General features: G+C 41.0%; 44 protein-coding genes and 3 pseudogenes (1 of these 47 running past the window's edge). 16 read left to right on the plus strand and 31 right to left on the minus strand.

What is annotated here, in order from left to right; all coding sequences use genetic code 11:
• Positions 1 to 243: 243 nt before the first annotated feature.
• Positions 244 to 1143 carry a sugar phosphate isomerase/epimerase family protein gene (locus tag BVH04_RS16020; RefSeq protein WP_240510952.1) on the minus strand — a complete coding sequence of 300 codons (900 nt, stop codon included), beginning with the start codon at positions 1141 to 1143 and terminating at the stop codon, positions 244 to 246.
• Positions 1144 to 1497: 354 nt separating this feature from the next.
• Between BVH04_RS16020 and BVH04_RS25200 the strand changes: the two are divergent.
• Positions 1498 to 1846 (plus strand): annotated as a pseudogene (locus tag BVH04_RS25200) (transposase); the annotation flags it as partial.
• A gap of 55 nt (positions 1847 to 1901) precedes the next feature.
• Here the strand turns inward: BVH04_RS25200 and BVH04_RS16025 are convergent.
• The 4 genes from BVH04_RS16025 to BVH04_RS26390 form a co-directional block, all read right to left on the minus strand.
• Positions 1902 to 2477: a hypothetical protein gene (locus tag BVH04_RS16025; RefSeq protein ID WP_086542481.1), complete on the minus strand. Its 576-nt coding sequence runs from the start codon at positions 2475 to 2477 to the stop codon at positions 1902 to 1904.
• The gene (locus tag BVH04_RS16030) at positions 2449 to 3186 is read right to left on the minus strand and encodes a hypothetical protein (protein WP_086542482.1); all 738 of its coding nucleotides are present in this window, start codon (positions 3184 to 3186) and stop codon (positions 2449 to 2451) included. The genes BVH04_RS16025 and BVH04_RS16030 overlap by 29 nt, the downstream gene beginning before the upstream one ends.
• 666 nt (positions 3187 to 3852) lie before the next feature.
• Complete coding sequence (locus BVH04_RS26675; protein ID WP_086542483.1) at positions 3853 to 4107, minus strand: Crp/Fnr family transcriptional regulator; 255 nt, start codon at positions 4105 to 4107, stop codon at positions 3853 to 3855.
• An 18-nt stretch (positions 4108 to 4125) separates the two neighbouring features.
• Complete coding sequence (locus BVH04_RS26390) at positions 4126 to 4254, minus strand: hypothetical protein (protein WP_262481372.1); 129 nt, start codon at positions 4252 to 4254, stop codon at positions 4126 to 4128.
• 357 nt (positions 4255 to 4611) lie between these two features.
• Between BVH04_RS26390 and BVH04_RS16040 the strand changes: the two genes are divergently transcribed.
• On the plus strand, positions 4612 to 5361 hold the full coding sequence (locus BVH04_RS16040; protein ID WP_086542484.1) for a flavodoxin family protein: 750 nt from the start codon (positions 4612 to 4614) through the stop codon (positions 5359 to 5361).
• A gap of 16 nt (positions 5362 to 5377) precedes the next feature.
• Here BVH04_RS16040 and BVH04_RS26790 read toward each other — a convergent pair.
• The 8 genes and pseudogenes from BVH04_RS26790 to BVH04_RS16075 form a co-directional block, all read right to left on the minus strand.
• Positions 5378 to 5518, minus strand: a pseudogene (locus tag BVH04_RS26790) (DUF1501 domain-containing protein); the annotation flags it as partial.
• A gap of 6 nt (positions 5519 to 5524) precedes the next feature.
• Complete coding sequence (locus BVH04_RS16045) at positions 5525 to 6574, minus strand: glycoside hydrolase family protein (protein WP_086542485.1); 1050 nt, start codon at positions 6572 to 6574, stop codon at positions 5525 to 5527.
• Positions 6575 to 6703: 129 nt separating this feature from the next.
• Positions 6704 to 8134 carry a DUF1501 domain-containing protein gene (locus BVH04_RS16050; RefSeq protein ID WP_086542486.1) on the minus strand — a complete coding sequence of 477 codons (1431 nt, stop codon included), beginning with the start codon at positions 8132 to 8134 and terminating at the stop codon, positions 6704 to 6706.
• A 714-nt stretch (positions 8135 to 8848) separates the two neighbouring features.
• Positions 8849 to 11275: a DUF1549 domain-containing protein gene (locus BVH04_RS16055; RefSeq protein WP_086542487.1), complete on the minus strand. Its 2427-nt coding sequence runs from the start codon at positions 11273 to 11275 to the stop codon at positions 8849 to 8851.
• Positions 11276 to 11848: 573 nt separating this feature from the next.
• Positions 11849 to 12853: a Gfo/Idh/MocA family protein gene (locus BVH04_RS16060; RefSeq protein ID WP_086542488.1), complete on the minus strand. Its 1005-nt coding sequence runs from the start codon at positions 12851 to 12853 to the stop codon at positions 11849 to 11851.
• A 67-nt stretch (positions 12854 to 12920) separates the two neighbouring features.
• On the minus strand, positions 12921 to 13427 hold the full coding sequence (locus tag BVH04_RS16065; protein ID WP_086542489.1) for a heme-binding domain-containing protein: 507 nt from the start codon (positions 13425 to 13427) through the stop codon (positions 12921 to 12923).
• A gap of 286 nt (positions 13428 to 13713) precedes the next feature.
• Positions 13714 to 13947 (minus strand): sialidase family protein, encoded by a 234-nt coding sequence (locus BVH04_RS16070; RefSeq protein ID WP_086542490.1) that lies wholly within the window; start codon positions 13945 to 13947, stop codon positions 13714 to 13716.
• A 294-nt stretch (positions 13948 to 14241) separates the two neighbouring features.
• The gene (locus tag BVH04_RS16075; RefSeq protein WP_086542491.1) at positions 14242 to 15702 is read right to left on the minus strand and encodes a Gfo/Idh/MocA family protein; all 1461 of its coding nucleotides are present in this window, start codon (positions 15700 to 15702) and stop codon (positions 14242 to 14244) included.
• A 408-nt stretch (positions 15703 to 16110) separates the two neighbouring features.
• On the opposite strand from BVH04_RS16075, the gene BVH04_RS16080 reads away from it, so the two are divergent.
• The 3 genes from BVH04_RS16080 to BVH04_RS16090 are packed head-to-tail and all read left to right on the plus strand — an operon-like array spanning position 16111 to position 18924.
• On the plus strand, positions 16111 to 17235 hold the full coding sequence (locus BVH04_RS16080) for a Re/Si-specific NAD(P)(+) transhydrogenase subunit alpha (RefSeq protein ID WP_086542492.1): 1125 nt from the start codon (positions 16111 to 16113) through the stop codon (positions 17233 to 17235).
• Between the two features lie 19 nt (positions 17236 to 17254).
• On the plus strand, positions 17255 to 17542 hold the full coding sequence (locus tag BVH04_RS16085) for an NAD(P) transhydrogenase subunit alpha (protein ID WP_086501027.1): 288 nt from the start codon (positions 17255 to 17257) through the stop codon (positions 17540 to 17542).
• On the plus strand, positions 17539 to 18924 hold the full coding sequence (locus BVH04_RS16090; protein WP_086542493.1) for an NAD(P)(+) transhydrogenase (Re/Si-specific) subunit beta: 1386 nt from the start codon (positions 17539 to 17541) through the stop codon (positions 18922 to 18924). Before BVH04_RS16085 ends, BVH04_RS16090 begins: the two co-directional genes overlap by 4 nt.
• 210 nt (positions 18925 to 19134) lie before the next feature.
• Here BVH04_RS16090 and BVH04_RS16095 read toward each other — a convergent pair whose 3' ends face one another.
• The 6 genes from BVH04_RS16095 to BVH04_RS16125 all read right to left on the minus strand — a co-directional run bounded on the left by BVH04_RS16095 (position 19135) and on the right by BVH04_RS16125 (position 28031).
• Positions 19135 to 20064, minus strand: coding sequence for a dihydrodipicolinate synthase family protein (locus BVH04_RS16095; protein WP_086542494.1), 930 nt, complete (start codon positions 20062 to 20064; stop codon positions 19135 to 19137).
• A gap of 21 nt (positions 20065 to 20085) precedes the next feature.
• The gene (locus BVH04_RS16100) at positions 20086 to 21084 is read right to left on the minus strand and encodes a sialidase family protein (RefSeq protein ID WP_086542495.1); all 999 of its coding nucleotides are present in this window, start codon (positions 21082 to 21084) and stop codon (positions 20086 to 20088) included.
• Positions 21085 to 21147: 63 nt separating this feature from the next.
• The gene (locus tag BVH04_RS16105; RefSeq protein ID WP_086542496.1) at positions 21148 to 22347 is read right to left on the minus strand and encodes a glucuronyl esterase domain-containing protein; all 1200 of its coding nucleotides are present in this window, start codon (positions 22345 to 22347) and stop codon (positions 21148 to 21150) included.
• A 526-nt stretch (positions 22348 to 22873) separates the two neighbouring features.
• Entirely contained in the window at positions 22874 to 24628 is a 1755-nt protein-coding gene (locus BVH04_RS16110) for a BamA/TamA family outer membrane protein (RefSeq protein WP_086542497.1), read from the minus strand.
• Between the two features lie 467 nt (positions 24629 to 25095).
• Positions 25096 to 26895 carry a metallophosphoesterase family protein gene (locus BVH04_RS16120; protein WP_086542560.1) on the minus strand — a complete coding sequence of 600 codons (1800 nt, stop codon included), beginning with the start codon at positions 26893 to 26895 and terminating at the stop codon, positions 25096 to 25098.
• A 56-nt stretch (positions 26896 to 26951) separates the two neighbouring features.
• On the minus strand, positions 26952 to 28031 hold the full coding sequence (locus tag BVH04_RS16125; protein ID WP_086542499.1) for a phosphatidylinositol-specific phospholipase C1-like protein: 1080 nt from the start codon (positions 28029 to 28031) through the stop codon (positions 26952 to 26954).
• A gap of 252 nt (positions 28032 to 28283) precedes the next feature.
• Here BVH04_RS16125 and BVH04_RS16130 point away from each other — a divergent pair, with 252 nt between their 5' ends.
• The 3 genes from BVH04_RS16130 (at position 28284) to BVH04_RS16145 (ending at position 36158) form a co-directional block, all read left to right on the plus strand.
• The gene (locus tag BVH04_RS16130) at positions 28284 to 30101 is read left to right on the plus strand and encodes an alkaline phosphatase (protein ID WP_086542500.1); all 1818 of its coding nucleotides are present in this window, start codon (positions 28284 to 28286) and stop codon (positions 30099 to 30101) included.
• A 1279-nt stretch (positions 30102 to 31380) separates the two neighbouring features.
• Positions 31381 to 34572 (plus strand): SusC/RagA family TonB-linked outer membrane protein, encoded by a 3192-nt coding sequence (locus BVH04_RS16140; RefSeq protein ID WP_086542502.1) that lies wholly within the window; start codon positions 31381 to 31383, stop codon positions 34570 to 34572.
• A gap of 29 nt (positions 34573 to 34601) precedes the next feature.
• The gene (locus BVH04_RS16145; RefSeq protein WP_086542503.1) at positions 34602 to 36158 is read left to right on the plus strand and encodes a RagB/SusD family nutrient uptake outer membrane protein; all 1557 of its coding nucleotides are present in this window, start codon (positions 34602 to 34604) and stop codon (positions 36156 to 36158) included.
• Positions 36159 to 36267: 109 nt separating this feature from the next.
• Here the strand turns inward: BVH04_RS16145 and BVH04_RS16150 are convergent, their stop codons facing one another.
• The 3 genes from BVH04_RS16150 to BVH04_RS26165 all read right to left on the minus strand — a co-directional run bounded on the left by BVH04_RS16150 (position 36268) and on the right by BVH04_RS26165 (position 38406).
• Positions 36268 to 37725, minus strand: coding sequence for a sulfatase-like hydrolase/transferase (locus BVH04_RS16150; RefSeq protein ID WP_086542504.1), 1458 nt, complete (start codon positions 37723 to 37725; stop codon positions 36268 to 36270).
• Positions 37726 to 37741: 16 nt separating this feature from the next.
• Positions 37742 to 38020, minus strand: a complete 279-nt coding sequence (locus BVH04_RS26160; RefSeq protein ID WP_240510953.1) for a TetR/AcrR family transcriptional regulator — start codon at positions 38018 to 38020, stop codon at positions 37742 to 37744.
• A gap of 224 nt (positions 38021 to 38244) precedes the next feature.
• Positions 38245 to 38406: a TetR/AcrR family transcriptional regulator gene (locus BVH04_RS26165; RefSeq protein ID WP_240510954.1), complete on the minus strand. Its 162-nt coding sequence runs from the start codon at positions 38404 to 38406 to the stop codon at positions 38245 to 38247.
• Positions 38407 to 38612: 206 nt separating this feature from the next.
• On the opposite strand from BVH04_RS26165, the gene BVH04_RS25845 reads away from it, so the two are divergent.
• From BVH04_RS25845 to BVH04_RS16180, 6 genes are all read left to right on the plus strand, one after another.
• Entirely contained in the window at positions 38613 to 38813 is a 201-nt protein-coding gene (locus tag BVH04_RS25845; protein WP_170147818.1) for a hypothetical protein, read from the plus strand.
• Positions 38814 to 38954: 141 nt separating this feature from the next.
• Positions 38955 to 40583 carry a sulfatase family protein gene (locus tag BVH04_RS16160; protein ID WP_086542505.1) on the plus strand — a complete coding sequence of 543 codons (1629 nt, stop codon included), beginning with the start codon at positions 38955 to 38957 and terminating at the stop codon, positions 40581 to 40583.
• A 94-nt stretch (positions 40584 to 40677) separates the two neighbouring features.
• A complete protein-coding gene (gene msrA / locus BVH04_RS16165) occupies positions 40678 to 41172 on the plus strand; it encodes a peptide-methionine (S)-S-oxide reductase MsrA (protein WP_086542506.1) in 495 nt (164 codons plus the stop codon).
• Between the two features lie 243 nt (positions 41173 to 41415).
• A complete protein-coding gene (locus BVH04_RS16170) occupies positions 41416 to 43107 on the plus strand; it encodes a sulfatase family protein (RefSeq protein WP_086542507.1) in 1692 nt (563 codons plus the stop codon).
• Between the two features lie 726 nt (positions 43108 to 43833).
• On the plus strand, positions 43834 to 44631 hold the full coding sequence (locus BVH04_RS16175; RefSeq protein WP_086542508.1) for a phytanoyl-CoA dioxygenase family protein: 798 nt from the start codon (positions 43834 to 43836) through the stop codon (positions 44629 to 44631).
• Positions 44632 to 44711: 80 nt separating this feature from the next.
• Positions 44712 to 46115 carry a sugar porter family MFS transporter gene (locus BVH04_RS16180; RefSeq protein ID WP_086542509.1) on the plus strand — a complete coding sequence of 468 codons (1404 nt, stop codon included), beginning with the start codon at positions 44712 to 44714 and terminating at the stop codon, positions 46113 to 46115.
• A gap of 75 nt (positions 46116 to 46190) precedes the next feature.
• On the opposite strand, the gene BVH04_RS16185 is transcribed toward BVH04_RS16180, so the two are convergent.
• From BVH04_RS16185 to BVH04_RS16210, 6 genes are all read right to left on the minus strand, one after another.
• Entirely contained in the window at positions 46191 to 47468 is a 1278-nt protein-coding gene (locus tag BVH04_RS16185) for a ComEC/Rec2 family competence protein (protein WP_086542510.1), read from the minus strand.
• A 315-nt stretch (positions 47469 to 47783) separates the two neighbouring features.
• Positions 47784 to 48005 (minus strand): hypothetical protein, encoded by a 222-nt coding sequence (locus BVH04_RS16190; RefSeq protein ID WP_086542511.1) that lies wholly within the window; start codon positions 48003 to 48005, stop codon positions 47784 to 47786.
• 43 nt (positions 48006 to 48048) lie between these two features.
• Positions 48049 to 48405: a helix-turn-helix domain-containing protein gene (locus BVH04_RS16195; RefSeq protein ID WP_086542512.1), complete on the minus strand. Its 357-nt coding sequence runs from the start codon at positions 48403 to 48405 to the stop codon at positions 48049 to 48051.
• Positions 48344 to 48715 (minus strand): type II toxin-antitoxin system HigB family toxin, encoded by a 372-nt coding sequence (locus tag BVH04_RS16200; protein ID WP_086542513.1) that lies wholly within the window; start codon positions 48713 to 48715, stop codon positions 48344 to 48346. The genes BVH04_RS16195 and BVH04_RS16200 overlap by 62 nt, the downstream gene beginning before the upstream one ends.
• A 36-nt stretch (positions 48716 to 48751) precedes the next feature.
• Positions 48752 to 49945, minus strand: a complete 1194-nt coding sequence (locus BVH04_RS16205) for a glucuronyl esterase domain-containing protein (RefSeq protein ID WP_086542561.1) — start codon at positions 49943 to 49945, stop codon at positions 48752 to 48754.
• Positions 49946 to 49950: 5 nt separating this feature from the next.
• A complete protein-coding gene (locus tag BVH04_RS16210) occupies positions 49951 to 51390 on the minus strand; it encodes a PhoPQ-activated pathogenicity-related family protein (RefSeq protein WP_086542514.1) in 1440 nt (479 codons plus the stop codon).
• A gap of 518 nt (positions 51391 to 51908) precedes the next feature.
• On the opposite strand from BVH04_RS16210, the gene BVH04_RS16215 reads away from it, so the two are divergent.
• Positions 51909 to 52940, plus strand: a complete 1032-nt coding sequence (locus BVH04_RS16215; protein ID WP_086542515.1) for an LLM class flavin-dependent oxidoreductase — start codon at positions 51909 to 51911, stop codon at positions 52938 to 52940.
• Positions 52941 to 53010: 70 nt separating this feature from the next.
• Here the strand turns inward: BVH04_RS16215 and BVH04_RS16220 are convergent, their stop codons facing one another.
• From BVH04_RS16220 to BVH04_RS26680, 3 genes and pseudogenes are all read right to left on the minus strand, one after another.
• Positions 53011 to 54174, minus strand: a complete 1164-nt coding sequence (locus tag BVH04_RS16220) for a sialidase family protein (RefSeq protein WP_086542562.1) — start codon at positions 54172 to 54174, stop codon at positions 53011 to 53013.
• Positions 54175 to 54426: 252 nt separating this feature from the next.
• Positions 54427 to 55770 (minus strand): ammonium transporter, encoded by a 1344-nt coding sequence (locus BVH04_RS16225; protein ID WP_240510955.1) that lies wholly within the window; start codon positions 55768 to 55770, stop codon positions 54427 to 54429.
• A gap of 257 nt (positions 55771 to 56027) precedes the next feature.
• Positions 56028 to 56222, minus strand: a pseudogene (locus BVH04_RS26680) (hypothetical protein); the annotation flags it as partial.
• A gap of 467 nt (positions 56223 to 56689) precedes the next feature.
• Between BVH04_RS26680 and BVH04_RS16235 the strand changes: the two are divergent.
• Positions 56690 to 57671, plus strand: the 5' portion of a protein-coding gene (locus BVH04_RS16235; RefSeq protein WP_086542565.1) for a M48 family metalloprotease. The gene runs 464 nt beyond the window's last position; the window shows 982 of its 1446 coding nt (coding positions 1–982); its start codon is at positions 56690 to 56692; its stop codon lies beyond the right edge, outside the window.

A 57671-nucleotide genomic window follows, 5' to 3' on the forward strand; every position in this document is an offset into this window, starting at 1 on the left:
TCTTAAAAATTTCCCCTTTCACAAAATTCAGGGTAGAACCAAATAATATTATTTTCTGTTTCTAAAATCAGGTCGGTTGTAGGGTGAGTTAGCAACTTCACCCGTTTAAATACGGATCAATTTGAAATTGATAAGGAGAGTAAGGAGTAGTTACATCTGACTGTTGTACGGATTACACCTAGCTCAACTCCTAGTCTACATTTAGTTGGGGGACCTTCGTAAAAAACCCTCCATACCTAATTATCACCCAAAAACATTTTTTACCACTGCCAGATCTTTTTGATGAGCCGTCACCACATCCATCTGGCCTGCAGTTTTTGCTTCCAGGCACTGCTCGATGACCAAATGAGGCTTGATTTTTTTGTTCTTGAGTTGCTGAGCAAATTCGAAATAATCAATATCTCCGCTAGCAGAAAAAGTCTCATCCCAAATCCCATCTGTGGATTGTCGGAGATGAAGCTCCACGATTCTGTCTCCATACATTCTCAAAATGTCGAAAACTGCCAACTCGGAATTGTCAGATCCCCTATAGACCCAATGGGTATCAAAGCAAAAGGAGACATTTTTGGGATCGGTATTTTGAAGAACATGATGAATCTCCCGAGCTCCCGCCCGGAGTTCCATGTCATGGGTATGGTATGCGAGCGTGATTCCTTTTTGTCGGAGTAGTTTTCCAAGTCGATCCATAGCTTTCGACTGAATTTTGAGTTGAGCATCAGATTTATTGACGGGATTGTTCCAACTGATCGGGCTTGGATTGGTGACAAGGATCTTACATCCAAAAGGAGCTGCTACCTCTGCGATTTCTAAAACATTTTGAATGGACTTTTCCAATTCCACGGAATCATGAAGTACCGAATTGGCATACATGGAAGGCATACTGATTCCATTTTTTTTCATTTGTGGAATCAATTTATCCAGCATTGCAGCATTTTCGATAGCCGGTTCGTAGGCTTTCAATCCAGTTTTTGCATACAAACTCATATCAGAAGCCAAATTTTCTCCCCAGACTTTACCATCCCTTTTAAAAAAGGTGGTCCAGTTATATCCATTGCTAGCAATAGGCATCTCTTCCAGTCCGAAATTTCGAAAACCCAAACTCATCAAAAGTGGCACTGCGGCCAAGAAATTTCTTCGTTGCATAGTTTATCTTAGCTGGGATGTTGGGTGAAGTTTGCACTTTCACCGGTGTAAAAATATCAATTTAAAATTGATAAGGATAGGAAGGTGTGATTACATCCGACTGCTGTACGGATTATGCCTAGACCATAGCCTATTCTATGCTCAGTTGTTTCATAGAGAGTTTGTGGTTTAGGCTGGGTGAATCCCGATAATTATCGGGATGTAACTTCACCCAAATATCAAGAACAATTTGAAATTAATTCTACGCCTCATTTGCCAATTGCAAATTGGATTGGATAGTAAGGTGTAATTACAAATTACACCTAGCTCAACGCCTAGTCTACACTCAGTGGGGGGTACAAACTACGCCTAGACGAGGATGTGACCAAAGAATCGGTTGAGAAGTTTGTAGAATAATCGGCAGATTCCACACCAGTGCTGTTCACAAATAAAAACACTGCAAACGTTTAACCCAGGAAAGCTGGTAGAGGAACACTTCAAAGTAAAATCCACCTCAGAGTAAACAAACGGTGAACTAAATTGGGTAAATACAGCTATCGGTAACCTGAAAAAGAATCTGTTGGGAATCTACCACATGGTAAGTAAAAAACACCTCTATCTGAATGGATTAGCTTATAACTTAAATCGAAGATACTTTGGAGAAAAACTGTTCAACAGACTAATTATCGCAGCAGTTTATCCATACGTGCAACATTGCGAATAGTCATATAGCTTAATTAAGATTTGAATAGTTTCAGATTAAATCTGTATTAAATTTTTCAATATCCAAACAACCACTGCCAGATGGACATTTCCCTGATCTTTGCATCAATATTCTGTTGATTTTCGAGTTTCGCACTTTCAACATACCGTTTAATTAAAGCCACTGTTTCTTCAGCCTTTTCACTCTGTCTATAGAGATCAAATAAATAGTCTACTTCAATTTCATAGACAGAAACTTTCAAATTCCTTTTGAACTCAGTCATAGGTTTAAAATATTTTTTGTAGCGATCATCCTTACCGTCAGCAAAATAAACAGATTGAAAAGAAGTATTTAACTCATCAAAATCAGAGGTCAGTTTTTCAGAAAGCGCAAAAATCTCGTTTTTCTGAGCGTCATTCATAGAGATATTTTGTCGCCTCGCTCCGTTAATGTAAAGCACTCCATTGAGTTCTTCATGCAAGGCCGCATGATCCTTTTCTACATAAGTTAAAGTTCTTTGTATCTTCTTCTGCTGCTCCAAACTCATCAGAAGTTGAAAACCGCCTAACCTGAATATGTTTGATTGCAAAAAACATAAAACTATAGCTGCCACTATGGGAAGATTAGCATATACTTTTTTTGAGTTTTTCATTTCTTTTTAGTTTAAAGATGAAAATTAAAGCACCTAAAATCAATAAAAACACAGGAGTAACCAATTCTTGGATTGGTGAATCAGGATCTCCATCGTTCCATCTATAAATCACGTCTCTTCTGAAAAAGAACATAATCATTGAGACAAAAAACAAACTGATCCCGATCAATTTTCTTACAACCCTGGAAATTGATAAGAAAATACTTTCATTTCTTCCGTATTTAAATGTGTTGTTTTCAAATAGCAAATCCAGCTCATAGTTAAACTTCCTTTCCAATTCATTGTGATCCTTAAATTCAATAGGAAACTTTCCGTCTTTTTCTAAAGCCTTAATAAACAATGACCTAGAAACATCTTCGTTTTCAAGGGTAGGAAATAATGAGGCTTCAGTTTTTTGGTAAATATAAACGAGAGGTTTTCCCTCTTTTTTCCGAAGTCTGTTAGCGGTCTCGTATTCATCCTTTGTAAACTTGCCAATTTTACTCCAAAATAAAAGAACCAAAATATCTGCTTTCTCCACAATGGCGTTGTATTCCAATTGTTTTTCGGCTATTCCCAATTCCCCAGAAATTGTCTCCCAGATTTTCAGTTCCAGACGCACATTGTTCCTGATATTGATCCCGTTTCTTCTATTTATAAAAATCTCAAACTTCTCTCGTTCAAACAGCAATTCCTTTGAGGAAGCAAGGAAGATGGAATAGGTATTCATAGACGTCTAAAAAAGATTGGAAACTAAACCCATTTAAAAATAACACTTTCTATACTCAATCCAATTATCCGAAAAATAGAAAACGCCTCACTGATTTTAAAATCTAAATAGGCACTCCTGCAACTATTTGGAGATGTTTTCCTAATTTAAGAGGACACCGTTTTCCACCCTATCCAAATCATAAAATCAATCTTACTTTTTCTAGCAGGAAACCATCTTTTCTGCCTGTTCCACTCCAGACAAGTATGATGTCCTAATCAAAAATAGACAAATAGTCGATGGTTTTGGAAATACCTCCTATATCGTAGATATAGGGGGAAAGACTGAGGCAGCTCGCTACAGAAATGCGCTACAGAAGAACTTTAACGGGACATGCGTTTCGGCGCGGCTTTAACGATGAAGAACATTGACTCGGGCAACTGAGGGAAGCTTCGAACAGTAGCTTGGACGCAGATGGAAGACTATGGTTTCCAATTTGTTCGACGGGAAGAATTCGCAAGAATCTCTTCCCATTTTTGTTTTTTAGGGGGGTGATGCAGCTAACTATATTCCCAATTTGATATTGATTTTTCTCATCCTTAGCTAATTATAATTTTAATTTGGATGAAGGCGTAGTTACGTCCTACTACTATACGGATTACACCTAGACCAACCCCTAGTCTACGCTCAGTGGGGACCTATGAACTTGGTGATGGGAAAATTTAGATCTGAATTTTTGGCCATCAGCTCTTTGAATCGCTCTTGATTGACTTTACAGATTACTGCATCCTCTTTAGCTATAGCCAGATCTTCTCTCGAATTCTCAACTGCCAATACCAATTCTCCGAATATTTCTCCTGGCCCTTGTATGCCGAGAATCTTTTCTTTGCAGGTGTCAGAGACTTTTGAGATTTTGATTTTTCCTTTCTGTAAAAAGTAGATAGTCTTTGCTTGTGGAAATTACACAGCCTGATTCTTCGCCACATCAGCCATAACCGTCATTTTCTCTAAATCCATGAGCGCCTGAGGCTTCAGCACTTTCATCATACTGAAATTATCAAGGTACCAGATATGGGCGTTTTCAGTCAAAGCATGCATTTGATTAGATGTGTATTCAAACAGGTGAGCTTTAAATTAGTTAATTACATCAATAGGGTCTCATTTTTTTTGAGATGTCTTCATCGAGACTCTATCTTTCCCCTATTGTAAGTAACTTCAAGGTAAACTCTTCAAAAGTGATGAGCACATAATGAATTCTAGGTTTATCCGCTTTTCTGCCATTTAAGAGATAAAAGCTTTTGATGAAATTAAGCGTTTTGGTCACTTCGGCCTGCGCGCCTTAGCGTGTTTTCGGTCTTCCGTCTGCCAAATCAAAGAAAATAATGCTTCTGGCAACATTGCGGATATTCATAGTATACTTATTCAAACACTAAACACAATAAAGGCATGATACTCAATTCTTTTCAGCAGAAACTTAATGACGAGAATCCTTATGATTTCTCAGGTTTAAAAGCCGTTTATCTCAATTGTACCTTAAAGAAATCACCTGAACAATCTCATACTTCGGGTTTGATCAGTATGAGTCAGGCGATCATGGAAGCTAATGGTGTGTCGGTAGAAGTGATTCGTCCGGTAGATCATGCGATAGCTTTTGGAGTATATCCTGATATGAAAGAACATGGATGGGCTGTGGATGAGTGGCCGGAGATCCAGAAGAAAGTCATGGATGCGGATATTCTTGTTCTATGCACACCGATCTGGCTGGGTGATAAATCATCCATCGCAACTAGGACTATTGAGCGCTTGTATGGCTTTTCGAGTGAGTTAAATAAGCAAGGTCAATACGCTTACTATGGACGGGTAGGCGGATGTTTAGTGACAGGAAATGAAGATGGGATTAAGCATTGTGCTATGAATGTTCTGTACTCCTTGCAGCATTTGGGTTATTCTATTCCGCCGCAGGCAGATGCAGGTTGGATAGGAGAGGCGGGGCCTGGGCCTTCTTATATGGATGAAAATTCCGGTGGCCCTGAGAATGAATTCACCAATAGAAATACCACGTTCATGACATGGAATCTGATGCATTTGGCAAAGCAACTAAAGGATAATGGCGGCGTGCCGGCTTATGGAAATCAGCGAACCAAATGGGACGCTAGAACTGATAAGGATCACCCGAATCCTGAATACAGATCTTAAAGCTCGATCCTGGTTTTTAACCCTTTGTCAATAAGTCCATCGCAGCTTTCCCATGTCCTTCGGGTGTGGTGTAGAAAGGACGCTGTTCAATTTCGTAATTCGTTTCTGGGTCGATGCCCAACGCATGATAGACAGTTTGGAGAATGCCCTCGATTTTGGGAAATCACTTCTTTAAATCTTTTGAGGTTGCTACCGCAATCACTCTACCGCTTTTGCCTACGGCATTGTAAAAGTGATAAACAACTCCATTCCATTTTATTACCCAGGGTTTATGGGCATAGGTTTCATCATAGGGTTCTGAGGATGCGATCAAGTCTTCTCCTTTCCAATCTGTCCAATTTATCAAATCATAAGAACAGGCAAACCGTTCAAAAGCCCCGGGTTTCCAGAAAGCTCCAAAATAGAACATGACATAAACATCACCGATTTTCGCAATTTGTGCATCGCCACAAATCCCTTCATGTCTAGTAATAACAGGATTTTCTCCGTATCGTTTCCATGTTTTCATGTCGTTGGAAACGGCCATTGCAATACTTTCATAATCCGCCGTATCTCCCTTAGCATTATAATACATAACGAAAGGATATCCTATATGCTCCTTGCTATCACGAATGACTAAACTTTTGTAGATAGTTTTGTTATCAAACCAACGAGCCTCTTCATCTTCGGGAGATAACAGGGGAGCATTAGTTGTATTCCATACAGTTGCTTCTGTTAAGGAAGTGGAAGTTGCCATCCCGATTTTTAATGTGCCTGCTTCGTATCCAGTGGTGTTTCCACCTAAGTAGGTCATCCAGAAGTTATCTAGATAATTTTCTACTGAATAATCACCACCCCAATCAATAGTAATAAGAGATACATATCCAGCTTTTTGGTTGGCATCCCACGAGTTTTCTGTAAACGATAATATTTTTCCTTTCGATTCCCAGTTGAGCAAATCGTCACTTTTCGATAACCAAGTTTCATACCCTTGACCATCAAAAACTATGTAGGTCATATACCATATGTCATTTTTGCGAAAGATGGTTGGACTATCCACCATTTTTGTGGTATCTGGGTGTTGAACAACGATACCATATTTAAAAGGAGTTTTAATCTCATTGAAAATTTCCTCCATTTTCTCAGGGGATACATCCTTATTTAAGAAGGTTTCTCTCTGATTACAGCCGATTAATAATACCGCTGTTGCTACTGATAATAAAAAATTCTTCATCCTTGATGTATTTACTTTCCACTTATTGCATTGGTTTTTAAAGCTTTATCGGACTCATTAGCTCATAGTGTCTATTTTATTTGGGCTTGGATTGATTCTTCTATTCTTATGAAAAGTCACGATAGATCTTTACCCCTTAGCCAATAAGTCCATCGCAGCTTTCCCATGTCCATCGGGCGTGGTGTAGAAAGGTCGCTGTTCAATTTCGTAATTCGTTTCTGGGTCGATGCCCAACGCATGATAGACGGTTTGGTGAATACCGTCGATTTTGATCGGGTTTTCTATGCTCTTGCAAGGTCGTTCATCAGCGGTTTTACCATAGACGTGACCTTTCTTAATGCCTCCACCAAATAGGAGCATGGAGCAGCCATCTGTGAAATGCCTGTGCATTCCGTAGTTTTTCAGATCTTCGATGATATCAGGCACTTCTACTTGGTCAAGCACTTTCAGTCCAGGTCTTCCTTCAGTCAGCATATCCCGGCTAAATTCACTTGCTACGATTACCAGTGTTCTGTCCAGTTTTCCACTTTCTTCCAAATCAGAAATAAGTTGAGCGATCGGGGAATCGATCATTTTCTTCATGTCTTTCAGTCGGGTATGGCCATTGTCATGCGTATCCCATCCAAAAAACGGTTCGTATTCTGAAGTAACTGTGATATATCTTGCTCCTTGGTCTACCAGTCTTTTTGCCAAAAGACATCCCAGTCCAAACTTGCCGTTGTTGTACTTGTCATAGCTTGCTTTAGGTTCTAGGCTCAGATCAAATGCCTTGGCTTCTGGAGAATTCAGCAAAATATACGCCTGCTCCATGGATCGTTTGAGAGACTCTTTTTGATAATCAGAGCCATATTCACCCATTGCCCCAGCTGAAAGCAGGTTTTCGTAGAGTTGATTTCTCGACTCAAATCTACTGGTGGACATGCCGATAGGAGGGCGCACACTTTCCAATCCAGCACTCGGGTCAGGAATCAAAAATGGTCCATGCTCAGATCCCAAAAATCCAGCGCTGTGAAAAGCCTTTAATTCCTCACCCTCACCTACGGAAAATCGCTGACCGATATTGATGAATGATGGAATTACAGGATTTAGAGGGCCTAATTCCTTAGAAATCCACGATCCTATGTGTGGAACAACCACCGATTGTGGCGGTTCGTAGCAGGTATGAAAATGGTATTGGTGGCGTGTATGTAGAATGTGTCCCAGATCGGCGGCCACATAAGATCGGATCAAGGTTCCCTTGTCCATTACCTTGGCGAGGGATTCCAAGCCTTCGGAAAAGTGGATGCCGTCCAAAGCCGTCGGGATTGAAGGGAAGGTGCTTAGCACTTCCTTGGATTCCATTCCCTTACGGAAAGGGGTGTATTTCTTTGGATCGAAGGTTTCCGTATGAGCCATTCCTCCGGCCATGAAAAGCAAAATAACCGAATCTGCTGTTGCTGGAATCTTGTCTACGCCACAGGAAGATAGAAGTCCCGCCAACGGAGCTGCCATACCCATAGTAGCCATCGCAGCAGCAGAGGTTTTTTTGATAAAGTCTCGTCGGTTAAGTGGTGTTTTCATGGTTTGTTTTTCTATTTATTTGCAATGATGTAAGCAACCCTCTTTTCTTTACTTTGCCTGACCGAAGACCGAAGACGGGTGACGGAAGTGGCCTCAATTGAACTTCAATTGTTTTCCCAGATGATTGATCACTGAAAACTGATTACTGTGACTCAATATTCGTCTTCCGTCGCCTGTCTCCCAATTTGACAGATTGCTTCGTTGTAGCTCCTACCAATGAAGATTCCGAAACATCGGTGTCACGTCCTGATTTTACCTAACACCTTTTACTTTTTACCAATTAAACAAAGATTGCTTCGTTTCCCGACGAATCGCAAAAGGCAGTACCTACTCGCAATGACGATTCCGAAACATCGGTCATCGGTCATCTCACATCGGTCATCCGACATCCGACACCTATCATCCACCATCTACTCCTCGGCAATACCTTCTACTTCCAACTACGATCCTGCGCCAAGGAAAATGGCCTTTTGCTTTTAACCATGGCTACAAATATGTCAGCCCTCTGGGCTTGGTTTCATTTTCACAAAATAATTATTTGCGATCCGACTTCCGACACCCAGTACTCATTCAATGACGATTCCGAAACATCGGTCATCGGTCATCTCACATCTCACATCTCACATCCGACATCCGACATCCGACATCCGACATCCGACATCCGACATCCGACATCCGACACCCAACACCCAACACCCAACACCCGACATCCCCTTAATTCACCATCTGAAACTCCGGAAGCAATATCACCGCCCAGAATAAATCCTGGATTTTAGCTGCATCTGGATTTTGTCCCAACGACGCTTTTGCGATAGCCATCTCTTTCTCATTTGGCTTTCGGTTTAGCGCTTTTAGATATAATTCCTCCGTGATCTGTACTGGATCACTCAGTTGGGTTTTCCATTTTGCAGCCCCTTTTTGCAAGGCTGTATTCAATCTTTCTCCATTTGTAAGTTCGAGCGCCTGCAATAAACTTCCTTGAGCTTCTCTGCTGGTAGAGACGATTTCACGATTTGGCCTTCCAAGTGCTGTAAGGAATGGATTATTGGCTACTAGTGATGCTCGCGCAAAAGAAGGAGTAATATGCTCAGGTTTCTGCAACTCAAATGGATTGTATTTGATTTCTTCTTCTGGGAAAAGAGGATAGACAATTTCACTTACGGCATCAGAAAACTGTTCCGCTGTCATTCTCCTCCGAACCATCCCGTTGAACTTATAATCATCTGCCATGACCGCATCGTAGGATTCGTAGCCTATTGACTGAGATTGGTAGATTTTCGAACTTGCTATTTGATAGATCAGATCTTTCAAATCATAGCCATTTTCCACAAAATCGGAAGCCAGCCAATCCAGCAAATCCTGACTCCACGGCTCATTGTCCATTTCATCGACCGGCTCCACAATTCCTCTTCCCATAAGTTGCTTCCAAACCCGATTCACAATCGTGCGATACATCCTACCATTTGCCGGCTGAACCAATTTATCAGCAAGCTGTCTGAGCTTTTCAGCTTTAGTAGCAGCACTGTCAATGTCGCCTAATTCCTCCCAAAGGATCTCTGTCTTGGCAAATTTCCCTGTGGGAACTTCACAACGGCTGACTTCAAGTGTGGAGTCTGCAAAGATATTTGCGAAAGCATATGACTCTTCCAGTTTCCAGTCAGAGATAAAGCTATCGTGGCAGGAAGCACATTTCAAGTTTAAACCCAAAATCACCTGACCCACATTTTGCGCAGCCTGCATTTCAGTTCTTTGACTTGCATTTACTGTCCCACGCCAGCGAATTCCCTCGATAAAACCTTTGGACTTGTCGGTTGGATTCAGCAGTTCCTTCACGAATTGATCGTAAGGCTTATTGTCACGAAGGGAAGTGTAAAGCCAGTCGGTGATGTTGTAGCGGCCTTTGGTGATGTAGCCAGTTCCTGTGTAATCATTGCGAAGCACATCATTCCAGAAGGTTAGCCAGTGAGTCGCATAGTCATCAGATTTGCTTAATAAATCCTGTAGCCAAATGCTCCGCTTGTCAGGCCTGGAGTCTCTTCTGAATTCTTCCAGATCTTTTGGACTTGGGATTAAGCCTGTGATATCTAAATAGATTCTTCTGAGGTAGGTTTTATCATCCACCAATTCTTTCCATTCCAGTTTGTTTTCTTGAAGATAGGAATCAACCCAGAGATCGATGGGATTATCCAAGCCAGCCTTGTAAGCTGGAAGAGCTGGGTTTCTAGGGGCGAGTTTCGCTACTCGGTAAATAGACTGTTGGGCAGCTCCATCTGGCCAAGGTGCGCCTTTGGCTATCCAAAGTGCGATCAATTCTTTTTCTTGCTTGTTTAGCAATTTTCCTTTGGAAGGCATTACATCATCATGGTTTTTGCGCAGATTAATCCTCCTAATAATCTCACTTTCTCCGGGATTTCCAGGAATCAAAATCTGCCCAGATTCTCCTCCAGCGAAGAAAAACTCTTTTTCATCCAATCGTAATTCTGCTTCGATTTTTGATCCACTATGGCATTTGTAGCAGTTGTGTGCTAAAACCATTCGAACTTCTCCGATCAGCTTCATCTCTTTTTCCGGAGTAAGTTCTGCTTTGTAAGCGGCAAGGTTTATCGGAGTTTTTTCAATTTCAAATTCATTGGCTTTACTAGGCAAGACTTCAGTGAGGAAGTCCTCTCCATGCGTGAGCGATCCTCCAAAATGACCAGCTACTGACACACAGATGGCAGTAAGAAAAAGCGTGGCTCTAAAGGGTTTTATCTGAGAAGAAGTTGGTCTGCGTCTGATTTTTGAGAGAAAGAATAAAGTAATAAGACTCAAAATAGCCGTTCCAATTCCTATCCATTTATGCAAATCCAGCAAATCGCCAGATGTTCCTTCATTGGTAGCCAAAAGCCAACCCATAGGTGCTGCGAGGATTGCGCTTATTGCACCGATAGAAGCTAAGATCATTATTCCAGGCCTGATCTTGGAGTTGAATTCCCTGAAAGTAAACAGCTCCATCAATGCCGCCACCACAATCAATGCAATCGGGAAATGAACAATCAAAGGATGTAGTCTCCCGAAAAACTGCCAAAGCCAAAAAGCAGGTTCCTGTCCAGATTCTACTACTTCAGTTTGTGCAAAAGCTGAAATGTCAAACAAAAGCATGCATCCTCCAATAAAAAAGAGGTATAGCCAAATGTGTGAAAAGGATTTTTGAGATTGATTTTTCAATGGTGTTCAGAATAATGGGAACATTTAATAAGTGCTGATTCTGAGATGAGTACTTATCCAACAAGTGAAAAATAGTGGTTTTGTTGGTTAAAGCTATCCTGTTTGTGGATTGATTTGATAAGTGGATTTATTCCCCGCAGATTAACGCTGAAAAGATTCGCCGATAGACGCAGATTTTTCTGCATTGAATTTTCGGGAAATAGGAGTTGAGCTTCTGGTGAAGCAGGATAACTTTCAGTAGAAAGTGGTATTACGCTCCTTCAGAGCTTTGGGAACTTGATGTTTTCTTTATCACCCAGCCCATCCGAGCTGGGCTTTGGTATGGCGGGCTTTCAGGCCTATTAATTTGTATGAGGGTTCATTTTAACTGCGTCTTCCAATTTCCCAAGTTCAGTTCGGTCTTGGAGACACAAACAGAGGCGAAAGATGTTTTTAACAAACTCAAGGCTAACTAATCATGATAAGAGCAGCAATGCCCTCTGTGTTAATCTCCCTACGCTTTGCGGTTTAAAAAACTCTTTCCTTCACCAATTGATCCATCACCCAGTTGGCTCTTGCTCCGCTGATTCCGGTGCTTTGGCAAGTTTCGGTTCCTAGAAGATCTCCGACAATAGTTTTTATCAATGGTTGCTGTATGTGTTTTGGAAGGTCAAAAGAGAATTTTTCGATTCCATTTTCGTCAGTTTCCAAAGTGAATTCTCCTTTACCAAAGGTCTCATAAGTGATTTTTCCTTTGCTGCCATAGATTATTGTTTGGTCTATTTCTGCGTTCTCAGAGGTAGTAAAGCACCAGTTTCCTGATCCCAGAATTCCACTTTCAAACACAAAACTTCCTGTGACAATGTCTTCTGCTTCATATGTTTTCGCCTGATTGGAAGCAAATCCAGTTGCATGTGTGATTTTCCCGAAGAAAAAATCTAATAAGTCTAGCTGATGAGAAGCAAGGTCAAAGAAATATCCGCCGCCAGCCATTTCAGGATCAACCCTCCAGTTGGTTTCCACTTTGGTGATTAAAGAGGCATCTAGTTTTTGCTTGAGATTGATATGTACGGTTCGGATTTCTCCTAGAATTCCTTGATTGATCAGCTCTTTGATTTTCAGAAAATGCGGAAGTTCTCTGCGATAGTAGGCTATGTAAAGCGGAACATTGGCTTGCTCGCAGACTTTAATCATTTCCAGACACTCAGCGTGAGTTCGTGCCATTGGTTTTTCTACATAAACTGGCTTGCCCGCTGAGGCAGCAAGTTTCGCCAGTTCCAAATGAGCATTTGGAGGAGTGGCGATGTAAATGGCATTCACTTCAGGATCGTTTATCAGATCATTTGCAGAAGTGTACCATTTGGAGATTCCGTGTCTGTCGGCGTAGTCTTTTACTTTCTCTTCCGATCGACGCATGACTGCAGCTATTTTACTATTTGGGATTAGGTTCATGGCAGGTGCGGATTTGACTTCGCATACATTTCCCACGCCTAGAATTCCCCATCTTACTTCGGTGTCTTGGTTTTTGCTCATAAGCTAAAAATAGGGGATAAGCTAATAAATAAGACCATTTGATACCCCTAAATCTCAAGATTGTTTATTATGCAGGAGATGGATTTCTTCTTTTCATGACCAAACTATCCGCAGGATAAGTAGCTTTCAAATAAGCCATCTGATCTTTTGCCCAGTCGATAATCACTTGTCGATCAGCGTCGGAAAGATTTGCTTCAGGGTGAAGACCGAAATTTGTGTAGGATTTCAAAGGCATCTCCTTTTCTTCCACCATTTCTATAATTTCCTCTAGCTTGTGATTCTGATAAGCCAGAGGGCGATTAGTGAATTCGTCAAGATTTAATTCTCCTTTGCCTTCCTGGATATGGTCGTTAAGCCAATAACCTACAGGCTCTATACTTGCATACCATGGGTATTCGGACTTATTAGTATGGCAATTGTTACAGGCATTTACGAGTAACTTATTGACATTGTCTGGAATATTATAGCTGCCGGAAATAGGGTGCTCAGCAGGTTTGCCTTCGTTTTTCTCATAAGGGATAAACTGTATGGCAACTAGGACGACTAAAACGACTAATCCGATTTTTTTTAGCATGGCTTAAGGAATTTTCAGTTAGACTCAAGAAGTTTGACAGGCTTAAACATATCAATAAATCAAGTGAAAGACAATCTGTATTTTAATTGCAATGGGCTAAATGATTATGACATAGATGTACAATCATTTAGCCCAAAATGTAACTATAAATTAACTTTTAGTTCAAACTCGCTTGATTGATCACCAGCTATAAGCGGAAATAGAATTAGTTCTTCAAAATATGTGAATCTTGAGTGATGAACTAGCAATATACGCCTAAGGGAAGCTGGAAATACCTGAGTAGTTGCTATCTTTTATGCCAGGATTTGCCCTTATTCTTTGAATAAAAATTCCCTTTTGGGCCTTCTCCTAATAATTCTTTACCTCCATCGGCAAGGTCTGTAAATTCTCCTGGACTCGCTGGATTCCCCATATATCGTTGATTCCAAGTCTCGCCTTCATCGACCGAATATTCAATTTTAAGCAGGTTGGTAGGGCAGATACGTATTAGTTCTTTTCCCTTTTTAATCATTTGTGCCATTTATTATTTATTTAATTATTGCCAATCTAAGAATGCTTGTCGTTTAAAAAAAAACTAAGCAAAGTATTTATGGATAAAATCCTAATTATTATTACTTCCTTCTAAAATATTTTTCACTTTTCAGCCCAAAACCTTTTTTTTTCACATGATAGTTGAATATAATGCACTTCAAAGAATGAGATTTTAAGCTAGAAGGATTCTTTTTTTGGCTGATTTACACTTTTATTTTAAAATATCGAAACCCGTTCAAAATCAATTTGAACGGGTTTCGAATGATTCATTTTTGGTGAGGGATTAGATCTCCCATCCTTCTCGGTACGTTCTTCCAACAAATTGGTTGGCCTCTTCAAAGTTAGTGATAAGAAGTTTGTCACCATCCCAAAGTAGTTTTTTACGTCCGTAGAATTCTGGCTGTCCCTTACTGTTTTCTCTACGAAGCATATAGCTGCGTATCGCTAGGTTACCCATTAAAACAGTTTCAGTCATCGGTCCAGCATAGTCGAATGAAGAAGTCAAACCTTTGTGCTCAGCGCTTCCAAAACCTGCCTTACAAGCATCCACCCATTTTCTCTGGTGTCCATATTCCGGTTCAATGTTTTCTTCCGTTTGAGGTCCAAATTCCTGAGTACCGTCATTCAAGTACAGCTTAGGCTTCAATGGAGAGCTGTCATTGATATTGGTAGCGATTATGCCTTTTTCACCGATGATCAATACACCATTTGCTCCACCGCCTATTTCCTGATCGGCAGGAATAATATCTGGGTGAGCTGGTTTGATACCACCGTCCATCCAAGTCATATTAATAGGTGACTTGCTTTTGGCGGTAGCCGCAAAATTCAATGAAATGAACGAGGAAGCAGGACATCCAGCGGGATGATAATCCGGTGTCCACATGCCACTATATACCGATCCTACACTGCATTCTGCGTCAGTAGGATAATGTAAGCCTAAAGTTCTGAAAGGAATATCGATCAGGTGACATCCTACATCACCTAATGCTCCAGTACCGTAATTCCACCACCCTCTCCAGCTGAACGGGTGAAGATCTGGTGTATAAGGAATCTCTGGAGACGGGCCTAGCCATAGATTCCAGTTCAATGCATCTGGCTTAGCGCTTGGTGTTGGTTTAGGGAAAGCACCGCCTTGAGGCCATACAGGTCTGTTTGTCCAAACTTCTACTTTAGAGATCTTACCAATTTTATCGTCATCTACCCATTTTTGTACAAGTTTCAATAGCTCGTTTGAACCACCTTGATTTCCCATTTGGGTTACCACTTTTTGACTTCTTGCCATTTCAGTCAGCATTCTTGCTTCCTTGATGTTATGAGTCATTGGCTTCTGAACATACACGTGCTTGCCACGCTCCATCGCATATTTGGCTGCCGGACCGTGAACGTGATCTGGGGTAGAAATGGTCACCGCATCGATATCCTTTTCTTTATCGAGCATTTCGCGGAAATCAGCATACCGTTTTGCATCTGGGAATCTCTCTACTGAGGCTTTGGCAGATCCCGAAAAATCAACATCACATAGTGCAGTAACTCTCTCACGCCCATTTACTGAGGCATTTCTAATATCGCTGGCACCTTTTCCTCCGGCTCCGATTGCTGCTAAATTCAATTGATCACTTGGAGCAATAAAGCCAACACCGCCCAGCACATGCCGGGGAACAATCATGAATGAGGAGGCAATTGCTGCATTTTTGATAAAATCCCGTCGGGTTTGTCCTTCAGAATTTTTCTTGGGTTTGTGCATGAGGTTATTAGGTTAAAGTCAAATAAGTGTTCTAAAATAGGGATTTATTTTTTTGGATGAATCCTGTTTGTTTTTAAAACGTGGATATGGAATGATCAGTGGTAAAGGCTGAAAATATCTGAAAATCAAATTTGATCAATGCGCCGAGTAATGTTCCATACTTTTTCGAAAAAAAATGTAAGGCTAACAAGAAGTGATTTGAAAATCATTGTGCAATCGATTGTATTTTGCGGGTAATCCATTTTTTTGGTTTATGTTTTATTTTTTACTTTTTCCATTTACCGATGGAAATTATCAACAAATAGTAAAAAATCAGGATAATGCAGGTAGCCAATGCAAGAATTTCCTAGTTTCTTTGAATATATTGAAACCAAATAGCTTTGAAATAATAAATTCAACTAGCCTGAAATGAAAATAGGAGTTTTAAAAGAGATGAAGGAAGGAGAACGTAGGGTAGCACTCAGTCCTGATGTCATCAAGCAATTAATCAAGAAAGAGTTTTCTGTCACAGTAGAGAATGATGCTGGCGTTGGATCTAATTTTTCTGATAAAGATTATACTGAAGCTGGTGCTACTGTAGGTAGTCCACAGGAGGTATTTGCTGCGGATGTTCTACTTAAGGTCAATATTTTTTCGAAAGAAGAAGTTGCTCAGATGAAAAATGGCGGGGCATGCATCTCCATTATGTATGCCTATAATCATCCCGAAATACTGGACGAATTGAATAAGAAATCCATCATGTCCTTTTCTATGGATGCTGTTCCTAGGATTTCCCGAGCGCAGAAAATGGACTGTTTGAGTTCTCAGGCCAATCTCGCCGGATATAAATCGGTAATTTTGGGAGCAAATTATCTGGAGAAAATTTTTCCACTAATGATGACCGCCTCTGGTACGATCACTCCTGCAAAGGTCTTGATTTTCGGCGCTGGAGTGGCTGGTCTACAAGCAATCGCTACTGCCAAAAGATTGGGAGCAGTCGTAGAAGTAAGTGATGTGCGTCCTGAGACCAAGGAGCAGGTAGAGTCTTTAGGTGGGCGGTTTTTGACTGTCGAAGGAGCAGAAGAGGTAAAAGTGGAGGGTGGATACGCTGCTGAGGTTTCTGCTGAGTTTTTGCAAAAGCAGAAAGAACTCATTCAAAGTAAAATCAAGGATTCGGATCTGGTGATTACCACTGCTTTGGTGATGGGGAAAAAATCTCCAATTCTAGTGACAGAAGATATGGTCAAAAGCATGAAAAAAGGTGCGGTGATCGTAGATATGGCTGTGGAGTCCGGTGGAAATTGTGAGATCTCCGAGAAGGATCAAATCGTACGAAAATATGGCGTGACCATCATCGGTGAATCAAACTTGCCATCCCTTCTCTCTACCAACGCAAGTCAACTTTATGCTACGAATATTAGCACGCTGCTTATGCATTTGGCAACCAAAGATGGATTCAATCTCGATCGTGAGGAAGAAATCACTAAAGGAGTTTTGATCACTTACGAAGGTCAAGTGGTCCATGAATTCACCAATAAAATTTTAAATAAATAAGATTTAACCCTTCCATATTATGAGCTCAGAAGCATTAATTATTCTGATTTATATACTTGTTCTGGCAAGTTTTCTGGGATTTGAACTGATCGCGAAAGTCCCCCCTACCTTGCATACACCGTTGATGTCTGGTTCCAATGCGATTTCGGGCATCACCATAGTAGGTGCACTTTTGGCCTGCAATGAAATGGGCTATACCACCCTAAGTAAATGGCTGGGAATGGTTGCCTTGGTGCTCGCCACCATCAACGTAGTCGGCGGCTACACTGTCACAGATCGTATGCTTAAAATGTTCAAGAAGAAATGAGTTTAGCCATAGAATTAGCCTATTTGGCAGCCTCCATCCTGTTTGTGTTGGGGATGAAAATGATGAATAAAACCCAGTCGGCACGGAAAGGAAATCGTCTTTCAGCCTTGGGTATGTTGATAGCCATTGTGGCGACCATGCTTCAGATTGATGCGATTTCTCTTGTAGAAATTTTTGCCTGCATCGTCTTGGGCTCAGCGATTGGTCTTTATTATGCCAATAAAGTTGAGATGACCAAAATGCCTGAAATGGTCGCGATTTTCAACGGATTTGGTGGATTGGCTTCATTTTCTGTTGCGCTTTCGGACTATTTCCTGAGGACGGAAGTCAATATGGAATCCATCGAGCTGGTGACTGTGATCAGTATCATTGTTTCTGTTTTTATTGGAGGCCTTACTTTCACAGGTTCATTAGTAGCTTATCTGAAGCTAAATGGAAATATTTCAGGTTCGCCAATTACGTTCAAAGGTCAGCATCCGATAAATCTGATTTTGTTTCTAGGATTTTTGACCGCAGCAGTCTTCACAGTAATTGACCAGACTGACCCGATTCTGATTATTATACTGATCGTGATTGCGCTGGTTTTGGGCATTTTGACTGTGATTCCCATCGGAGGCGCAGATATGCCAGTGGTGATTTCCTTGCTGAATTCTTACTCAGGAATGGCGGCTTGTGCTACTGGTTTTATACTAAATAATAACGTGTTAATCGTGGCAGGATCACTGGTCGGAGCGTCTGGGATCATCCTGACTCAGATCATGTGTAAAGCAATGAATCGATCTTTGGTGAATGTGCTGTTAGGGGGATTTGGACAGACGGTGAATGAGGTACAAGGGGATGGGCCAACTATAAATGTGAAAGAAATTGGAGTAGAGGAAACAGCTATGTTGTTTGACGGAGTTTCATCTGTCATCGTGGTTCCAGGTTATGGAATGGCAGTTGCTCAGGCGCAGCATGTGATCCGTGAATTGATGGAGCAATGTGAAAAGAGAAACATTGACTTCAAGTTTGCCATTCACCCGGTTGCAGGGAGAATGCCGGGACACATGAATGTGCTTCTGGCAGAAGCAAATATCTCTTATGATAAACTGATAGAAATGGAATCTATCAACGATGAATTTCCAAACACGGATTTGGTGCTGGTCGTCGGCGCAAATGACGTGGTAAATCCAGCAGCTAGGAACAATTCTCAAAGCCCAATTTATGGTATGCCGATCTTGAATGCCGATAAAGCGAGGACAGTAATTGTGTGTAAGCGAAGTATGGGCAAAGGCTATGCAGGTGTAGAAAATGAGCTATTTGGCTATCCAAACTGCCTGATGCTCTTCGGAGATGCCAAGCAGACTATTTCCAAAATAGTCTCTGAAATGAAGGAGATGTAATAGAGTTTTTATAAACTGAATAGTTTTATTAAAAGGGTTTATCAGAACAAACGGGCAGGAAGACCGAAGACCGAAGTAGAAGTTGCAAACTTCCACGTTGTTTTTGCTTTGAACAGGCAGAATATTAGATAATCAAATTAGTGTAATTTACAAAACGAGCGGTCTGGATTCCAGGTCGCTCGTTTTAGTAGGTGGGGTGGGTAGACTGATTTACTTTAATATAGACTTGATTCTTGCTTCTACCACATCATATTTTTTACGAAGGCTCTCTTTTTCTTCTTTGGAGTAGGCAAAAAGGGGCATTGCCAAAATCCCTTTGCACAGTCCAGAAAATGCCATGGAAGCTTTTAGTCCTTTTAAATAATCAGATTGGTAATTACCATGAGTATAAAGGTTCTTGCTTAAGAATAAGACAGACACTTGTAAAGCTTGGATTCGGTCGGAATTTTTGGTTAATATGGCTTCATAAAGCTTGACATAGAGCGCAGGAAATAAATTTGCTCCTCCACAAACTCCGCCATGTCCCCCCATATTCATCGTCTGTAGCAGGTGTTCCTCTGGCCCAACTAGTAACGTGAAATCTTGTTTTTCCCTAAACAAATCACACAATGATTCGAAGTAGGATAAATCTCCCGAGCTGTCTTTGATGCCAATTATATTAGGGTGATTGGATAGGACTTCAACTGAATTGGTGTCAATGTTGATTCCAGTATGGGACGGCATATTATATAATAAAAGAGGCAATTCAACTTGATCCGCTAGTTTTTGGTAGTAGTTAATTAATTCTTTCTGATCAATATTCATGTAGAAAGGCGGTGCAGCGACTACAGCTTTTGCTCCTGAATTCTTCGCTTTTGCAGCCAGTTTTAGACTTTCATTGAACGAACAATTCGTGATTCCTACCAGCACAGGGATGCGGCCATCTACTTTGGCACAAGTCATGGAAATCAGCTCATTTTTTACTTCTGGACTAAGACTGGAAAATTCTCCAGTAGTGCCTAGAATAAAAATCCCATCTACTCCACCGGAAATAACGTGATCGATCGTTTTGATCAAACTCAGGTAATCAAGTGTGAAGTCTTCGTTGAGGGGTGTGATTAAGGGTGGTATAATCCCGCGGAAGGGTTTAGAGAGAGGCATGGCTAGTTTTTGTTGGTGGTTTTAAATTTTCACTGATACGGTTTTCACTTTGACACGATTGTAAGTATAAGAAATATGCACCGTACCATCTTTGGCTTGAATGATCGCTGGGTAGCTAAACTCCCCCTTTTTCTCATCTTCCAGTTTTACCAATTCTTCCCAGTTTACTCCGTCCGACGAACCAAAAAGGGAAAGCTTGTTTCGGCCTTTTTTGATCGGGTTTAAAACCAACAAGTGGTAGCCGTTTGAAAGTGTGACTCCATCGATCCCTGAATTGTTATTGACTAAATTACTCGCTACGATAGGCGTCCAGCTCTTACCTTGGTCTTCCGACCAAGTGACACCAATTTTGCCTTCTTGGGTACGGCATAGCATCTGTAGTTTACCGTCTGGGTGAAAAAACACGGTAGGCTGTATAGCATTGAAATCTCCATTTTCGATTTCAGTTTTCTTCCAATTTTCCAGGTTCTGATCGGATGATTCCACATGAAGGGTCCATTTTTTCTGAGTTTCAAAACTGCTGGGGTAGAGTATAGTCCCGTCTGCTAGTCTTACAGGTTTATTTTTGATAGGGCCAAGGAGATTGTCAGGGATTTTTATTTCCTCTGACCAGATTTTTCCTTCATCCGAAGAGGTTTTGTAGACTCCCCACCAGTCTCTAGGATTAGGGCCTATTTTGTAATAAAGGACTGTTTCCCCATCATCTTTTTTGTAGAGAACTGGGTTCCAAGTTGGGTAGCGCAACGTTGGACTTTCCACACCATCGGCCACCATCTCTGGTGTAGACCAGCTTCCATTTGTAAGTCTTGAAGTATAAATACTCACATCCTGGTGTCGCTCGTGAGTCCCGCCAAACCAGGATGCTAAAATTCCATTATCTGTCTCCACCAGCGTAGAAGCATGGCACTGCGGAAAAGGTGCTTCTTCATAGATAAATCCAGAACTCAGAATTTTTACAGTTGGCTTGTCAGATTTGGGGAAAAAGCTGAAAATGGAAAGGATGAAAAGTAGGGTTTGCATGGGGTAGTTATGAGTTTGATTATATATAAGTTAAGTTTTTGAAAAAGAGGTGGTATCCCGTCCTTACCTGACTTTCTTCCAATGGATTTCAGCAAAATCCATAAAATGCTTCCAATCCTCCAAAGTCAGGTTATGCTTACCTTCACGGATATGATAGCCGGCTAAAGGTTGGATTATAGGCGATTCAAGTTCTTCAAAATCCAGCGGGAATTTAACATCTTGATTATAGATTTCGGAATAGACCCGACTTCCCAGCTGCATAGAAATATACTCACCTTTTGGATCTGCCCATTGATCACCACGGGCGCTGGCGAAGTAAAGAGCACGTGGTGCAATCAATGTGGCTAGCATATGCTGATCTACCGGTAGAGTTTCCTCTTGATGATTGAAGGCTTTAAAGTTATCTGCAAACCAATGAGGAAAACTGGCATTGATTACAGCAACTGTCTCACCATATTTTCTTCTGGAAATCGCGGCACCCCCACATCCTGATTCATTTGCCAAGACCACAGACCAGCGTGTATCATTCGAAGCAGTCCAAAGAGTGGCTTTCCCTGATCGGGAGTGACCAGCTAAGGCAGATTTTCTTGTGTCATATAAAGGGTCTTGTTCAAAATAATCCATTGCGCGCATCGCTGCCCAAGCCCAAGCTCCAAACGTCCTCATGCCATCTGCTTTGGTGAGCTCCTCAGGATAGAGTGTATTTAGAATTCCTTCGGAAAATCTTTCCGCATCGTCTGGAGCAACTGTCTCTCCATGAAAGGAAGCGGTGGCATAGCCTCGATCAATCAACTCCGAAACAGGCCAATATCCTTTTTCTACTAGGTTTCCATCTGCATGTTCTGCTCGGTGATTGATTAGTAGGAAAATTGGGAATGGACCTTTTTCAGTTTTGGGTACAAACACATTCAGACGCATTGTGTGTGATTTTCCCTTTCTGGAAACTGTTATGTTCACTTCTTTCAGTGTTGCTTTTTCCGGATATGGATTTTGGCTTTCCTGTACTTCAGAAAATGAAATCTGATCAAAGTCAGTCGGGATATTTCCATAGACATATTCACGGAAAAGATTTAGAATCTCAGGCCTACGAACCTCCTCCCAATCTTGCTGCGTGCTGATGAGCTTGCCTCTCAGGCTAACAAATGGGTCAGGAAGAGTGATGTCAGGAACCTTGCTTTCTTCGTAATTAACGTGGGTCTGAGCCATGGACAAAGAATAGTTGACTAACAAAAAGAAAAGAATTAGGTTGGGTTTGAATGCCATGATTTGTAAGGTGATCTGAATCCCAACGATCTTTGAGATGTTAGAATAATTTATTAAAAGCTAGTGAATTACTGTGTTTTACCAAAGTGTTTGGGTTTTAACCAACCAAATCACTTCAAATTTAAGCGATTCCTGAAGCCATGCATCAGTCCTTTTTACCCTTCCTTTCCCATAGTTTTTCGAAATTAGGGATGCTTGGATATTGTCGGCCGCAGCAGTATTTTTCTATTTCAAAGAATGGAACTTAGGTAACTAAGTCTTCTTCTGCAGCTCTCAGTCGGTTTCGTACGCAAGAGGACACTTTCTATAGATGAAATAAAACTATTGTGAATTTGGACCTAAAAAATGGGTACGAAAATCATATACAGCTTGTGGAGAAGCATCATTACACTAAAATGCACGCCGTGAAAAGCTCTGGCTAATAAAAATTGTCACAAAAAATGACTTTCCATAGATCAGCTGCAGCACATAATTCTCCGAAACTTCTGGGATAGGAATGCTTCACCCTTTAAACGTACTCTCGAAATCAATTATAATTGATCAAATCCGGAGCAAATACAAAAACATCTGATTTTCTAAATCTCAGGTTTTTGCGGAAGCTAAAGGCAAATTTGGAATTCCCTTCGTCATCATTTGGAATGAAAGTTCCCTTTATTTCAATGGTTCCGAAAATCAGGTTTTCATTTCTGATCCTGGCTCCTAAGCTTATTCCCGTAAAGTTTTGATTCTTATTTATGCAAGATGCACACTTCAATTTTGCCCAATAAAAAGAGCTAAAAGGTGCTATTCGGAATCCAACAAGAGACCAGGGCGTAAAAAGGCTGGATTCAAACCCTAAGGAAATTCGCTGTATAGCGTCAACTTCAATTATCCGAATCCCAGGAATGGTATTGCCTCGAATCGTCAACCAATCATTGGTTACTTTATCGAACAGTTGAGTATAAAAACCTGATGCTGAATTTCTGATTTTGTATTTGCCTATGGAAAAAGCTTGGGTATAGAAAGTGCCTCCAGTCTGGATAGCGCCGTCTTCATACGTCCCATTTCGGAAGTAGCTGGCTGCTTTGAAGATTAATTCATAGAAACTTCCGCTTTTCGAGGCGCCTTTATAATTTAGATTGATGCCTGCGTAAGGCCTTTCAAATCCCATGGTTTTCGTGTACCCCAAGGTAGTCGTCAGATTATATCCAAAAGGAATGTCCTCTGTCCGCCCAAAACCATAGACATATTGAGTTTTGAAAAAGTCTTGTTGATAGAGAGTAAATTCAGCTAAAACGCCAGAACCATTATTGTACCTTCTGTCGTAAGCTACCTCTTCTTGATCTGGATAATTGATGAAATATCCATCATATATCCGCAGAGCTACAAATTCTCTTCTTCTGTTTTGCAGGGTTTTCGCTGAACCAAAATTATAGCCTACCCAAAAATTACTTACGTTGTATTTGTAATCTAAAAAAGCTGAATCCGGCCTGTTTTTCACATTTTTTGACCAGTTCTGACTCCAGCCAGCTCCTCCGGCTACTTTTGAATAAGGGGAAATTAACGGCCTTTCCAAGCTGATTCCCGTGGCATATTCGATCTCATCGCCTAGACTTAGGCCCGTATTCAACTGGGTGTAATAGAATGCTAAATCCGCAAAACTCCCCATCACGCTACTTTTGGTGTAGGAAAAAGCTACTCCCGTCTTGGGAGTTCTGTCTGTGTCAAATAGAATATCAAACTCGAAGCCCTGCGCTCGTCCATCTACGTTTGCATCATAAAGTTTAAACAATGGAGCACTAGGGAAGCTGCCGCCTACAGATCCACCAATACTGAAAATATCCCGAGTGATGACAGCTAAATCTACAGAATCCGTGCCGGCAACCGCTGTGGCTACGATCCGGCTTTCTAAGATAAATGGTTGGTCTCTAAGGAATCGCTCGTTATCACCCAATTTGTAGGGGTTAAGCCTTTGGTTTTCTTTGATAAATAGATGTTGCCGAATGGTTTTTTCTCTTGTATTCGTATGTAGTTTATTCGCGATTCTCCCCACTTTTTTGACTATCGGCTTTTGTTTGCCATAAATAGAAAATTCAAATCCCAGGTTTTCCACTGTAATATTTCGGATGATCAGGCCTTCATAAGGGAGGAATTTCACCTCTGCCTTTTCTACCAGAACGCTGTCCCTATTAGATCTGGTAATCAGATCCATGCCTTTGTCCAGTGCTTTCTTAGTTATTGAGACTTTAGAGGTGTCATTCTCGTCTTGGGCAAAAAGGTTCTCTCTTACACCTATCAGCATAAGAAAGAATAAAAGCGCTTTGAATGACGAATTAGACAAGTTTATCCATAATGATTAGAATGAAGACATCTACCTATTAATAAGTAAAAGAGTATAGTTGATTCATTGCATTTTCTCTGCCATTCTCACAAAATAGGCCTGTGTATTAGAAAGAAGTTGTTCGGATTTCGGATGTTTGAGTATGCAGGAGTCGCTCTTCAAAATAGGGGTTTCAACGCTAAGTTTCAGAAATCAGAATTTGGGCGTTCACAAAGAACTGGTGTTCTACTGTTTAAATTCTGTTCTTCAAAAAAATCCTGAAGTGATTGCCTTAATTCATAGCCGTTTTATAAAATTTTTGATAATTGACAAAGAAGTCTTGGAGTTTCTAGTTTTTAGCTCACGGTTGTAAAGCAACTCTGAAGTAGACAAGGGTGTTCACGATCTAGAGGGTATTTTGAAGAAAAGCGATTTAAGACGAGAGGCAGCTAATCTATCCTTTCAATTGTATTCTTCTTCAAGTCGATGCGGAAATGATCTGAAGGTAGAGACTCAAAGAGCATTTCAAAAATACGGAAAAACTGAACCAGGTCTGAATTTAGATTAGCGTCTTGAGCATAAGTTTTTCGGGAAACCGAAGAAAGCAACTGTTCATAAAAAGTGATCCTTTCCTGGGGAATGAGCCTTTTCCCAATCTCATCTCCATTTTTCAAAAGGTAAAAATCTTCAATAATCTTATGGCTTTTAGTTTTTGATGAACTGGATGTTTTCAGTTCTTTCAATTTGTCTTCAAGAAATAAGTTTCCATCCTTCTCAGTCATTTTGCTCCATTGATTCAGCTCATTATTGTTCAGTGCCTTTAACAGCACTACAAGATTTTCTGGCCAATCTGAAGGGATAAATCTTAATTCTGTCAATTCCAGCAAATGATTTCGAGTGTACTCAAAATAGTCTTTGGATGCTAGGATCGTACTATCCCAAATGTCTGGGATTTGATTTTCCAAAAGCCAGCGATGCTCCATTCTATAGAGATCAAAAAATTCATTCATATGATCCACTTCGGTAAGAGTTGTCGTTTCGATTTCAAACTGAGTTTGATGGTCGATTTTGACAGTTTTATATGCTGGTGGAAAAGCTGCTAAGGAAGGTACTTGAATATTATACATGGTGTTGTCTGGTTGATTTTCATAAAGACCAGTGTCATTGATATGCATGTGGCCGGCAAAGTGAAGTCTCATTCCGGCATCTGCGTACAACTTGCTGGTTTCTGCAGATGGAACTCGCTCTAGCTGGAATTTTCGGGGGCCAAATAGCGATTTCATTGCATCGGAAGCTCCATCATGAAATTCTACTAAAGGATAATGACTGAACGAAATCAAGGTTTTCCCAAGTTTCTCAGCTTCATCAGCTACTTTTTTGATCCAGTCTAATTGATGTTTTTTAAAAATAGACGCTTGGTTGAATCCTACAGAAGATCCTTTCCAACTTTCCTTTGATTCACCTCCAGAATGCGTATATACATTTCCATCCAGCGCAAGAAGCCAGATTCCCTCAATAGGTTCCACTACATAGCTTGCATCGGGTAAGAAAAGTCCTGAATTTCCGACAGGATATACTCTTTTTTCAAGTTGTGAAGAATCTTGAGCTCGCTCGAACGTATAGTTTTCATAATCGAGTTCTTCGAATGGATGTGACCAGAAAAGATCTTTTTGACTTGGGAAAAAGCCATAATCACCAAGTGCCTTGGTGATCTCAGGATAACCCCAGTAGTTGATCTGATCAGAAATAGCGACAGAGGAAGCAGTAAAGAAATCCGTAGAACCTGCGATTGCTTGCTCCGAGCCATCGACTCCAAGAAAATCACTTTTCCCGGCTATCCCTCCAAAAGGCTTTACAGGATCATGATTCCCAGTGGTCAGGAAAAACCGCATGCCTGAATCTGTTGCGTATTGATCCAAGATTTCCTTCAAAGCCAGCACATTCATTGGCTGACCGTCATCTGTGAAGTCGCCAGGAAGTACTACGATTTGGATTTCTTTTTTCTTCAGATCTTCCAAAGCGCTGATGAAAGCAAAATAGTTTTCATTGAATAGCCGCGTGGAATTCAACTGGCTTTTCATAGTCCGGATGGTGGCGAACCTACCGGTTTTTGGATTGAATACTCCTTTAAATGCATTAGAGCCTAAGTCAGCATATACATCCTGAAGATGGATGTCCGAGAGAAAAGCAATTTCAGCCGTTCCGGTTTGAGCAAGCAAAGGAATATTAGCGCATAGTAAGTGTATCACTGCGCCAAGAATGGTTGGTATAAAGTGTTTTTTATTCAAAATCAGTAAAAGTGTCGCTAGTTGTTGATCAGAACCGGATTAACTCTTTCATATACGCTTTCTCCGAAATTAACTTTATAATCAGATTTGAAGAAAGTGGATGGATTATAATAGTCGGTTGAAATCACCTGGGCACCCGATGATTTTGCTTTTTCGAACTTTGAATAATCTTCATTTCTTGCCTCTTTGGTGTCTGAGTCTGCGCGAGTTCGGATCATATATCCTTTTTTGACGAGATCTTTTATATATCCTTCATTCTCTATGGGATCATTGATGATTCTAAACCCTGCGCTAGGATTACCTTCCTTTTTATTTACAAAAAGTACAGCATTTTTCAGATTAGGTTTGGCTGTGAGATATCGGTCAATTTTCTCTTCGCTTTCATCCAGGACAAACAGAAACTTACCTCTTACATCATCTAAACTTGGCCAATTCCCAGCGAGAACGGCTGTTTCCAGATCAGCGTATTTCCCCCTTACCCTATCTGGTGTGATCAAATGATCTAATCCTAAATGCGTTCTGATTTCTAAATCAATGCTATCTAGAGCCGCAGATGTGAAGGGCAAAGTAGCTCTGGTGCTTGGTATATTTCCATCTTTCGCATTGATCAAAATGAAAATTGGAGAATGCTCTGGGTGGCTTTCGCTCCACTTTTTAAGTGCTTTCAGTGCATCTGCAAAGAGTAAGTAATGTGATTGAAAATCAAGATCCTGTACATGAAATAGTTTCAGTCCAGGTTTGGAAAGGGCATTGCTTGGGTCATAATTCGGGGTGGTTCCACCACTGCTTTTTATTATATCCAAGCCTTTTGGGTTGGAATATCTTCCGCCTTCCGGATCGTGAAATACGTCAAGTTCGAGATTCCTTAAGCCAAGATCCAGCTGAGATTCTAATGGGATATGCGCGTATTCTAAGCTTTGAGCAGCTGCTGGATTCACTTTGGATAAGTACTCCAGAAGCTCAGGAGCCATTTGGCTTTTGTAACTGTTATGACTGCCGATTACTTGAATCTGATTGAGCTTTACGTTTTGCGCTGAAAGGAGTGAGGAAAAGAACAGGTAAAAAACTGTGAGAATAAAGCAAGTGGTGGATTTCATAGTGAATAATTTAGGTGGCAATTTTCATCTTTTTTGATTGGAATTCTGAAATATCGCTTCACTTTTTTGTTATGTTTTCAAAAGGGCTGAGAAAGTGTAATTATGTATAAAGGATTTAATACCATGATGCTATGAAATTCAAGTCCGCCATTGCACCAGATTTGGGATATATGCACTTTATGAATTTGTTAAGCTCTGGCTTTTTTATATTAGACCTACTACTATATACTTTAGAATACCCTAATTTTAGAAATGCATAAATTCTTTCCAATTCAGCTTTTACTGCTTTTGCTAGTTGCTTTTCAGGTTTCTGCTCAGAATCCCCCACAATTTCAAATTCACTCTCACAACGATTACTTACAGACTGTGCCTTTTTGGACTGCCTTTTCAGCTGGGGCATCATCTATTGAAGTAGATGTCATTTTGAAAGATGGGAAATTGATGGCAGCTCATGAAATTGCCAGCATTGACCCAAAGCGAACTATCGAAAGTTTGTATTTGGATCCGATTGCAGAGGGAATAGAAAATGGGTTGATTTCTTCGATCAACTTCCATTTGCTGGTAGATCTAAAGACAGAGGCATATTCTACGCTGGAAGTTTTGGTAGAAAGCATGAAGAACTATGAAGACATTCTCTATAGTACTGATAATCCTGACGGACTGAAATTGATTATTTCCGGAAATAGACCAACCTCTGAAGATTATAAGAATTATCCTGCATGGATGCTTTTTGATTACCAGAGCAAGGAATTGTCTACCGATTTGCCTTGGGCTAAAATAGGAATGGTGAGCTTGAGTTTTCGACAGTTTTCCATCTGGAATGGAAAAGGAAGAATGGTGGAAGATCAACGCGTGAAGCTTCAAAACTTCATTGACTTAGTTCATAGCTTTGATAAGCCAGTTCGCTTTTGGGGTTCCCCGGATAGCAAGTCTGCTTGGAAGGCTTTTCATGAAATGGGTGAGGATTATATCAATACAGATTATCCGATAGATGCTGCTGATTACCTGAGTAAGCTGGGTGAGAATGTCTATCAGAATACCTCAAAACATGAAGTTTACCAGCCGAAACTCGAAGTGGATGGGGCTGAAGTGCCTATGCAAAACGTGATTCTCATGATAGGAGATGGCAATGGATTGGCACAGATCTCCGCTGCTTTGTTTGCCAATGATAATCAGCTAAATCTTACTCAGCTAAAAAATATAGGTTTTGTTAAAACTCAGGCTGCGGATGATTTTACCACCGATTCAGCTGCTGGCGCGACTGCTTATGCAACAGGTGAGAAAACAAATAACCGAGCTATTGGAGTAGATTCAGAGGGTAACTCATTGAACAATTTACCTGATATTCTGGATGAGTATGGATTCTCAAGTGGGGTAATCACGACTGATCAACTGACTGGGGCAACACCCGCATCTTTCTATGCGCATCATCCTGAGCGAGATAATTCTGATCAGATCGCTGCTTATTTACCCAAGAGCAAATTGGATTTATTTATTGGTGGAGGTGGGGATAGTTTTGCTTCTCAGGCGGAAAATCTAGAGAATGCAGGCTTTAACCTGGTGGAAAAGTTAGAACCGACTGATGCTGATCGCATAGGTTATTTTGCTGCAAGAGGGTCTTTGCCCAAAAAACTTGACGGGAGAGGTGATTATTTACTGAACAGCACCACTTTCGCACTTGACTTTTTCGAGCAAAAAAAGTCTCCATTTTTTCTGATGGTGGAGGCTGCTAATATTGATTCCGGCGGGCATGCCAACAGTACTTCTACGATTGTGTCCGAAATGCTGGATTTTGACGAAGTCATAGGAAAAGTACTCCAGTATGTGGATGCGCATCCCAATACCTTGCTTATCATCACTGCAGATCACGAGACAGGTGGAGTATCGATTCCTCAGGGAGATATAGCCTCTTCTACCGTAGAACTGGCATATCACAGTGATGATCATACAGGAATTATGGTCCCAATATTTGCGTATGGAGCGCACTCGGGAGATTTCAGGGGTGTATATGAGATCTCAGCTGTTTTCCATAAGATTATGAAATTGGTGGAGAAGTATCATGACAACTAGCCTCCGGCTTTCCTGAAAATCTTTTAACCCCGCTGGACACAATGATTTTTGCGCAGAGCGCAATGTTATTAGTTAGATTCTAGCTCTTGTGGTTCTAAGTCTGCCTGGCGTTAGGGCAGGTCACAGCACTTCGGTTTAAGAAAATGCAGTGTGCAAACTGCCGTCTGTGACTGAGACTGATCAACTGAGCAATTGGCAGATCAGAACTTCCATGAAACTCCTGATATTACCTTTAGCCAAGTTTGGGAGTCTTAAATTTTAGAACATGCTTACCTTCTTCCAGCAATAGTGAAAGGGAGCATAAAGAGATTTCGAACAAAATCGAAGGAAAGATCTATCGCAAAGCCCAATAGCCTAAAAGGGAGTAAGATCAACCAGAAAATAGGGTAGAGCAATAAGCCTATTATTGCCAAGGGCCAGCATACCACCAATAGAATACACCAAAGCAGGAAACTTATCATATTAATTATTTTTTAGCTATGAACTCAATGTTTGTTCCATTTTCAAAAAAATGCTTTCAGGGTAATTAAAGAACATCTTAAGATCAGTTTATGTATCAATAGCGGACGAAGGAAAGAATGAATCGGACGATTATCCTACAGCCTATATAAATCCTCCCATTGTATATTCCTGTAAACTAAATCGATGTTTATTCATGTAGATTTTTTGTGAGGATTGATAAACTTTAAGTTTAGGCAAAAGTTCATTTTGTAGAGGTTTGTAAATTTCTGAGAAACGTTAAAAGTACGCGCTAGCTTTTTATTCATAATGGGTAAATTCACTTAGGAGAGGGTCCGATATGATCAAAAAGGCAGATTATCTCTAGATGAAGTTTTGCGAATTTTTTAATTAACAGAGCCAGAAAGACCAATAATTTCTCTAATTTGGGGTATAGAATTTATGAAAGCAGATTTGATTTTAAAGAATTATTGCTTAGAGGTTTAGGGATTACCTACTTAGCCACAAACAGTCATTGGTTTCGAATTAACTAGCTTTTTTACAGCAAAATGTGATTGTTGATTTGATTATAAAGGATCTAATTTTTAAGAGAGACGAATAATGTGGTACAGTTTTGAAAAATGAGCTGTAATAAAAAGTAACAAATTTTTAATTGATTGTTAAAATAAAACAAATTGCCAATGCCATACTCAATCAGTCCTTTATAAGGAGCAGTTGATATTTCAGGGAATTCCTCACTGCACAATACCCGACCACCTGTATTTTGAAATTCAACTACGGGAATGTTTTTAATCAAGAATACCAATAAACCTCACAAAACATGAAAATATATTTACAAAGACGACTCTTGTGGATGTCTAAAAGAATCCTGTATGGATTCATAATTCAGCTAATATTTAGCTCTATTGCCCTCGCTAGCGCTTACTCTGAGCCAATTTTCGAATTAATTAAGGAAGCGGTGACTGTCACCGGAAAAGTTATGGATGAAACTGGCTTACCTCTTCCCGGTGCTACAGTTTCAGTCGTGGGTACTACTACAGGTACCATTACTGATATAGATGGGGAATTCTCTATTACAGTGCCCGATAATGCAGAGTTGATTTTCTCTTATATAGGTTATGATCCGCAGCGTATTACAGTAGGAAGTCAGACTGTTATCAATGTAACCCTTCAGCCTGACGCTACAGCTTTGGATGAAGTAGTTGTAATCGGATACGGAACTACAAGGAGGAGTGATTTGACTGGATCAGTAGGGTCTGTAAGTGCTGAAGCACTTAATGAGCGTCCAGCATCCTCTTTGAATCAAGCCTTGGCAGGTAGAGTATCCGGTGTACAGGTCAACAATAACTCTGGAAGACCAGGAGGAAGAACCACTGTCAGAATCAGAGGGTTTAGTTCTATCAATTCATCAAACAACCCTCTTTATGTGATAGATGGGGTTCAGATGCCAGTAGGTACGTTTGATCAGCAGACTAATGCGATAGACTATATCAATCCCAATGACATAGTTTCTGTGGAGGTGCTTAAGGATGCCTCTTCTACCGCCATTTATGGATCTAGAGGTGCTAACGGAGTTATCCTAATTACTACCAAGAAGGGTAGATCTGGAGAAGGTGTAGTGACTTACAATGTGGACATAAGTGTGCCTATCATTGGCCCAAATAGACCTAAAGTATTGAATGCAGCACAATACCTAGCAACAGAGGATCTAGCCTGGGCAAATATGGCAAAGTATGATCCTCAAGGTTGGGCAGCTGGAAAATGGGCTTATCTCAATCCAGCGCTTAGAAGAACTGACCCACGTATTTTCGATAGTCAGGGTAATCCGCTTTTCGATACAGATTGGCTTGAAGAAACTACACAAAATAAGCTTTCCCAAAACCATCAATTAGGTTTTTCTGGAGGAAATGAGCGTACCACTTATTCACTTTCTCTGGGCTACAGAGATGATCAGGGTTTAGTTAAAACTTCTTATCAAAAGCGGTATTCTACCCGATTTACCATGGAGGATAAGGTGAAATCCTGGTTGACAGTAGGTGGAAGTCTCAGCTATAATAATCAAACTGAGAATCTGGTGGACGTAAGTGATGCAGTTGCTAGACAAATGGTCGAAGATTTTCCATTCCTACCTGTGAAGTATGAGGATGGGACATTTGCAAATAACCGTGATTATCCATTTGCGGAAGGTACTATGAGTTCAGCGCATAGATTGGCTGGTAGAAAGTACATCCTGAATACTCAAACTACTCTGGGAAGTGCTTATACCAATATTAAATTCTCTGATGCCTTAGAAATGAGAACAGCTTTGGGAGTTAATATCCTTACTCAGGAAAACGATAGATCTGAGACAAGGACTTTGGCGATTGGTCAAAGTGGAACAGCTTCCAAAAGTATGAGAAAAGATACCTTCTGGTCACTGGAAAACTACCTGACGTATAATAAGGTCTTTGCTGAAAGACATGCTATCAATGCCCTTTTGGGTATCTCATGGCAGGAAAACAACTTTACAGGTATGAATGCAAGTATTCAGAATTTTGCCACTGACTACTTCCTATATAATAACTTAGGAGCAGGTAGCCAGCTGCCAAGAGTAGGTTCTGGAGCTTCTCGTGAAGCACTGAACTCATACTTTGCTAGAGTTAATTATATTTTGGATAATAAGTATTTGTTCACTGCCACTGGTCGTGCGGATGGGTCTTCCAAATTCGGTGACAATAATAAATATGCCTTTTTCCCTTCTGCCGCTGTGGCATGGAGAGTTTCCGAAGAGGGATTCCTGAAAGGAAACCAGACCATTTCTAACTTGAAAGTGAGAACTAGTTACGGTTTGACAGGTAACTCTGAGATTCCTCCATACTCGTCACTATCACTGTTAAGTTCTAATTATTCGGCTATTTATAATGAGAATCAAGTGGGCGGAACTGGTATCAATAGACTGGCAAATCCTGACCTTAGATGGGAGAAAACAGCCCAGACAGATTTTGGAGTTGAGTTGGGAATGTTCAATAATCGATTGAATGTAGAAGTTGATCTGTATTATAGAAAGACTACCGACATGCTATTGGATTCGCCCGTACCAAGAACCAGCGGCTATGCGACTATTCGAAGCAATGTAGGTTCGATGGAAAATAAGGGGGTTGAGTTCACACTTAATTCTGTGAATTTTGAAAAAGCTAATTTTAGTTGGAATACTTCATTTAACTTATCTCTAAACAGAAACAAGGTGCTTTCTTTAGCTACACCAGCAGATATATTTGGAGTTGGTGGGCCTAATTTCACTAACCAGACTAATATTATCAGAGTTGGAGAGCCAGTAGGTGCTTTCTGGGGTTTGACAAGATTAGGTACATGGAGTGAGGCTGAACGAGCAGAGGCTGCAGAATTTGTCAGTTATAGAAATGGACTGACTATACTCCCAGGTGATATAAAGTACCTGGATGTCAATGGTGACAAAGCAATCAACGATTCGGATAGAATGATTATAGGTAACGGTAACCCTGATTTCTGGGGAGCTATCTCTAACAGTTTCAGACTATACAATTTCGATCTTACCATCGAGCTTCAGTACAGCGTAGGGAATGATATACTAGACATGACACTTCATCCAAGTGAAGACCGTCAGGCACTGGCAAATAGCTACACCTCTGTATTGAACGCGTGGACTCCACAAAATCAGAACACAATGATCGCAGAAATCCGTGATACCCGTGCAGGATATGTGACCAATGTGGATTCTCACTGGGTTAAAGATGGTTCGTTTTTGAGAGGAAGAAACCTTTTGTTAGGATATAATTTCCCTTCAAACGTAACTAGCGCCATTAAACTAAGCAGATTGAGAGCATATACTTCAGCGCAGAATTTCTTCTTATTGGTTGGAAAGGATGTTAACGGAGATCCAGAGACATCACCAATACGTGGTGGAACCGGAAGTAATGTTTTTTCTCAGGGTATGAACTGGCACAGTTATCCAAGACCGACAATCTTCATGTTCGGTTTGCAGGTAACTCTTTAATCCATTGTCAACTATAAGCGATATAACTAATGAAAAATAACATTTATAACAAAGCAGGCAGATTGTTCCTAGTTGGAACATTGGTGGCAGGATTTGTAGGTTGTTCAAGTTTTTTGGAGGAAGAAGATCCTTCCAATTTGACACCTGAAAGTTTCTACACTATTCCTGATCATGCAGAAGCAGCACTTGCCTCGGTTTATGCAGAAACGCGGTTTATTGGTGGTGGTGGTGGTATTTTCTCCTCAGCATGGCAGCTGCTGGAGGCGCCCACAGGCACTTCTACTACCGAGACAGCACAGAATTCAGATTTGAATAACCTCTACGGACTTATCTACGATGGACGAACTCAGCATGTGATTAGCTGGTGGAATGGATTGTATCGAATAATAGCGCAGGCAAATCTGGTCATAGAGAAAGTGCCGGCTATTACGCCGATGGATGCAGCTCAGAAGACCAAAGTTTTGGGAGAAGCTCGGTTTCTTCGTGCTTGGGCCTATTTCTATGCGGTAAGATTGTGGGGAGATATCCCTTTAATTGTACTTCCGCAGACAGCTAGTTCGGAAAATTTCCAACCTTCGCCAGCATCTCAGGAAGAAGTATATGCGTTGATTTTGGAGGATTTGAAAGCAGCAGAAGCGGCAGGTTTACCATGGATGGATGTCAGTGGAAGAGCATCTTTAGCGGCCACCAAATCCATGCTGGCCAAAGTGTATATGACCATGGCAGGTTTTCCATTAAGTAAAGGAGCTTCCCACTATCAATTGGCTGCTGATAAGGCTAAAGAAGTTATTGATTACGCCAACGGCAATCCAATGTCGATCAACTTATTCCCTGCTTATGGCGCACTTCACGACGAAAAGAATGATAACAGACTGGAGCATATTTTTATGATCCAATACAATGTGATCGTTGAAGGAAACCCAATGAACAATATGTTCCCGAACTTCAAACCTGTGACCTTTCAAGGCCCTTCAGGAACGGGGAGTACGGTGCCGACTGAAGATTTCTACAATTCTTATGAGCCGGGAGATCTCCGGGCAGTTAATCAGGTAGGGTTCTTCTACACTACTTACTTTACAAATGGTAGTGGTGCAGCTTTTGATTTAGGTGCTCCATATATCTTCAAGCATTTCAATCGACTGGCACTAGGTACTAAGGATCAGCCGGGAAATAAGGCTAATAACCTGAATGTTCCTTTGATCAGATTCGCAGAAGTTTTGTTGACCTATGCAGAAGCGCAAAATGAAGTTGGTGGACCAAATGCTTTGGCTGTAGAGAGTTTGAAAAGAATTCGTGACAGAGCTGGTTTGACTACCATGTCTATGGGTGCATTCAATACGGAAACATTCAGAGATGCAGTCTTGAAAGAGAGATGGCATGAGCTGTGCTACGAGCAGATCACTTGGTTCGATATGCTTCGCTTGCGCAAAGTGTATAATGAATCTACGAATGGTTTTGATCAGTTTGTAGGACATATAAATCCTAGCTCAAATCAAGCACTTCAGGCTATGCATTATTTAATGCCTTATCCACTTCCTGAAATGCAGAATAATCCAAATCTAATGCCTCAGAATCCGGGGTATTAAGAGCGAGAAATAAATTAAAAGTAAATGAAAAGGGCTCCGAATTTTTTGGAGCCCTTTTTTTATAAACTATGTCTTTTGATGTCAAAGTAACTTATAACTAGACACTGTTTTAGTTTTTTTTTCCTTCAAAATACCGTTTCAAAGTATATTCCGGTTGCCAGCGATCTGGCTTTCGAGTGAGTGTATCAGGATCATATTTTAGTTGCTTGATCACCTTGGTGGTCAATGCAGCGGTATCACCCGAGATTTTTTGCCAATCCCGCAGTGCGCTCATCAATTCATCTTTGGTAGAAGTATAGTCTGTGTTTTCTGCCAGATTATTCAATTCCAATGGATCATTTTTCAAGTTGAAAAGCTGGGTGTAATCTCGCTCAGGATATCGGATCAACTTCCACTCTGGAGTTCTTACGGCACGCACAGTGTGTCGGTAGGCAGTAAAAAGGCTGGTTCTTACGTCAGAATCTTTTCCAGAAAGAATAGAAGCCAAACTCTTCCCATCTACTTGTGAAGGCTTAGGCAGGCCAGCCAATTCCAATAGCGTAGGATATAGGTCGTATAGATAAACCATGGCATCGAAGGTTTCATTTTTTGGAACACCAGGACCTTTGATGATCATAGGAACATTCATGCTGTGCTCGTATAAACTTTGTTTTCCAAGCAATCCATGACTTCCTGCAGCCAAACCATTGTCAGCTGCATATATGATGATGGTGTTATCGTAAAGGTCATTTTCCTTCAGTGTTTGAATGATTTTCCCGATCTGGGTATCCAAATGCGTCACCAGTGCATAGTAATCAGAAAGAATCATCTGAATTACTTCTGGCTTTCGTGGCCAACCAGTTAATAGTTCATCTCTAACCATCAAATCATCAAACTCAAAGGGATGGTATGGTTTGTAATTTCCAGGTAATGGCAAAGAGCCTTCAGGATAATAATTAATGTAATCCGCTTCAGGAGAATAAGGATCATGAGGAGCAGTAAATGCCACGTAAGCAAAGAAAGGTTTATCAATCCCCGACTTCACATGGTCTTCGATGAATTCAATAGCGCCTTCGGCAAATACTTCAGTAGAGTAGCCTTTGAAAGTTGGCTCGCCAAGTTCTCCATTTTCGTCATAGTCGCGCATGGCTAAACTATAATGATCTGCCATTCCGCCTAGATACACATTTTTTGCCTGTTGGAAACTTGCTTCAAATGCTTCCTTTTCATTATGCCATTTGCCAGTGCCAAAAGTAGTATAACCTGCTTTCGCAAAATCCATCGGCATCGTACGTTCCCCCTTTAGTTTATCATATACATGGAATAAACTTTTGCCACTCAGAAGCATCGCTCGACTTGCTGCGCAGACTGCTCCGTGATTTCCACCCATCACGTAGGCATTTTCGAAGCGACTTCCCTCACTTGCCAACAGATCGAGATTTGGCGTTTGAATGTACGGATTACCAGAAGCGCCCAGCGCGTCCGCACGCTGATCATCGGCGAATAGGAAAAGGACGTTGGGTTTCTTTTTTTGTTGCTGCGCAAGACTTTGCTGGAATGTGACAGCAGATAGAATTATAAACCCCAATCAGAAAAATTTGATTTTATTCTGCATTGTTAGATTGTTGTTGTAGGAATCCGTATTTGGCAATTGTTTTTGCTTGTTCTTGCTTTCCACTTTCGGTCAAATAAGGGCTAATTACTGACCAAATGCTTTTGACCATCGAACCCTTTTCCGTGAATTTTTTAATGGCAAGGACTTCTCTTTGTGACAACCAAAAAGTAATAATTATTCGAATGATATGCTGTATGTTTTCGTATATCTCAGTTTCAATTTTCGACATGTATCCATCGGAGAGAAATTTCTGAAACAAAGCATTCATCTGTTGCTTTCGATATTCGGATGTATTTTGTAAAAGCCTTGAGATTCGTGATAAGCTCTGGTGATTTCCACGACATCTAGGTTTGTAAAACGATAGCGGAACTGAAACTCTTCCAGTTGTATCAGCAAAAAATGTCCATGTTCTATTGATTATAAAGTCATATCACGTGCGACAAATAAGTCTGACATTTCAGCTCTCATTTGATCGTAAATTGCCAAGATAATTCACTCCTTAGTTTTATAATGGCAGTCAAGATTGCCATGGCTGATTCCCATTTCAGCAGCGATGTGACGGCTGGTGATTATTTGAACTCCCGATGGATTATATAGCTTAATCGCCGTCAAAAGGATTTTTTCTTTGGTTTTCAACTTGTGGATTGCTTGCATTCTGGAAACACCTTAGTGTATAGGTTTATGTTGAAAATTACTGATATCTGGTTTGAGTTTGTGAATGGACTTTCAGGAATATAATTGAAATAGTGCAAAGGCACTATAAGTTAGCGAGGGATTGAAATACTTGGTGAGCCATTGCCATTCAAAATTATTGTTAGTTCTAAAATGAACTAGTTTAGTGGTAACTAATACCCAAATCTTTGACTTTTAATTCATTAATAGGCCAAGTCATCTACAATGGATGTGACGATCGTCTCCACGTTTCCGCATTTTTGCTCTTTGGTTCAATTGATAAACTCTGGAATTTTGCCACTTCGGTAACCACGCCTGATGTCCGGGCAGGATACATCTCCGCCGGTCATTGGGCAGGGGTCTTCGCTCCATTAAAGCAAAGAATATAAGACTATTGGCAACAATGCGGATAATCATATAATTTGGCATTTATCATGCATTTTGCTCAATCGCTCAGGATAGATTTTTATCTAAGAAGCAAGTTTTCCTCAAATAGCTCTAATTTCAAAAGTGTAATAAATCAATAAACTATGTCTGGGATAAAAATCTATTTTCTTTTTTTAGTTGCCGCGTTCGCCTGTAGCTGCGATTCCAAAGAAGAACAAAAGCTCGCTGATAGGCCCAACATCATTTTTATAATGGCAGATGATCATGCTTATCAAGCGATCAGTGCCTATGGTGGAGGGCTGAATGAAACTCCAAATATTGACAGGATTGCAAAAGAGGGAGCAATTTTCACAAGGGCTACGGTTACTAACTCTATCTGTGCGCCAAGTCGGGCAGTTTTGCTGACAGGAAAGCATAGTTTCATGAATGGCAAAGTGGATAACATTCAGGCTTTTGATTGGGATCAGGACAATTTCCCCAAGTTGATGCAAGCCAATGGTTATCAAACTGCTTTGATCGGTAAAATTCACTTGGACGGACAGCCGCAGGGTTTTGATTATTCCATGGTGTTGCCCGGTCAGGGAGATTATTATAACCCGGACTTTTTGATAAATGGAGAGACCAAACGAATTGAAGGATATGTCACCGACATCACTACTGACTTGGCTCTGGACTGGTTGGAAAATGGCAGAGATAAAGACAAGCCATTCTTATTACTTTATCACCAAAAAGCTCCGCATAGAAATTGGAAGCCAGCGCCAGAATATTTGACGCTTTATGATGATAAGGAATTCACGCCGCCCGCAAATTTCTTTGACAATGAAACCAATTACCAAGGTCGGGGAACGGCAGCTCGTGAGCAGAAAATGGAGATCGATGAGATCATGCGATGGGGACGTGACTTGATGCTGGAGGTAAATCCCTTCGGAGACAGTACAGGCCTGGCAGGAGAATTAAAGCGCTTCAATCCAGAGCAATTGAAGGCGTGGAGAGCAGCTTTTGACCCAAAAAATGAAGTCTTCCTAAAAGCATATGGACAATTGGATGAGAAGACGTTGAGCTTAGAGAAGAAGCGTGAGATCGCAATTTGGAAATACAACCGTTACATCAAAAACTACCTGCGCACCATCAAGTCTGTGGATGATGGAGTAGGTGAGGTGCTGGATTATTTGGAAGCAAATGGTTTGGCAGAAAACACCATCGTGGTTTATACTTCTGACCAAGGCTTTTACTTAGGTGAGCATGGTTGGTTTGATAAGCGATTTATGTATGAAGAGTCTTTCCGTACGCCACTTTTGGTGAAATACCCAAAAGAAATCAAGCCTGGAACTACCATCAAGAATTTGGTTCAGAATCTCGATTTCGCACCTACATTCCTGGACTATGCAGGAATCAAAGCACCAAAAGAAATACAGGGCGAATCCTTCAGAAAGCTAATGAGCGGGGAAAGTGATAAGTGGAGAGATGCCGTTTATTATACCTATTATGAATATCCAGCCGAGCATAGTGTAAAGCGACACAATGGAGTTGCTACGGATCGGTATAAGCTAATTCACTTTTATTATGACATTGACGAATGGGAATTGTATGATTTGGAAAAGGATCCTCATGAGATGCAGAGTGTCTATGATGACCCTTCCTATGCAGAAGTTCGGGAAATGATGCACAAGAAATTTGAAGAAGTTCGAGCCAAATACGGCGATAGTGATGCCAACGATAAACGCTTCTTGGAGGAGTATATGGAAGTGTACAACCGCAGAAATAATAACTAAGGTAGGCTTAACGTATATCTTCGGATTGAAAAATCAATGTTTGGGAACCCGATCAAATTCTTGCAGGTTCTGTTAATGTTAAAAACCAAAAAAAATGAGCAATTATAAGAAAGCATACATTGCAGGCGGTTGCTTCTGGGGGATGGAAGATCTCTTCAGAACTCGTCCGGGGATTGTGGGTACAGAAGTGGGATACCAAGGCGGTCAAAATGAAGATCCAACCTATAAAAACCATCCAGGTCATGCTGAGGGGATTGAGATAACGTATGACCCCAATGAAACATCCTTTAGGGAAATCTTAGACTACTTTTTCAGAATGCACAATCCCACTACCGTAGACCAACAAGGCAACGATATGGGGTCGAGCTATCGATCTGCGATTTTCTTCCAAAATGAGGAGGAAAAGGAAGTAGCACAAGAAATGATAGCCATCGTCAATGACTCTAAAAAGTGGCCGGGTAAAGTGGTGACGACACTAGAGCCTTTTGTGCCATTTTGGCCGGCTGAGGATTATCATCAGGATTATCTGGTGAAAAACCCGAACGGATATACCTGTCACTTCTTGCGATTTGAAGAAAGTTATATCTAGTAAGAAATAAAACAAAGGTATTATTTCAAGGGCTTGCACAGAATTGTGTAAGCCCTTTTTGCTTAGATCTACTTTAATTTCTTGGGAGTAGTATCAATTTTAAAGGGGGATTAATAAATAATTTTCTCACAATTGATCAAAATAAATGTAGCCAATATAAGGTCAATTATTTTGCTATTTCCTAGCTCAGAATACCCTAGCATTCTATCTTGCCTTTGATAGACCAAAATAATCAATTAGAGAATGAAGCATACTTTAAAATCAATTTTTCTGGCAAGTTTGGCAATTCTTGCTTTTGCCTGCAAGACGGAAGAAGCGGCAAAAACCGCAGAGAGGCCAAATATCATTTTTATCATGTCGGATGATCACGCCTATCAGGCGATTTCCGCCTATGATAATACGCTAATCGAGACGCCTAACATCGACCGAATAGCTAAAATGGGGATGCTCTTCACCAATGCGTCAGTAACCAACTCGATCTGTGCGCCGTCTCGGGCCACCATTTTGACAGGAAAGCATAGCCATATCAACGGTAAAGTGGATAATCATTTTCCCTTCGATACGACGAATGTGACTTTCCCACAGATCCTTCATGATGCAGGCTATCAAACTGCCATGTTTGGAAAACTACACTTTGGCAACAATCCAAAAGGCTTTGATCAATTCAAAATTTTGCCAGGTCAGGGCGCTTATTACAACCCTGATTTTATCACAAAAAATGAAGGAAATATCAAAGTAGAAGGTTATGTGACGGATATCATTACAGACATGACTTTGGATTGGCTTCAGAATGACAGAAAAAAGGATCAGCCGTTTTTCTTAATGTACTTGCATAAAGCGCCACATCGTGAGTGGTTGCCAGCGGAGCGTCATGTGGAAGAATTCACCAATAGAACTTTCGAAGAGCCAGCTACGCTATTTGATGATTATTCTGGAAGAGGTAGAGCCGCACACGAAGCTGAAATGAATTTGCTGACCGATATGCACTGGGCAGGAGATTCCAAAGTGTACCCAGAAGTAATGGATGAATTGGGAATCGAAGGTACTTCAGATTGGGACAAAGGAGCTTTTGAAAGAGAAGTGGGTAGAATGAATGAAGCTCAGCGTGCCAACTGGGACAAAGCTTACATGAAAGTCAATGAGGATTTCAAAAACGCCTATCCTACCATGACAGAGGAAGACAAAATGAAGTGGAGATATCAGCGCTACATGCAGGATTATTTGGGCACGATTAAGGCCGTGGATGAGAATGTTGGTCGCGTATTGGACTATTTGGAAGAAAACGATATGATGGAAAATACCATTATCGTCTATACTTCTGATCAAGGGTTTTACCTAGGGGAGCATGGCTGGTTTGATAAGCGATTTGTTTACAATGAATCTTTCAAAACGCCCCTTTTGATGGCTTGGCCAGGTAAAGTAAAAGCAGGTACAAAGTCTGATGAGATGGTTCAAAATCTTGACTTTGCACAGACTTTTTTAGCTGCTGCAGGAATCGAAGCCCCTTCAGATATGCAAGGAGAAAGCTTGCTGCCGTTGCTTACTGGAGAAACTGATAAGTGGACGCGCGAAGCAGTTTATTATCACTATTACGAATATCCATCAGTTCATATGGTGAAGCGTCACTATGCGATTATTACAAAGGAATACAAACTGGTTCACTACTATTTTGATATAGATGAGTGGGAGTTGATCGACAGAAAGAAAGATCCGATGGAGCTGACCAATGTATATGATGATCCAGCTTATGCGGAAATCAGGGCTGAACTACACCAGAAGCTCGATGGCTTACGTGAGAAATATGGAGATAGCTCAGAGCTTAGTCAGGAATACATAGATAAGTATCTGGATTACCTGGAAAAAAATAATTCCTATGCCGGTGGGAAAAATACGGAGTTGATAGATAAGATCTTTGAGGATAGAAAGAAGAATTGAGGAGATAAGCCTAGTCATAGAAGCCTCAGCAGATTTAGTTCGTTGGGGCTTTTTTTTTAAAAGCAGAGGCGTGGAGATCGCGAAGAAAAACGCAAAGGCTTACGATCTTTTATATATATCCGCTTTTGTGTCAGTAGCCAAATTTATAGCATATCTATTTTCCACGAATTTAATTTACCGTACGAAAAAGATCCGAAGGATTGAAACGATTCATGACCCTCGGCAAAGCCGGGGGTATAAAACTAGCATACAATAATAGCCCTGAAGGGGCGGAACGGTGAAGTTCCGCCCCTTCAGGGCTATAGTATATTTTCATCAACTTCCCTGCACTTTGTACAGGGTTATGAATGGTTTGGCACCTTCGGCGCTAAGTGTAACTGCAATTTCAGAATTATAAAGAAAATTGTCATTTTGCTAAATTTCAAACTGGTTACGTAGCTATACTGGTAAGATTGGGGATAATCATATTATCTTTTTATATAAAAAATCTCTTGCGAAAACTCTGCGCACTTGGCGTCTTTGCGGTAAAAATTACTTTTTATGTATGTCAGATAGTATAGAAATAAAAGCAATAAAGGAAGTGGTTAAAATAAGGATTGGCTAATTCGGTTATCGGTTCCTCCGCGGCGGACAGGCATCGGTCTTCCGACCTGCTAAGCAAAGAAATAAGGCTACTAGCATCATTTCAGATAATCATATTAATTTTAAGTACAAATAACCCAAGCCATGAATAACCTAGCCCAACACTATCCAATCTCTCCTGAGGCCAAAGCTTTTTATCAGGAAAATAACTTCATCAAACTGAAGCAGGTGCTAAGTCCTGAAGAAGTCGCTCATTTCGGTGAAGTGATTTCAGCTGAAGTGCAACGAAAAAACACTCAGGATCGGCCGCTGGATCAGCGGGATACCTATAGTAAGGCATTCTTGCAGATTTTTAATTTGTGGACTGAAAGTGAGGAGGTGAAAAAGCTGGTGATGAGCAAGAGATTGGCTCAGATTGCTGCCGATTTGATGGGTTGCGAGCAAGTCAGAATTTATCATGACCAGGCGCTATTCAAAGAGGCAGGTGGAGGGATCACTCCTTGGCACGCAGATCAATACTATTGGCCTATCGATACGGATAAGACGATCACTGTATGGATTCCGCTGCAAGCTACTCCACTGGAGATGGGGCCTTTGGAGTTTTCTGCCAAAAGCCAACAGATTGTTTTCGGAAGGGATCTGCAGATCGGCGATGATTCTGAAGTGAAAATTAAGGACAACCTTCGTATCAATAACTTCGAGCATGTGATCGAAGCATTTGATTTGGGAGAAGTAAGCTTTCATTCAGGCTGGGTTTTTCATCGTGCCGGAGCCAATCAAACCGATCAGATGAGGAAAGTAATGACGGTGATTTATATGGATGCCGCCGCAAAACTGATGAATCCAAAGAATGATAATCAGATCCACGATTGGAATACCTGGTGTCCGGGAGCAAAGATTGGAGAAGTGATCAACACCCATTTAAATCCAATTGCTGGGTAACGACGGGATTGCTGAAATGAGAAAATGCATTATTTTATCGCTTTGATTTCGAGCTTTCACCCCAATCTTAACCTAAACCTATGAAGCCGACCTATCCCTACAACCAAACCTATATTTGGCTAATTACGCTTACAGCAGCTTTGGGAGGGTTTTTATTTGGTTACGATTGGGTGGTAATCGGCGGAGCCAAACCTTTTTACGAACCTTATTTCAATATTACTTCCACTGCCGACCAGGGCTGGGGAACAAGCTCTGCGTTGATTGGCTGTATGATAGGTGCAGGAATTTGCATACTCATCAGTGATAAACTGGGAAGGAAAAGACTGCTTATCGTCTCAGGATTGCTTTTTTCTTTATCTGCTATTGGCACTGCCCTCGCAGGGACTTTTTGGGAATTCAATTTCTACAGAATCATCGGTGGAGTGGCGATGGGAGTGGCGCTTAATCTCTCACCTCTTTACATCGCAGAGCTTTCTCCTCCAGAAAAACGGGGCAAAATGGTGACGATCAATCAACTTCTGATCATGATCGGAGTGCTTCTCGCTCAGTTGATCAACTGGCAAATATCGCTGGCTGATACGCAGTTGGCTGATGATGCAAGTTTCGAGATGATCGCAGCAAGCTGGAGTGGGCAAAACGGCTGGAGATGGATGTTTGCGGCAGAAGCGATTCCAGCGCTCTTATTCTTTATCTTGATGTTTTTTGTGCCCGAGTCTGTTCCTTGGCTGATTAAGAATAAAGATGAACAGCCCGCCCGCACAATACTGGTGCGAATAGGAGGAGAGGAATATGCTCAAGATTCTATAACGGAAGTCAAAACTACCCTGAAAGAAGGTGATTTTGGTCAGGTGAATTTCCGTGAATTGTTTCAGAAAAGAGTCGTGAAGCTACTCGGAATCGGTATTTTCTTAGCTTTTCTCCAGCAGTGGAGCGGGATCAACGTAGTGATTTATTACGCTGCGGATATCTTCCAGGCGGCTGGGTACAACCTGAAGCAAATGATGCTGAATATTGTGGTAATTGGCGGAGTGATGGTGCTTTCGGTATTCATTACCATTTTCACTGTGGATAGATTTGGTAGAAAGAAACTTCTACTCATCGGTACTTCTGCAATGGCTATCCTTTACGGGTTGATAGGCTATTTTTTCTATATCGACCTTGGCGGCGACGCAGTTGTATTAGCAGTATTGACCAATGTGATGTTTTATTCTTTCACCTTGGCACCATTACTTTGGGTAGTGCTTTCGGAGATTTTTCCTACTCGTATCCGAGGCGCAGCTATTTCCATCGGAGCTTTAGCACATTGGGTTGGGAATTTTACTTTGACCTATTTCTTTCCAGTCATTCGCGAGAATCTAGGCTGGGCAAATAATTTCTGGCTTTATGGTGGGATCTGCGCCTTCGGTTTCTTGGTGATTTATTTTGTTTTACCTGAGACAAAGGGTAAGTCTTTAGAGGAAATAGAGAAGGAGTTGGTTGGGTGAAATGGCTTGAAAATCTTGATTTTGATTAGCTTGTTTCATGCAAAATGAATAGATCTGTCCCTTATGTGAATAGTTTTATCGAGATTGATAGGGGCCAAAAATGGCTTTTATCTTTCGCTCAGCGTCCAAATCATTTAAGATAAATACTTGATAGGAGTTTCCTCCCGGGGCAACTCGGATTAAAATATGGCCTTGTGTGGATCCGTATACTTGATCTATCCTATCACCGATCACCAGTTTATTAGCTTCCAGCATGCTTGTGGTAAATATATCACGCTTTCCAGGGTAAAGATCTGTCGAAGTAATTCGTCTCAACACATCATCGCCAGGATGATCAGAAGACCAAGATTGCTGTACCCACACTCTTGGTCTCAGAGTCCTCACATAAAAATGATTTTGGGAATCCCGATTTCCGTGATGATTTAACGTGGCGACATCCACCTGTCCAATGACTGGAGCGATATTGCTTTCCACACTATTGAAATCAGCTTCGCCATATGAACCGACTCCTCGGATATCTCCACCGGTGAAATAGTCGAAATTTCCATAAGAAATCCTGAAACCTAGGCTTAGATCATTTTCATTGGTGGATTTGAGATCGAATACTTCCTCATCAACTCCCGTCCAAGCCCATCCATTTCCTTGAATATTTTGGATTGCAAATGTTGGGTAATTTTCAGGATTCTCTAGATGCAGTTGATTCAATTTTCCAGCTGCGAATTTTTCGACTTCCATTCCATTTTCTGCTTTTTGAAATTCCAGAAATTTCCAATAATTCAGGATCGAATTGATGTAAGAAATAGCAGTTGAATTTCCTGATGATGCAAGTTTCTGGAGGTCTTCCTTTTTTCCGAAATTGACTGCGCTACTTTTGTAATCCGGGTAGTCACGATCCAGCATTTTCCGAATAGTGAGTTGATCTCCTACACCAACCAAACCGGTCAACTGATATCCGCCTTTCTCCGAAACAGGCCCGTAAGAGTTTGTTTGGCCAAAGTGATCTGAGTGAAAATGTGTCATCAAAGCATAGTCAATCACACTTTTCTTGGAAGAAGGGCTGAACTGCTGAATGTAATCCACGATCCATTCGTAAGCCAGTTTCGAAGTATTGGGATATCTGGGAGTGTTCCTTTCGGATAGTGTGCGAGGGTCATCTTCCGTAGCTTCACCCGCATCCACCAGCATGGTAGTGCCATCCGGAAGAACAAAAAAAGCGGCATCGCCTCTTCCCGTGTTGATGTGATGAAGGTCCAAAAATCCTTCTTTCCAAGCAGGCAACGGCTGATCGACTTCCTGTGAAAATGCGGAAATGCTAAAGCCAATTAGGATAAAGAATGTAAGTATGATTTTCATGGTTTTGAAAAAAATTGGGTAATAAGTTAGATTCGAGTTTGACTGTCCCAGTAAGTATTTGAAAGCTAAAGATCAAGATTTCTCATTTTTTGGAAGGTGAATCCTGATTAAATTTTGATGAAGAAATATGAATGATTTCCTCATTCTTTTCAGGGAATATTTATCAGATTGAATTATTAGAATAATCTTGAAAGAGCTATGATTTTGGGTTTAGGTAGCTTGTTTATTTAGTAAAACTAATCTGTACTCACCTGTTTTGATTTTATATTTTCTCGGGTAAAATCCACAGCGCACGATTAATTCTAAAAAGTTAACTCATGCCTTCCTTTCCGACTCGGATAATTGAGTGGATCTTAATGATCGTTGGATTTCCGTAATATCTTCTTCGCTCCAAGTAGAGACTTTAAGCAGTTCTGCTTTATATGAATTTACCTCAACGCGGAATTTCTCTTGGGTATAGTCGATTTTGAGTTCGTACAAGGCCTTTTTTAATCGATCAATTTTATCTTCAGGTACTGCAAGAATAATCTTTTCCATAGGTCAATCGATTTTATCGATTCAATGAAACACCCTTCAAGTTTCAAGAAAGCAAGATTTCCGCAGGGATTTTTAACTCTCGATGCAGGATTTTAGCAATTTCTAGCGTGAGTGGTTTACGTTTATTTAGAATGGAAGAGACGTACCCTTTGCTGCCAATTTTACCTACTAAATCTTGGTTTTTGAGACCCAATTCCTTCATCTTTAATCTGATGGCTTCAATAGGATCAGGAAGTGGAATGGCAAAATGCGTGTCTTCGTAATTTCGCAGGATCAAAAGTGCCAATTCGAGTTTTTTACCTAACGGTGAATCAAGAGATGTTTTTTGATCCAAAAGTTCATCCACCCATTCTAATAGCTGATCGTATTCGGCTTCTGTTTTGATCACGGTGAGTTCCATAAGTTATTTTTTGAAGTTTATCGTAGAGACATTTATTTGATCGTTCTTTGTGTGTTCCAAACCACTTGATTTGGACCACTTTATATTCGAAAACTATTCGAACTACCAGCCTGAATTTATTTCCAGAAATATTAAAAACGACTCGATCGTCTTTCACAAGGCTTGCACTATTATAAAACCTCTTTAGTTCGTTGAATGAATTAATCTCCAACTTTTCAAATTCATGGTACCATTCAAATAATGCATTAGAGGCATTTGGATAGTTGGTAGCATAATGCAAGAGCGTCCGTCTAGTTATGATGTTAAACATACACAATTTTTGAAAGGTTCTCCAATAGAAAACTTTTTACTTCAAATTCTTTCCCACAAACTCCAGAAAATGTGACCAATCTTCCCAAGTCAAATTATGCTCTCCCTCCCGAATATGGTAACCGACGGATTCCTGATGTATGGGGGATTTGAGCGTTTCGAATTCGGAAGGAAATTCGATTTTCTTTCCATAAATCTCAGAATAAACCCGGCTTCCAAGCTTGATTCCCAGAAACTCACCCTTGGGATCCGCCCATTGGTCACCTTTGGCGCTTGAATAATAAATAGCTCTTGGAGCAATCAATCCCGGAAGCATGTGCTGGTCAATCGGAAGGGTTTCTTCTTTACCATTGTACTTTTTGAAATTATCCGCAAACCAATAAGGGAATCGGTTATTGATCGCTTCAACCGTTTCCCCATATTTCCTGCGGGAGAGTGCTGCGCCTCCGCATCCGGATTCATTGGCGTAAGTTATTGCCCATCGAGGGTCATTTGCTGAGGTCCAAAGTGCTGCTTTACCTGTTCGGGAATGCCCCACAAGAATTGATTTTTTAGAGTCAATTTGAGGATGTTGCTCAAAATAATCCATTGCTCGCATCGATCCCCAGCCCCAAGCCCCATAAGCTTTCATCCCGTTTGGCATTCCGATTTGCTCAGGATAAAGTGTGTTTATAATTCCATTTTTATAGGTCTCATTATTATCCGGTGCGACAGTTTCGGCATGAAAAGAGGCTGTGGCATAGCCTCTTTTCAATAATTCCGATACCGGCCAAAAGGCCTCGTCTACCAAACTGCCATCGGGATAAGTGGGTTGGTAATTGATCAGCAAAATGACAGGAAAAGGCCCTTTTTTATCCTTTGGGAGGAAAAGATTGATCCGCATGGTGTGGGATTTTCCATTTCTGGAAACTGTGATATTTACTTCTTCAAGCTCAGCCAAATCTGGATAGGGATTCTCTTTTTCATTGACCTTTTCGAAGGAAATCGCATCAAAATTTTTGGGTAAAATCCCGTAAACTACTGACTCAAAAAGGTGGAAAATTTCTGGCCTCCGGATCTTTTCCCAGTCTGCCAAATTATTTATCAGCATTCCTTTTTCACTTACAAAAGGATCTGGAAGTACCAAAGCAGGCACTTTACTTTCGTCGTAATTCGCCTGATTTTGAGCTTGGACCGTCATTGAGATTTGTATAAAAAGCAGGAGAATGAAGTAATTGATAAGAGTCTTCATCAGCATTAATTAACAGCAGTATCCATTTTGCGCTTTGGTGCGTATGCCGGAAACGGATAAGTCCTTGGCATGACTTCCACACCGCTCGTAATTTTTAAAGGAGTTTTTCCTGCAAAAGTCACCTCGATGAAGTAGCCTTTGAAGCCTTTTTCAGGACTTTCCAAAGCCAATTCATAGGTTCCCGATTCGTTGATTTTCATTTCGTTGGACTTCCAGTTAGGTCCAAACTCATCCACCCGGAAGTCACGTGCATTTGGATTGGAAGCGATCCACGCTTTAACCGAGATTGGCTTATCTGCGGGATCTAAGGTCAATTGGATTTTGTCTTCCATGACTTCCCACTGATACTTTGGTCTTGGAGTTTGATTCAGAATCGAAGCATAAAATGAAATCATATTGGGTAATGCATCCGACTCCGATAGGTCATGTCCGAAATTCGGCACGTATTGCATGTGCTTTTCGCCACTCAATTCATTCCAGTAAAACTCCCAGCTATCTGGTTGGAAAAACTGATCCCCAGCTGCATTGATTAGCAGTTTTGGCATATCAAAATCCGCTCGGAATGAGTAAGGCTCGGTAATCTCCAGCAGTCGATCAAACTCCGGAGTTCCCATCCAATCCATCACGCCTTCTTCCACATATTCGCTGACCGCCGGAGCCCAGAAACCGTAATTTTTCCAGTGATGGTCAAAAGATGCCGATAGGTTTAGCATGTCAATCACAATGGGGATGATTGCCACCACTCGATCATCTGTCGCCGCAGTTGTCCAAGTCGTCCATCCCCGCTTGGATGCTCCGCCGACCACAAAAGAGTTGATCTTTTTTTGGTAATTCTTCTCCACGACCTCAGTCACCGCATCCATTCCCAGCTTCACTGCCTTGGTCATGGGTAATCTCGCTAGCCAAATTGCATCCTCGTCTTTTGCTCCACCTTCTAGAAATTTGCGCCAGCCGTAGGCAATTATTGCATCTTCTGTCCGCTTACCTAAGGAATCATTGGCAAAAGTTAAAGGCTGGAAAGGGATGTTATGGATCTCTGCCACGATGGAATTAGTCTGCATCGCAGCGGCTAAAATTAGGCCATCGGGTTCCATGGGCATTTTGGTGCCTGTACTTCCGCCGCCAATCCAGATCAGACTGGTGTCAAAAGGGCTATCCTTAGGTACAACAATGGATACCCAATGCCACCATTCTGTTTGGTCGACCAAGTCAGTGGTAAGCCAGTTTTGGGAAACCATGCGGAGAACGTGAAAATCATATTCCTCACCGGGCACGGAGTGTATGATTTCGTAAGAAAAATCTGGGCTTGGCCCATTTACATAATCTTTGAGAAGTGTTTCGGATCGCTCTTTTGGGATTTCTTCAGTCTTTTGTTCTTCCTGCTTGCAGGAAAAGCTTAGAGAGATTAAGCAAAGGAGTAAAAGTGAGATAGCATTCTTTTTCATAGGATGGGTTTTTTGGGTAAAGTTTTAAAAGGTAGGGAATTAGCCTTTGAGCATCAAGTGAATTTTTATCGAAAGTATTTTTCAACCGAGAAGGGCGCTAAGGTTACGCAAAGTGCACAAAGCTTTTTTCCACCGGGATGGACACCATAGTTTGACAAGGTCACTAAACGAGGTTATGAGGATAACTCAAGTTTTTTTTACAGCGAAGGACACCATAGTTCAATAAGCTCACTAACCTATGTTTAGCAAAGAACACAAAGCGATTGACCTTTTTTTAACGCAGTTGTCCAACTTCTCCCAAGGCTGGATAATTGAAGATGGGAGTAGACTTTTTGATTTTGAAGATTGCAAATCTTCAGATCGACCTTCGAGATTACATCCGCGATAGCGATCTGGACTCGAAGAGCAGAAGATAGCGAGACTCGAAAAGCTTGTTTCAATCTTTTCAAATGAGCGAAACTCAAAATGGAATTGAAAAAGTTTGTTGATGGTTAAGTGGAAATAAATAAGGGCAAGCCATGGAAATAGGAATAGATAGTTTTGCCGCAGCAGCTCCAGCTGGAGCGGATAGTCAAACTGAAAACCGTAGGAAATCTTTGACCGAACTCATTGACAGGATCGTCTATGCGGATGAAATGGGTTTGGATGTCTTTGGAATAGGAGAGCACCATCGGAAAGAGTTTTTGGATTCTGCGGCTGCGATTATTTTGGCGGCAGCTGCTGCTCGAACTTCTCGAATCAAACTGACTTCTGCGGTGACAGTCTTGAGTGCTGCCGATCCTGTTCGGGTGTTTCAGGAGTTTGCTACCATAGATTTGATTTCCAATGGTCGTGCTGAAATCGTCGCGGGACGTGGATCCTTTACGGAAGCCTTCCCACTTTTTGGCTTGAGATTGAATGATTATGATGCACTTTTTTCCGAGAAACTGGAATTGCTCTTGAAGATCCGAGATGAGGAAATCGTTACGTGGAAAGGTCAATTCCGTGCGCCATTAACTCAGCAAGCCATCTATCCAAGACCTTTGCAAGAATCACTTCCGATTTGGCAGGGAGTGGGAGGGACGCCGGCCTCTTTTGTGAGAGCAGGTTTTTTGGGGTTGCCATTGATGGTGGCTGTGATTGGAGGCGAGACTCATAGATTCCGGCCATTGATTGACATGTATCGTCAGGCTGGGGCCAAAGCAGGACATGCGCCTGAGAAATTGAAAGTGGGTTTGCATTCCTTGGGATATGTAGCGGAATCCACCGAAACAGCCGTAGAAGAATACTATCCCGGCTATGCTGAGACGTTTACCAAGATTGGAAAAGAACGAGGTTGGCCTCCTGTCACAAGAAATCACTTTAATACGCAAGTCGGAGAATTAGGAGCCTTGGTTGTTGGAAGTCCAGCCGAAGTTGTGGAGAAAATACTTCGTCACAGCGAAGCTCTTGGTGGTATCGACCGATTTAGCTTCCAAATGGATAACGCCAATCTGAGTCATGCCCAACTGAAAAATGCGATTGAATTGATAGGGGAAGAAGTGATCCCAAGAGTGAAAGCAGGAATATAAAATTGAAAAGTTGAAAAAATGGTTTATTGGTGAAGAATTACTACCGTAAATATCTTGATAGTATGAATTGTTAGAATGCAGGAATTTCAACTCCTTTAAATACAATCTCTTGATAATCATTTCTTTCGTATAGAATCCCCATCTGATTTTTACTAAGATAAACCAAATCGGAATAGGCAGTCCAAGTAGTGTTTTTGGGTATTTTCTTTTGATCTATTTCGGTTGGTTTTATCCAGGATTTGCCTAAATCTTTACTCCATTTGATAGTAAGGTTATTTCTTTCATTTGGATTGGAGTTATTTGAATGTGCCAAAATTGTATCCCCATTTTCATCTTCAAAAGAGAGTATCGAGCCTTGACAAACCGGATCAGTGAGACTTTCCTCAAAATATTGTTCCGACCATGTGGCCCCTCCATCTTCTGAAAAGGCCAAGATCCGCTGGCGAATATCTCCGCGTTGGTTTCGGGTGCTCATGATCATTCGGCCTTCAGGAAGTTCTGCGGCGATAGATTCATTTGAGCCAGGGAATTGGATTGATTCGGAAATTTGAAAGGATTTTCCATGATCATCAGTAAAGAATCCATGAGCTTGGTAATCCTTTGAATTCGTTTGAGGATTCCCTTCAGAATGATTTGCAGCCACGAAGATTCTGCCTTTGAATTTACCCTTTTGGAATTGGAAGGCATGTCCGGGCGTATTAGCATAGTGGCGCCAATCTGCAGGATTCGTATAGTTTGGATTGAACTTGGGGTTATTAGGTTTGTGGACTTGGGTTGTAATATTCACTGGATCTTCCCAGCTTTTCCCTAAATCCAAGGACCGAATCATCCAAACCTCCCGTACGCCTTTATTCAATCGAACATCATATTCGTGGTTGTTTCCCGAATTGTAAAAAAGATAAATCACACCTTCTGGAAATTCCGGATCGTGCAAATCGATCACTGGGGCAGGATTTCCTGCCTGTAGGCTGTCGAAGTCTACGATTGTTTGGAGGAGAGACCAAGTTTTTCCTTGATCGGAACTCCGCTTCATTACGAGGTTGATATCTCCGAAATCATCGAATCCATTAACTCTACCTTCTGCAAATGCTAATAAGTCTCCGTTAGGAATTGAAATAATGGCTGGGATTCTATAGATCGCATGACCTTCTTTTCCTCCTTCAAAGACGAGAGTTTCTTGAGCAAAGAGAATGGTAGAGTTAAATAGTAAGCAAAAGGCTAAAAGAAATCGCATAAGGAAGAGTGCTGAATCCTTAAAAGGAAAGGAACTGTTTAAAGATAAAATTGAAATTGCAAAAAAAATTCTCTCCAAGCTTAAATCATTACCAATCTAATTTTTTCGCTTGGACTTTCTTACTTCAAGTTATTTTAAGTCACACATCAAAAAAGTTCCTTTCAATTCACTTAGAAGGTGCTTTTTTATGATTTTTAAACCCTAACCTCCGAGATGGTATTTCAGGACTTTAATTGCGATAGCACTATGTCTTTAAATACTCTCCCCGTGCTGCGAAATATCCAATCCTATTTCTTCGTACTCTGGCCTTACGCGAAGCGTGACAAACTTATTCAGAACGAAGAAAATCGCATAAGCCATCCCAAAAGAAAAGATAGATACTCCGACCAATACGAGCATATGTGATCCGAAAATAGCCCAGCCTCCATGAAGTAGGCTAGAGCCTTCTTTGCCTGCGAAAATTGCTGTCAGGATCATACCCATTATTCCACCGATTCCGTGGCAGGCAAATACGTCTAGGGTGTCATCTATTTTCTTCAAAAACTTTGCATGCATTGCCATATTAGAAACAATCGCACCTACTGCTCCAAAAAAGAAACTTTCAGGAACTGTGATATATCCCGCAGCTGGAGTGATCACTACCAGTCCGACTACGGCTCCTATACATGCTTGAAGTGCGGATATTTTTCTTCCCTGAATTCTGTCAAATAGCACCCAAGTCATCATCGCTGTGGCTGAACTTATCGTCGTAGTCGCAAAGGCTAAGGCTGCTGTTGCATTTGCTCCAAAAGAAGATCCTGCATTAAATCCAAACCAGCCGAACCACAGCATTCCTGTTCCTAAGAGTACATAAGTGATATTGGAAGGCTCGTGGTTGGGTTTGTTTCTTTTTCCCAAAAACAATGCACCAGCCAACGACGCAAGACCTGCGCTAATATGAACGACAGTTCCTCCAGCAAAATCAAGTACGCCAAAGTAGGAGCCAATCAGTCCATTTGGATGCCAGACCATATGTGCAAGCGGTGCATAAACGAATACGGAGAAAATCCCTATAAAGAAAAGGTAGCCTATAAATCTAACCCGCTCCGCAAAAGACCCCGTGATGATCGCGGGTGTGATCACTGCGAATTTCATCTGGAATAATGCGAATAGGATAAATGGGATCGTTGGCCCAAGTGTTTTATGTGGCAGTTCTGCGACCTGATCAAAGAATAGGTATTGAAATGGATTGCCGAAAATCCCGTATTTCACGCCATCGATAGTGATACCTATTGGGTCACCAAAGGCAATGCTGAATCCTACGACCACCCAAAGCATGGTGACTACACCCAAAGAAATGAAACTCTGAAGCATGGTGGAAATGAGGTTTTTCTTACCAACCATTCCTCCATAGAACAAAGAAAGTCCCGGAGTCATCAGCAAAACCAAACAGGAGGCAGTAAGCAACCAAGCTATATCCGCAAAGACCAATTGGTCTTCTGTTCCAAAATTTTCAAGGATAGGTTGACTGTGCTTCCAAAACAAACCCAAGACAGGAGCTGCAATAGTAATTAGAAAAGCTACTTTCCACTTGAATTTCATTCCACTTTTTTCCATGCACCAAAAGTAAAATAATTAATCTTTTATTCTGTATTAATTGAGAATTACAGAATTAAAAGTTATTCACGGAATAAAAATGATTATTAAATAGTGCGATCGCAAAAAACGGCTTACAGTTTCTAATTGGGTAGCGCACAGACTTCTACCCTTTCATTTTCTCATAAGACTTGATTCCATAATCCCGTTGACAATGGTGAAAATTTCGAATGTGTTTTTTATTGGTGACTTAAATCCAGCTGATTACCTCTACTCCTTCACCAACACCTTTTCATCTGATACTGATGTAAAAAATCAGTACAAAAATCAAAATCATCTGGCCAGTATATGTCTCGGCCATTTTCATAAAGTGCAATTTTCTGGAAATATGCAGGTTCTAAAAGTGGCTGGCTTAGTTTATCTTCTTCTATAAAAGGATCAAAATCAATAGTCTTCTCCGAGTCATCGATAAAATTGAAATGTAGTTTTTATCCCCTTGTATGCTGTAATTGGTTAAACTGATCATTGTGATAACCTAAAGTTGCATTTTGTCCAATATCTTTCCATCAGGAATGTTGATTCTGCTGCTTCATGAGTCTAAAAAAAGAATTTTATGAGGATTATTTAGAGGGGGACTTCAACGCAGTCAAACCACGATTAGCCATTTGGAAATGAAGAGATTAAAGATTTTAGGCCAAGCCTCAACTGCCTGACCGTGCTTGAGCTTTTGAAGTAGGGTAGCTAGTTGAATCCCAAACTGATTTGGATAGTAGGTGGTAATTGAAAACGTAAACTACATTCAGTGAATAAAATCACCTTTCCCTGGATAAAAAGAAGCACTTTAGCCAAAGAATAAAAAAACAATTTTTCATTTAGGAAATAAATTGGAATGAAATTTTCCATATACCCTTATAATCTAACCGCTAAAACTTGTGATCATATGAGACCTTTTAAGGATTTCCTAAACCTTTGTTCGGTATTAATACTGTTGAGTTTAAGCGCTTGTGCGATCAATCCTGTCACCGGAAAAAAGCAGATTGTACTGATGTCTGTAGCTCAGGAAGTCGCTATGGGACAGCAGTCTGACCCGGAAATTGTGGCCTTCTTCGGCCTATATGATGATCCCCAACTCCAAGAGTTTATCACAGCTAAGGGTAATGAAATGGCGGCAATCTCACACCGTCCAAAATTAGACTATGAGTTCAAAATAGTTGATTCCCCCGTCATTAATGCCTTTGCGGTCCCTGGTGGCTTTGTATATTTCACGAGAGGTATTATGGCGCACTTCAATAATGAAGCGGAGTTTGCGGGAGTTTTAGGTCATGAGATCGGACATGTTTCTGCCAGGCACTCAGTGATTCAGCAAAGAAATCAGTTATTTGGTCAAATAGGACTCTTAGCAGGGATTATATTGGTACCCGAGCTCGGTCAATTCGTAGAGCCTTTGTCCCAAGGAATGCAGCTGGCGTTATTGAAATTCGGGAGAGATGCGGAGCGCCAATCTGATAAGTTAGGTGTAGATTATTCTTCTCAAATCGGGTATGATGCCACTGAAATGGCTGGCTTTTTTGAAACATTAGAGCGTCAACAGGAAAATTCTGGAGCTGGCGAAATCCCGCCTTTTCTTTCCACACACCCTTCTCCGGAAGAGCGAAATGCCACGGTAGAGCGAATGGCGGAAGCATGGCAGGAAAAATCTAAAATGACTGAATTTGAAATAAATCGTGACAGTTATTTGAGGAAAATTGATGGCCTTATAGTAGGAGCAGATCCAAAGCAGGGATTTGTGGAAAATAATTCATTCTTTCATCCAGTACTGAAAATACAGTTTCCAATCCCGACATCTTGGAGTCATCAAAACACTCCCCAACAGTTTCGAATGGCTCCAAAGGATGGAGATGCCATCATGATGCTCACCTTAG

The organism is Algoriphagus antarcticus (genome assembly GCF_002150685.1).
Classification (GTDB): domain Bacteria; phylum Bacteroidota; class Bacteroidia; order Cytophagales; family Cyclobacteriaceae; genus Algoriphagus; species Algoriphagus antarcticus.

What these genes read in the sequence shown, in the direction of transcription:
- BVH04_RS16020 (WP_240510952.1), bottom strand. Translation starts at nt 1,143, where the DNA reads ATGCAACGAAGAAATTTCTTGGCCGCAGTGCCACTTTTGATGAGTTTG.
- BVH04_RS16025 (WP_086542481.1), bottom strand. Translation starts at nt 2,477, where the DNA reads ATGAAAAACTCAAAAAAAGTATATGCTAATCTTCCCATAGTGGCAGCT.
- BVH04_RS16030 (WP_086542482.1), bottom strand. Translation starts at nt 3,186, where the DNA reads ATGAATACCTATTCCATCTTCCTTGCTTCCTCAAAGGAATTGCTGTTT.
- BVH04_RS16040 (WP_086542484.1), top strand. Translation starts at nt 4,612, where the DNA reads ATGATACTCAATTCTTTTCAGCAGAAACTTAATGACGAGAATCCTTAT.
- BVH04_RS16045 (WP_086542485.1), bottom strand. Translation starts at nt 6,574, where the DNA reads ATGAAGAATTTTTTATTATCAGTAGCAACAGCGGTATTATTAATCGGC.
- BVH04_RS16050 (WP_086542486.1), bottom strand. Translation starts at nt 8,134, where the DNA reads ATGAAAACACCACTTAACCGACGAGACTTTATCAAAAAAACCTCTGCT.
- BVH04_RS16055 (WP_086542487.1), bottom strand. Translation starts at nt 11,275, where the DNA reads ATGCTTTTGTTTGACATTTCAGCTTTTGCACAAACTGAAGTAGTAGAA.
- BVH04_RS16060 (WP_086542488.1), bottom strand. Translation starts at nt 12,853, where the DNA reads ATGAGCAAAAACCAAGACACCGAAGTAAGATGGGGAATTCTAGGCGTG.
- BVH04_RS16065 (WP_086542489.1), bottom strand. Translation starts at nt 13,427, where the DNA reads ATGCTAAAAAAAATCGGATTAGTCGTTTTAGTCGTCCTAGTTGCCATA.
- BVH04_RS16070 (WP_086542490.1), bottom strand. Translation starts at nt 13,947, where the DNA reads ATGGCACAAATGATTAAAAAGGGAAAAGAACTAATACGTATCTGCCCT.
- BVH04_RS16075 (WP_086542491.1), bottom strand. Translation starts at nt 15,702, where the DNA reads ATGCACAAACCCAAGAAAAATTCTGAAGGACAAACCCGACGGGATTTT.
- BVH04_RS16080 (WP_086542492.1), top strand. Translation starts at nt 16,111, where the DNA reads ATGAAAATAGGAGTTTTAAAAGAGATGAAGGAAGGAGAACGTAGGGTA.
- BVH04_RS16085 (WP_086501027.1), top strand. Translation starts at nt 17,255, where the DNA reads ATGAGCTCAGAAGCATTAATTATTCTGATTTATATACTTGTTCTGGCA.
- BVH04_RS16090 (WP_086542493.1), top strand. Translation starts at nt 17,539, where the DNA reads ATGAGTTTAGCCATAGAATTAGCCTATTTGGCAGCCTCCATCCTGTTT.
- BVH04_RS16095 (WP_086542494.1), bottom strand. Translation starts at nt 20,064, where the DNA reads ATGCCTCTCTCTAAACCCTTCCGCGGGATTATACCACCCTTAATCACA.
- BVH04_RS16100 (WP_086542495.1), bottom strand. Translation starts at nt 21,084, where the DNA reads ATGCAAACCCTACTTTTCATCCTTTCCATTTTCAGCTTTTTCCCCAAA.
- BVH04_RS16105 (WP_086542496.1), bottom strand. Translation starts at nt 22,347, where the DNA reads ATGGCATTCAAACCCAACCTAATTCTTTTCTTTTTGTTAGTCAACTAT.
- BVH04_RS16110 (WP_086542497.1), bottom strand. Translation starts at nt 24,628, where the DNA reads ATGCTGATAGGTGTAAGAGAGAACCTTTTTGCCCAAGACGAGAATGAC.
- BVH04_RS16125 (WP_086542499.1), bottom strand. Translation starts at nt 28,031, where the DNA reads ATGAAATCCACCACTTGCTTTATTCTCACAGTTTTTTACCTGTTCTTT.
- BVH04_RS16130 (WP_086542500.1), top strand. Translation starts at nt 28,284, where the DNA reads ATGCATAAATTCTTTCCAATTCAGCTTTTACTGCTTTTGCTAGTTGCT.
- BVH04_RS16140 (WP_086542502.1), top strand. Translation starts at nt 31,381, where the DNA reads ATGAAAATATATTTACAAAGACGACTCTTGTGGATGTCTAAAAGAATC.
- BVH04_RS16145 (WP_086542503.1), top strand. Translation starts at nt 34,602, where the DNA reads ATGAAAAATAACATTTATAACAAAGCAGGCAGATTGTTCCTAGTTGGA.
- BVH04_RS26160 (WP_240510953.1), bottom strand. Translation starts at nt 38,020, where the DNA reads ATGAATGCTTTGTTTCAGAAATTTCTCTCCGATGGATACATGTCGAAA.
- BVH04_RS26165 (WP_240510954.1), bottom strand. Translation starts at nt 38,406, where the DNA reads ATGCAAGCAATCCACAAGTTGAAAACCAAAGAAAAAATCCTTTTGACG.
- BVH04_RS16160 (WP_086542505.1), top strand. Translation starts at nt 38,955, where the DNA reads ATGTCTGGGATAAAAATCTATTTTCTTTTTTTAGTTGCCGCGTTCGCC.
- msrA (WP_086542506.1), top strand. Translation starts at nt 40,678, where the DNA reads ATGAGCAATTATAAGAAAGCATACATTGCAGGCGGTTGCTTCTGGGGG.
- BVH04_RS16170 (WP_086542507.1), top strand. Translation starts at nt 41,416, where the DNA reads ATGAAGCATACTTTAAAATCAATTTTTCTGGCAAGTTTGGCAATTCTT.
- BVH04_RS16175 (WP_086542508.1), top strand. Translation starts at nt 43,834, where the DNA reads ATGAATAACCTAGCCCAACACTATCCAATCTCTCCTGAGGCCAAAGCT.
- BVH04_RS16180 (WP_086542509.1), top strand. Translation starts at nt 44,712, where the DNA reads ATGAAGCCGACCTATCCCTACAACCAAACCTATATTTGGCTAATTACG.
- BVH04_RS16185 (WP_086542510.1), bottom strand. Translation starts at nt 47,468, where the DNA reads ATGAAAATCATACTTACATTCTTTATCCTAATTGGCTTTAGCATTTCC.
- BVH04_RS16190 (WP_086542511.1), bottom strand. Translation starts at nt 48,005, where the DNA reads ATGGAAAAGATTATTCTTGCAGTACCTGAAGATAAAATTGATCGATTA.
- BVH04_RS16195 (WP_086542512.1), bottom strand. Translation starts at nt 48,405, where the DNA reads ATGGAACTCACCGTGATCAAAACAGAAGCCGAATACGATCAGCTATTA.
- BVH04_RS16200 (WP_086542513.1), bottom strand. Translation starts at nt 48,715, where the DNA reads ATGTTTAACATCATAACTAGACGGACGCTCTTGCATTATGCTACCAAC.
- BVH04_RS16205 (WP_086542561.1), bottom strand. Translation starts at nt 49,945, where the DNA reads ATGAAGACTCTTATCAATTACTTCATTCTCCTGCTTTTTATACAAATC.
- BVH04_RS16210 (WP_086542514.1), bottom strand. Translation starts at nt 51,390, where the DNA reads ATGAAAAAGAATGCTATCTCACTTTTACTCCTTTGCTTAATCTCTCTA.
- BVH04_RS16215 (WP_086542515.1), top strand. Translation starts at nt 51,909, where the DNA reads ATGGAAATAGGAATAGATAGTTTTGCCGCAGCAGCTCCAGCTGGAGCG.
- BVH04_RS16220 (WP_086542562.1), bottom strand. Translation starts at nt 54,174, where the DNA reads ATGCGATTTCTTTTAGCCTTTTGCTTACTATTTAACTCTACCATTCTC.
- BVH04_RS16225 (WP_240510955.1), bottom strand. Translation starts at nt 55,770, where the DNA reads ATGGAAAAAAGTGGAATGAAATTCAAGTGGAAAGTAGCTTTTCTAATT.